The 55485-nt window shown below is 58.3% G+C and carries 53 protein-coding genes and 2 tRNA genes (2 of these 55 only partly in view); 27 read left to right on the top strand and 28 right to left on the bottom strand.

Features of this window, described 5'->3' with window-relative positions; all coding sequences use genetic code 11:
• Positions 1-594: the 3' portion of an NAD-dependent epimerase/dehydratase family protein gene (locus AB5Y83_RS01000; RefSeq protein WP_368174537.1), read on the top strand. 405 nt of this gene lie to the left of the window's left edge; 594 of the gene's 999 nt are visible here — the last part of the coding sequence; the start codon falls outside the window, past its left edge; its stop codon occupies positions 592-594.
• 160 nt (positions 595-754) lie between these two features.
• On the opposite strand, the gene AB5Y83_RS00995 is transcribed toward AB5Y83_RS01000, so the two are convergent.
• From AB5Y83_RS00995 to cydD, 4 genes are all read right to left on the bottom strand, one after another.
• The gene (locus AB5Y83_RS00995) at positions 755-1141 is read right to left on the bottom strand and encodes a DUF488 domain-containing protein (RefSeq protein ID WP_236368336.1); all 387 of its coding nucleotides are present in this window, start codon (positions 1139-1141) and stop codon (positions 755-757) included.
• 9 nt (positions 1142-1150) lie between these two features.
• Entirely contained in the window at positions 1151-1522 is a 372-nt protein-coding gene (gene rcsF, locus AB5Y83_RS00990; RefSeq protein ID WP_013723982.1) for an Rcs stress response system protein RcsF, read from the bottom strand.
• A gap of 163 nt (positions 1523-1685) precedes the next feature.
• Positions 1686-3416, bottom strand: coding sequence for a cysteine/glutathione ABC transporter ATP-binding protein/permease CydC (gene cydC / locus AB5Y83_RS00985; protein ID WP_236368337.1), 1731 nt, complete (start codon positions 3414-3416; stop codon positions 1686-1688).
• Positions 3409-5178 carry a cysteine/glutathione ABC transporter permease/ATP-binding protein CydD gene (cydD, locus tag AB5Y83_RS00980; protein ID WP_019445628.1) on the bottom strand — a complete coding sequence of 590 codons (1770 nt, stop codon included), beginning with the start codon at positions 5176-5178 and terminating at the stop codon, positions 3409-3411. The genes cydC and cydD overlap by 8 nt, the downstream gene beginning before the upstream one ends.
• A 201-nt stretch (positions 5179-5379) precedes the next feature.
• Between cydD and AB5Y83_RS00975 the strand changes: the two genes are divergently transcribed.
• Positions 5380-5453, top strand: a tRNA-Gly gene (locus tag AB5Y83_RS00975).
• A gap of 15 nt (positions 5454-5468) precedes the next feature.
• Positions 5469-5543 (top strand) — tRNA-Gly (locus AB5Y83_RS00970).
• A gap of 161 nt (positions 5544-5704) precedes the next feature.
• On the opposite strand, the gene arcA is transcribed toward AB5Y83_RS00970, so the two are convergent.
• A complete protein-coding gene (arcA, locus tag AB5Y83_RS00965; protein WP_005338193.1) occupies positions 5705-6424 on the bottom strand; it encodes a two-component system response regulator ArcA in 720 nt (239 codons plus the stop codon).
• A gap of 396 nt (positions 6425-6820) precedes the next feature.
• On the opposite strand from arcA, the gene AB5Y83_RS00960 reads away from it, so the two are divergent.
• Complete coding sequence (locus AB5Y83_RS00960; protein ID WP_368174536.1) at positions 6821-7228, top strand: DUF3293 domain-containing protein; 408 nt, start codon at positions 6821-6823, stop codon at positions 7226-7228.
• A gap of 42 nt (positions 7229-7270) precedes the next feature.
• Positions 7271-7750 (top strand): putative 4-hydroxy-4-methyl-2-oxoglutarate aldolase, encoded by a 480-nt coding sequence (locus AB5Y83_RS00955; RefSeq protein WP_005338188.1) that lies wholly within the window; start codon positions 7271-7273, stop codon positions 7748-7750.
• Position 7751: 1 nt separating this feature from the next.
• Here AB5Y83_RS00955 and AB5Y83_RS00950 read toward each other — a convergent pair whose 3' ends face one another.
• The gene (locus AB5Y83_RS00950; RefSeq protein ID WP_368174535.1) at positions 7752-8231 is read right to left on the bottom strand and encodes a hypothetical protein; all 480 of its coding nucleotides are present in this window, start codon (positions 8229-8231) and stop codon (positions 7752-7754) included.
• Positions 8232-8388: 157 nt separating this feature from the next.
• On the opposite strand from AB5Y83_RS00950, the gene AB5Y83_RS00945 reads away from it, so the two are divergent.
• From AB5Y83_RS00945 to AB5Y83_RS00915, 7 genes are all read left to right on the top strand, one after another.
• The gene (locus tag AB5Y83_RS00945; protein ID WP_335843912.1) at positions 8389-8787 is read left to right on the top strand and encodes an META domain-containing protein; all 399 of its coding nucleotides are present in this window, start codon (positions 8389-8391) and stop codon (positions 8785-8787) included.
• A 236-nt stretch (positions 8788-9023) separates the two neighbouring features.
• Complete coding sequence (locus AB5Y83_RS00940) at positions 9024-9392, top strand: helix-turn-helix transcriptional regulator (protein WP_005338181.1); 369 nt, start codon at positions 9024-9026, stop codon at positions 9390-9392.
• Between the two features lie 4 nt (positions 9393-9396).
• Positions 9397-9765, top strand: coding sequence for an arsenite efflux transporter metallochaperone ArsD (arsD, locus tag AB5Y83_RS00935; protein WP_100654212.1), 369 nt, complete (start codon positions 9397-9399; stop codon positions 9763-9765).
• A gap of 27 nt (positions 9766-9792) precedes the next feature.
• On the top strand, positions 9793-11556 hold the full coding sequence (arsA, locus tag AB5Y83_RS00930; protein ID WP_368174534.1) for an arsenical pump-driving ATPase: 1764 nt from the start codon (positions 9793-9795) through the stop codon (positions 11554-11556).
• A gap of 109 nt (positions 11557-11665) precedes the next feature.
• Entirely contained in the window at positions 11666-12730 is a 1065-nt protein-coding gene (arsB, locus tag AB5Y83_RS00925; protein ID WP_368174533.1) for an ACR3 family arsenite efflux transporter, read from the top strand.
• 76 nt (positions 12731-12806) lie between these two features.
• Positions 12807-13232 (top strand): glutaredoxin-dependent arsenate reductase, encoded by a 426-nt coding sequence (gene arsC, locus AB5Y83_RS00920; protein ID WP_368174532.1) that lies wholly within the window; start codon positions 12807-12809, stop codon positions 13230-13232.
• Between the two features lie 358 nt (positions 13233-13590).
• A complete protein-coding gene (locus AB5Y83_RS00915; RefSeq protein WP_139406085.1) occupies positions 13591-14799 on the top strand; it encodes a NupC/NupG family nucleoside CNT transporter in 1209 nt (402 codons plus the stop codon).
• A 77-nt stretch (positions 14800-14876) separates the two neighbouring features.
• Here the strand turns inward: AB5Y83_RS00915 and AB5Y83_RS00910 are convergent, their stop codons facing one another.
• Both AB5Y83_RS00910 and AB5Y83_RS00905 read right to left on the bottom strand, forming a co-directional pair.
• Positions 14877-16976: a hypothetical protein gene (locus AB5Y83_RS00910; protein ID WP_103251343.1), complete on the bottom strand. Its 2100-nt coding sequence runs from the start codon at positions 16974-16976 to the stop codon at positions 14877-14879.
• Positions 16977-17182: 206 nt separating this feature from the next.
• Complete coding sequence (locus tag AB5Y83_RS00905; protein WP_368174531.1) at positions 17183-17959, bottom strand: BPL-N domain-containing protein; 777 nt, start codon at positions 17957-17959, stop codon at positions 17183-17185.
• 215 nt (positions 17960-18174) lie between these two features.
• Between AB5Y83_RS00905 and AB5Y83_RS00900 the strand changes: the two genes are divergently transcribed.
• Positions 18175-18717 (top strand): metal-dependent hydrolase, encoded by a 543-nt coding sequence (locus AB5Y83_RS00900; RefSeq protein ID WP_368174530.1) that lies wholly within the window; start codon positions 18175-18177, stop codon positions 18715-18717.
• Here AB5Y83_RS00900 and AB5Y83_RS00895 read toward each other — a convergent pair.
• The 9 genes from AB5Y83_RS00895 to AB5Y83_RS00855 form a co-directional block, all read right to left on the bottom strand.
• On the bottom strand, positions 18704-19030 hold the full coding sequence (locus AB5Y83_RS00895) for a hypothetical protein (protein WP_368174529.1): 327 nt from the start codon (positions 19028-19030) through the stop codon (positions 18704-18706). The two genes, AB5Y83_RS00900 and AB5Y83_RS00895, sit on opposite strands and share 14 nt — an antisense overlap.
• A 154-nt stretch (positions 19031-19184) precedes the next feature.
• The gene (locus tag AB5Y83_RS00890; protein ID WP_368174528.1) at positions 19185-19784 is read right to left on the bottom strand and encodes a hypothetical protein; all 600 of its coding nucleotides are present in this window, start codon (positions 19782-19784) and stop codon (positions 19185-19187) included.
• 134 nt (positions 19785-19918) lie between these two features.
• Positions 19919-20662 carry a toll/interleukin-1 receptor domain-containing protein gene (locus AB5Y83_RS00885; RefSeq protein WP_368174527.1) on the bottom strand — a complete coding sequence of 248 codons (744 nt, stop codon included), beginning with the start codon at positions 20660-20662 and terminating at the stop codon, positions 19919-19921.
• 859 nt (positions 20663-21521) lie between these two features.
• The gene (trpA, locus tag AB5Y83_RS00880) at positions 21522-22328 is read right to left on the bottom strand and encodes a tryptophan synthase subunit alpha (protein WP_368174526.1); all 807 of its coding nucleotides are present in this window, start codon (positions 22326-22328) and stop codon (positions 21522-21524) included.
• Positions 22325-23518, bottom strand: a complete 1194-nt coding sequence (gene trpB, locus AB5Y83_RS00875; RefSeq protein ID WP_005338139.1) for a tryptophan synthase subunit beta — start codon at positions 23516-23518, stop codon at positions 22325-22327. The genes trpA and trpB overlap by 4 nt, the downstream gene beginning before the upstream one ends.
• Before the next feature lie 47 nt (positions 23519-23565).
• Entirely contained in the window at positions 23566-25074 is a 1509-nt protein-coding gene (gene trpCF, locus AB5Y83_RS00870; RefSeq protein ID WP_368174561.1) for a bifunctional indole-3-glycerol-phosphate synthase TrpC/phosphoribosylanthranilate isomerase TrpF, read from the bottom strand.
• Positions 25074-26102 (bottom strand): anthranilate phosphoribosyltransferase, encoded by a 1029-nt coding sequence (gene trpD, locus AB5Y83_RS00865; RefSeq protein ID WP_368174525.1) that lies wholly within the window; start codon positions 26100-26102, stop codon positions 25074-25076. The genes trpCF and trpD overlap by 1 nt, the downstream gene beginning before the upstream one ends.
• Before the next feature lie 15 nt (positions 26103-26117).
• Positions 26118-26735: an aminodeoxychorismate/anthranilate synthase component II gene (locus AB5Y83_RS00860; protein WP_005350219.1), complete on the bottom strand. Its 618-nt coding sequence runs from the start codon at positions 26733-26735 to the stop codon at positions 26118-26120.
• A complete protein-coding gene (locus AB5Y83_RS00855) occupies positions 26732-28363 on the bottom strand; it encodes an anthranilate synthase component 1 (protein WP_368174524.1) in 1632 nt (543 codons plus the stop codon). The genes AB5Y83_RS00860 and AB5Y83_RS00855 overlap by 4 nt, the downstream gene beginning before the upstream one ends.
• A 436-nt stretch (positions 28364-28799) precedes the next feature.
• Here AB5Y83_RS00855 and AB5Y83_RS00850 point away from each other — a divergent pair, with 436 nt between their 5' ends.
• The 5 genes from AB5Y83_RS00850 to rluB all read left to right on the top strand — a co-directional run bounded on the left by AB5Y83_RS00850 (position 28800) and on the right by rluB (position 32884).
• The gene (locus tag AB5Y83_RS00850; protein ID WP_019445650.1) at positions 28800-29681 is read left to right on the top strand and encodes a PHP domain-containing protein; all 882 of its coding nucleotides are present in this window, start codon (positions 28800-28802) and stop codon (positions 29679-29681) included.
• Between the two features lie 106 nt (positions 29682-29787).
• Complete coding sequence (locus AB5Y83_RS00845; protein ID WP_005338129.1) at positions 29788-30408, top strand: L-threonylcarbamoyladenylate synthase; 621 nt, start codon at positions 29788-29790, stop codon at positions 30406-30408.
• Positions 30401-31270 (top strand): ScpA family protein, encoded by an 870-nt coding sequence (locus tag AB5Y83_RS00840; protein ID WP_368174523.1) that lies wholly within the window; start codon positions 30401-30403, stop codon positions 31268-31270. Before AB5Y83_RS00845 ends, AB5Y83_RS00840 begins: the two co-directional genes overlap by 8 nt.
• On the top strand, positions 31254-31826 hold the full coding sequence (gene scpB / locus AB5Y83_RS00835) for an SMC-Scp complex subunit ScpB (RefSeq protein ID WP_005350230.1): 573 nt from the start codon (positions 31254-31256) through the stop codon (positions 31824-31826). The genes AB5Y83_RS00840 and scpB overlap by 17 nt, the downstream gene beginning before the upstream one ends.
• Before the next feature lie 134 nt (positions 31827-31960).
• Positions 31961-32884, top strand: coding sequence for a 23S rRNA pseudouridine(2605) synthase RluB (gene rluB, locus AB5Y83_RS00830; protein WP_005347347.1), 924 nt, complete (start codon positions 31961-31963; stop codon positions 32882-32884).
• Positions 32885-33039: 155 nt separating this feature from the next.
• Here rluB and AB5Y83_RS00825 read toward each other — a convergent pair whose 3' ends face one another.
• Positions 33040-33768 (bottom strand): transporter substrate-binding domain-containing protein, encoded by a 729-nt coding sequence (locus tag AB5Y83_RS00825; protein ID WP_064336952.1) that lies wholly within the window; start codon positions 33766-33768, stop codon positions 33040-33042.
• A gap of 190 nt (positions 33769-33958) precedes the next feature.
• Between AB5Y83_RS00825 and tesB the strand changes: the two genes are divergently transcribed.
• Complete coding sequence (tesB, locus tag AB5Y83_RS00820) at positions 33959-34825, top strand: acyl-CoA thioesterase II (protein WP_005338122.1); 867 nt, start codon at positions 33959-33961, stop codon at positions 34823-34825.
• 78 nt (positions 34826-34903) lie between these two features.
• On the opposite strand, the gene aceK is transcribed toward tesB, so the two are convergent.
• Positions 34904-36631 carry a bifunctional isocitrate dehydrogenase kinase/phosphatase gene (aceK, locus tag AB5Y83_RS00815; protein WP_058059117.1) on the bottom strand — a complete coding sequence of 576 codons (1728 nt, stop codon included), beginning with the start codon at positions 36629-36631 and terminating at the stop codon, positions 34904-34906.
• A gap of 206 nt (positions 36632-36837) precedes the next feature.
• Here aceK and AB5Y83_RS00810 point away from each other — a divergent pair, with 206 nt between their 5' ends.
• From AB5Y83_RS00810 to thrC, 4 genes are all read left to right on the top strand, one after another.
• Complete coding sequence (locus AB5Y83_RS00810; protein ID WP_368174522.1) at positions 36838-37545, top strand: tRNA/rRNA methyltransferase; 708 nt, start codon at positions 36838-36840, stop codon at positions 37543-37545.
• A 250-nt stretch (positions 37546-37795) separates the two neighbouring features.
• The gene (thrA, locus tag AB5Y83_RS00805; protein ID WP_368174521.1) at positions 37796-40255 is read left to right on the top strand and encodes a bifunctional aspartate kinase/homoserine dehydrogenase I; all 2460 of its coding nucleotides are present in this window, start codon (positions 37796-37798) and stop codon (positions 40253-40255) included.
• Positions 40256-40257: 2 nt separating this feature from the next.
• Positions 40258-41253: a homoserine kinase gene (thrB, locus tag AB5Y83_RS00800; RefSeq protein ID WP_368174520.1), complete on the top strand. Its 996-nt coding sequence runs from the start codon at positions 40258-40260 to the stop codon at positions 41251-41253.
• Positions 41250-42524 carry a threonine synthase gene (gene thrC, locus AB5Y83_RS00795; protein WP_368174519.1) on the top strand — a complete coding sequence of 425 codons (1275 nt, stop codon included), beginning with the start codon at positions 41250-41252 and terminating at the stop codon, positions 42522-42524. Before thrB ends, thrC begins: the two co-directional genes overlap by 4 nt.
• Before the next feature lie 70 nt (positions 42525-42594).
• On the opposite strand, the gene AB5Y83_RS00790 is transcribed toward thrC, so the two are convergent.
• Both AB5Y83_RS00790 and AB5Y83_RS00785 read right to left on the bottom strand, forming a co-directional pair.
• Positions 42595-44325: an ATP-binding protein gene (locus tag AB5Y83_RS00790; protein WP_368174518.1), complete on the bottom strand. Its 1731-nt coding sequence runs from the start codon at positions 44323-44325 to the stop codon at positions 42595-42597.
• 2 nt (positions 44326-44327) lie between these two features.
• Entirely contained in the window at positions 44328-45449 is a 1122-nt protein-coding gene (locus AB5Y83_RS00785) for a hypothetical protein (protein WP_368174517.1), read from the bottom strand.
• Positions 45450-46079: 630 nt separating this feature from the next.
• On the opposite strand from AB5Y83_RS00785, the gene AB5Y83_RS00780 reads away from it, so the two are divergent.
• Both AB5Y83_RS00780 and AB5Y83_RS00775 read left to right on the top strand, forming a co-directional pair.
• Entirely contained in the window at positions 46080-46457 is a 378-nt protein-coding gene (locus AB5Y83_RS00780) for a hypothetical protein (RefSeq protein ID WP_368174516.1), read from the top strand.
• Positions 46458-46681: 224 nt separating this feature from the next.
• A complete protein-coding gene (locus AB5Y83_RS00775; protein ID WP_368174515.1) occupies positions 46682-47263 on the top strand; it encodes a DUF1349 domain-containing protein in 582 nt (193 codons plus the stop codon).
• An 80-nt stretch (positions 47264-47343) separates the two neighbouring features.
• Here the strand turns inward: AB5Y83_RS00775 and rimO are convergent, their stop codons facing one another.
• Positions 47344-48672, bottom strand: a complete 1329-nt coding sequence (rimO, locus tag AB5Y83_RS00770) for a 30S ribosomal protein S12 methylthiotransferase RimO (RefSeq protein ID WP_368174514.1) — start codon at positions 48670-48672, stop codon at positions 47344-47346.
• A gap of 292 nt (positions 48673-48964) precedes the next feature.
• On the opposite strand from rimO, the gene AB5Y83_RS00765 reads away from it, so the two are divergent.
• Positions 48965-50089, top strand: coding sequence for an HD-GYP domain-containing protein (locus tag AB5Y83_RS00765; RefSeq protein WP_368174513.1), 1125 nt, complete (start codon positions 48965-48967; stop codon positions 50087-50089).
• Positions 50090-50254: 165 nt separating this feature from the next.
• Here the strand turns inward: AB5Y83_RS00765 and AB5Y83_RS00760 are convergent, their stop codons facing one another.
• The 6 genes from AB5Y83_RS00760 to AB5Y83_RS00735 all read right to left on the bottom strand — a co-directional run bounded on the left by AB5Y83_RS00760 (position 50255) and on the right by AB5Y83_RS00735 (position 54268).
• The gene (locus AB5Y83_RS00760) at positions 50255-50440 is read right to left on the bottom strand and encodes a hypothetical protein (protein ID WP_005338109.1); all 186 of its coding nucleotides are present in this window, start codon (positions 50438-50440) and stop codon (positions 50255-50257) included.
• A gap of 42 nt (positions 50441-50482) precedes the next feature.
• A complete protein-coding gene (locus AB5Y83_RS00755; protein WP_368174512.1) occupies positions 50483-51064 on the bottom strand; it encodes a NifB/NifX family molybdenum-iron cluster-binding protein in 582 nt (193 codons plus the stop codon).
• Entirely contained in the window at positions 51061-51375 is a 315-nt protein-coding gene (locus tag AB5Y83_RS00750) for a DUF134 domain-containing protein (RefSeq protein ID WP_005338107.1), read from the bottom strand. Before AB5Y83_RS00750 ends, AB5Y83_RS00755 begins: the two co-directional genes overlap by 4 nt.
• Before the next feature lie 223 nt (positions 51376-51598).
• On the bottom strand, positions 51599-52780 hold the full coding sequence (locus AB5Y83_RS00745) for a dicarboxylate/amino acid:cation symporter (protein ID WP_247822371.1): 1182 nt from the start codon (positions 52778-52780) through the stop codon (positions 51599-51601).
• Positions 52781-52972: 192 nt separating this feature from the next.
• On the bottom strand, positions 52973-53524 hold the full coding sequence (locus AB5Y83_RS00740; RefSeq protein ID WP_368174511.1) for a hypothetical protein: 552 nt from the start codon (positions 53522-53524) through the stop codon (positions 52973-52975).
• Between the two features lie 105 nt (positions 53525-53629).
• A complete protein-coding gene (locus tag AB5Y83_RS00735) occupies positions 53630-54268 on the bottom strand; it encodes a TetR family transcriptional regulator (protein ID WP_005359187.1) in 639 nt (212 codons plus the stop codon).
• Between the two features lie 140 nt (positions 54269-54408).
• On the opposite strand from AB5Y83_RS00735, the gene AB5Y83_RS00730 reads away from it, so the two are divergent.
• Positions 54409-55485, top strand: partial view of an efflux RND transporter periplasmic adaptor subunit gene (locus tag AB5Y83_RS00730; protein WP_368174510.1) — the 5' portion only. The gene runs 117 nt beyond the window's last position; the window shows 1077 of its 1194 coding nt (coding positions 1-1077); its start codon is at positions 54409-54411; its stop codon lies beyond the right edge, outside the window.

Raw genomic sequence — 55485 nt, 5'->3', positions numbered from 1 at the left:
CAGGAGTATCGCGCCCGCTGGGGTGAGCGGCTTTGCATCCTGCGCCCGGGCGTGTTGTGCGGCCCCCATGATCCTACCGGGCGCATGGCCTGGTGGATTAAGCGGGTACAGCAGGGCGGGCCCTGGTTGCTGCCGGGCAGTGGCGAGGATCGCTTGCAGTATCTCGATGTGCGCGACTGTGCCGAGTTTGTGCTGCGGGCCGCCGAGCAGCAGTTGGGGGGCACATTCAACTTGCTCAAATCCGGTATTACCCTGAGTGACTGGCTGGAGCGGCTGAGCGCCCGGTTGCAGCCCGCCCGCCCCATCCAGCCCGAGTGGTTGCCCTGGTCGACCCTGATGGCGGCCGGAATTGAGCCCTGGCAGAGCTATCCCACCCTGCTGCCCTGCGCGCAGGCGGAGTTTGCCGGTTACGGCTCTATAAGCGCCGAGGCGGCCATCGTGAAGGGGTTGAACTTCCGGCCGCTGGAGGAGACCTCCGCCGACCTTGCCAATTGGCTGGCCATCGAGCCTGCCGCCGGGGTAGCGGCGAATGCCATGACTCAGGCCGAGGAGACTTCGCTGCGGCAGCAGTTGCTGGAGCCCAGTCTGCAATAGGAGAGGGTGCATCGAGCGGCTGCAGCCGAAAATTGCTGCGCTAGCGCGAACACAACGAGAGAGGGCATCCCGCGGGATGCCCTCTCTGTCTATCCAATGTCTGATGGTTGCCGAATACAGGCTGACGCGATTCCCCATCACATTGCTGTCGCTCACCGAGTTAGCGAATGGTGGCCCCCGCGGCTACCAGCAGCTCTTTCAAAATGGTGCGATGGCAGCGGGACTCCTGCTCGCAGTAACAGCCCACCGACAGGTTGGTGGTATGAGAGAGGGCGGCCAGTAGCGCCAGATCATGCCTGGCGGCAGGTTGCGCCATCTCGGCCTTGTACTGTTTGCCAAACGCCGCCCATTGGGCGGGTGTCTCGGCTGCCAGCCCCAGCTTCATGGTCTCGCTGCTGGGGGCCAGGTTGGGAAACCAGACATCGTACCAATGCTGGCTGGCAAATTCGCTCTTGGGTACGCCGCGGGGCGGGCGGCGCACCGTGCCGATCCGCAGCCCCTCATCGGGCAGGCGCGGGCTGCCAAGGCGAACGATAGCGAGGGCCATGACAGCGAGTTACTTCTCTTCGGCCACTTTCAGTGCCTGCCCGTAGCAGATCACCTGTTTCAGGCAGCCCGGGGTGTCGCTGAACTCGGCACACTTGTCGATGGTGACGCCGTTGCCACCCATGTCGGCTGCGCGGCGGCGGGCCAGGGTGCGCGCTTCACCGGCGTTGGGCACCGGCTGGTTGGCATCGGCCTGGCAGGATTCACCCTCGATGGTGCCGAGGTAGAGGTAGTTGAGGTCAGCCAGCTCATCTTGTTCATAGATGCGCACGCTACCGGGTTTGAAGTATTCGTCGAAGTTCTCTTTATCCAGATTGCTGTTGAAGGCGTAGTTGGCACAGCCGGAGGCAATCAGGGGCATCATCAGGATCAGGCGTTTCATCGTCTCGTATCTTGTGTCGGTGATGAGGACAGTAGAAATGCGCAGGCGCTCCATGTCGGCATCTTGTTGAATAATGAGGGGGACATTATAGGGGCCAGCCGCCTGCGGCGACCAGCCCCGTTTTGCGCCCGGTTGTCAGGGTGTGACCCCCATCAGCCTGATATCAAACCGGAGCCAGTCGCTGATAGAGGCTGCGGTAGTAATCATCCGCCAGCAGCTCGTTGTGAGGGGCGCAGAGGCGGATCTGTCCCTCTTCCATCAGGGCAATCCGGTCCATCTGCTCCATCCCCAGCATACGGTGGGAGATGAGCAGCAAGGTGCGATCAGCCCCGAGCCGGAACAGCAGATCCATGATCTCCCGCTCGGTCTGGCTGTCGAGCCCTTCGGTCGGTTCGTCCAGCAGCCAGAGCGGCGCATCGTGCAGCAGGGCGCGGGCGATGCCGATACGGCGACGCTCACCACCTGAGAGGGGGCGGCCGCCGTCACCGAGCCAGGCGTCAAGGCCCGCCTCATCTTCCAGCAGATTGGCCAGTCCGACCTGAGTCAGTACCGCAATCAGCTGCTCGTCAGTGGCGGTCGGGGCGGCCAGTTTGAGGTTGCCCCGCAAGGTATCGGCAAACAGATGCACCCGCTGGCTCACCACCGAGATGGAGGCGCGCAGCGCCCCTTCGCTGTAGTCGGTGAGCGGCTTGCCACCCAGCAGGATCTTGCCAGCCTGCGGGCTCCACTCACGGGTCAGCAGCCCCATCAGGGTCGATTTGCCGCAGCCGGTCTGGCCCAGCAGCGCCAGCTTCTCACCGGCGTGCAGCTGCAGGGTGCAGCCACGCAGCACCGGCTGGGGGTTGCCGGGGTAGCCAAAATAGAGGTCATTGATCTGCAGCGCGCCAGCGGTGGCGTGGGTCTGTTCGTCGCCCCACACGGGGGCTTTTGCCTCTTGCAGGATCTCGTTCAGGCGGCGTGCCGAGGTGAGGCTGGTGGAGAGGTGCTGGAAAGCACCCGCCAGTGGCATCAGTGCCTCGAAGCTTGCCAGGGTGGCAAAGACCATCAGTGCGGTAATGGGGTCGGGCGCAGCGCCCGCTACTCCATGACCGGCCAGCCAGAGCATCAGGGTCAGGGTCCAGCCGCTCAGCAGTTGCACCGAGAAGTTGGCCAGCCCGCTTACCTTGGCCATGCGGGCCTGCGCGGCGAGCAGCGCCTGCTCGGCTTGTTGCAGCTCAACCAGCGCCTTGGGGGCGGCGGCAAACATCTGCAGTTCGGCCTGACCATCCAGATAGTCCACCATCCGGGTACGCAGGGTCGATTTTTCGGCAATCAGCGCCTGACCGGGGCGACGGCCGAGGAAGTAGAACACCAGCGGCAGGGCGATCATGCCAAACAGCAGAATGGCACCCAGGGTGAGGGCGAGGCGACTGTCGAAAAACGACAGGAAGAAGACCAGTCCGGCGGTGCTGAGCAGGGCCGCGCCTATGGGGGTGATCAGCCGCAGATAGACGTGGTCCATCGCATCGATGTCGGCCACCAGCCGGTTGAGCAGATCCGCCTGACGGAAACCGGCCAGAGTACCGGTGGAGAGCGGCGAGAGTTTCTGCCAGAACCAGACCCGTAGTCGGGTCAGTACCCGGAAGGTGGCGTCGTGGCTCACGACCCGCTCACCCCAGCGACCGGCTGTGCGGACGATGGAGAAGAAGCGCACCCCGCCCGCGGGGGTCATGTAGTTAAAGGCATGGGTCGTCGCAACGGTCATCCCCGCCACGGCGGCGGCGGAGAGGAACCAGCCGGAGAGGGAGAGCAGCCCCATGCCGGCGGCCAGGGTCACCAGCGCCAGCAGCAAACCAATGGTGAGGCTGAGCCAGTGTTGGCGATAGAGGCGCAGAAACGGCAACAGATCACTCATCGAGAGAACCTCCGGAACGTTGGGAGAGCAGGCGGGCAAAAAGCCCCTGCCCAGAACTAAGTTGCTGGAAGCTGCCTTGCTCCACCAGCTGGCCGCGGGCCAGCACCATTATCTTGTCCATCTTGGTAAGCTGGTCGAGGCGGTGGGTGATCATCAGCAGGGTCTGGCCAGCCATCGCCTGCTCAAGGGTGCTCATGATGGCGCGTTCGGAGTGGCGATCCAGACTGGCGGTCGGTTCATCGAGCACCATCAGCTGGGTTGATTTGAGCAGGGTGCGCGCCAGGGCGAGGCGCTGGGCCTGACCGACCGAGAGGCCGCCAGCCTGATCGCCGACCGGATAGTCGAGCCCCTTTTCCATGGCAAATTCCCACGCCTGCGCCTGTTTCAGGGCATCTTCCAGCTCGGCATCGCTGGCCGTTGGCTTGGCCAGCAGCAGGTTGTCGCGCAAGGAGGCGTGGAACAGCTGCGGGTTTTGCGAGAGCCAGCCCAGTTGCAGGCGCCATTGGCTCATGTCAAGGGTGGCAAGCTCCTGCCCGTTGACCTTGAGCTCGCCACGATAGGGAGCAAAGCCGAGCAGGGCGTTGACCAGCGAGCTCTTGCCTGCGCCGCTGACGCCGATGAGGGCGGTGCGCGAACCGGCTTCCAAAGTGAAGTCGATGGGGCCGACCAGCACCTTGCCTTCGGCGCTCAGCACTTCAAGGGCTTTGGCTTCTACCTTGACCGGGCTGTCGGCATGGAACGGCGCTGTGCCTGCGGCCGGCTCGCTCACCTCGGCTTCGAGGAATTCAAGCAGCTGCTCGGCAGCGCCGATAGCCTGCGCCTTGGCGTGGTAGTGGGCACCCAGTTCTCGCAGCGGGGCGTAGAACTCGGGAGCGAGAAACAGCACGAACAGGCCGGTAAAGAGGGTGACCTTGACCCCATAGCTACCAAAGTTCAGATGGTCGATATAAGAGAAGCCGAAGTAGACTGCGACCAGCGCTACCGAGATGGCGGCGAAGAACTCCAGCACGGCGGTGCTCAAAAACGCCAGGCGCAGCACTTCCATGGTGCGCTCGCGAAAATCTTCCGAGGCGTCGCGAATGGCGTCACCTTCAGCCTGGGTACGCATAAAGAGTTGCAGGGTGCGCAGCCCCTTCAGCCGATCGAGGAAATGGCCGGAGAGACGTGCCAGCGCCTGAAAGTTGCGGCGGTTGGCATCGGCGGCGCCCACACCCACCAGGATCATAAAGATGGGGATGAGGGGGGCAGTGCCCAGCAGGATCAGGCCCGCCGCCCAGTTGACCGGGAATACAGCCACCAGAATGACCACCGGAATAAAGACGGCGATGGCCATCTGTGGCAGATAGCGGGAGAAGAAATCCTGCATGTTTTCAATCTGTTCCAGCAACAGGCTGGCCCAGCTACCGGCCGGACGGCGCTGGATATAGGCAGGGCCGAGACGGCTCAAGCGCGTGAGCACCAGCTGGCGGATGGTCTGGCGCACCGCGCTGCCCGCCTTGAAACTGGCCACTTCCCGGCCGTAGGCCAGCGCGGCCTTGCCGAGGGTCACCAGCAGCAGGGTAATAAAGAGCGTGATGGATTGCTCAGGCGTTGAGCCTTCGATGATAAAGCCGTGCAACAGGGTCGCCAGCAGCCAGGCTTGCGCCACCATAAGAATGCCCTGGCCAAGGCCAAAAGCGATGGATATCGTGATCCAGCGGCGACCGTGACTCGATTGCTTGCGCAACCAGCCATAGAGACGTTTTTGTGTTTTTTTATCCATTACCACCATCCTCGCGTCGAGTGGCGCAAGACTATCCTTGCCGTTTGGCCTTGGCAACCTTGTAAATTATCTGTGTTGAAAATGTTTGATTGAAAAAGCAACCGTCTGTTCAATCCTTGTCCGAACAGATTGATTTATTGAAAAAAGTGGCAAAGGCGCCATTGCGCTCGGCGGCAAAATGCATATAGTAGGAGCCCTGACGCGGGTGTAGTTCAATGGTAGAACGGTAGCTTCCCAAGCTGCATACGTGGGTTCGATTCCCATCACCCGCTCCAAATTTCAGATGCCAGGCGGGCATCGTATAATGGCTATTACCTCAGCCTTCCAAGCTGATGATGCGGGTTCGATTCCCGCTGCCCGCTCCAGCTTCAACGCAAAAAGCCCACTCCTGCGAGTGGGCTTTTTGTTTTTCATCTATCCTGTGCGCCGTTCGACGTCACGCTCACGGTTTCTCAGCTTTAAGGCAAACCGCAGAGACAGAAAAGGCGCCCGAGGCGCCTTTTCAGATCAACAGCGTATTGGGAGCTTATTCCTGCTCCAGCTCACCACAGAAACGGTAGCCTTCGCCGTGGATGGTGGCGATGATCTCCGGAGTATCGTTGACGCTTTCGAAGTGCTTGCGAATGCGACGGATGGTCACGTCAACGGTACGGTCGTGGGGCTTGAGCTCACGGCCGGTCATCTTCTTCAGCAGTTCGGCACGGGTCTGGATCTGGCCCGGGTTTTCGCAGAAGTGCAGCATGGCGCGGAACTCGGAGCGCGGCAGCTTGAACATGTCGCCAGTGGGGCTGACCAGTGCGCGGCTGTTGATATCCAGCGCCCAGCCGTTGAACAGATAACGTTCAACCAGCTTTTTCTCTTCGCCACCGGCAGCCACGTTCATGGTGCGGCTCAGCAGGTTGCGGGCACGGATGGTCAGCTCGCGCGGGTTGAACGGCTTGGTGATGTAATCATCGGCGCCGATCTCCAGACCCAGGATCTTGTCCACTTCGTTGTCACGACCGGTCAGGAACATCAGGGCGATGTTGTCGTTCTCACGCAGCTCACGGGCCAGCAGCAGGCCGTTCTTGCCCGGCAGGTTGATGTCCATGATCACCAGATTGATGGTGTGGGAAGTGAGGGCCTGGTGCATTTCGTCGCCGTTGTTGGCTTCGAGCACGATGTAGCCTTCGGCTTCAAAAATGCTTTTCAGGGTATTGCGTGTGACCAGCTCGTCTTCGACGATCAGAATGTGTGGTGTTTGCATGAGTATTCCCAGATTCTTATCAGTTAATTATCTTAAATTTAACACTCTTTGGCGTTTCAAACCGATTTCCTGACTGATCCTGAAAATTTATTACGTCATCCTGGGTATGAGAGTCAGGTCGGAATATCGCGAATTAGGCATCAGTACCGGCAAGTATCCCTGTGCCACTTATAGGTTCCCGACAAGTCTGGTCGAGCAGAGCCTGGAAAGGTCGTCCATTACGAAAGTGGCCGCATTTTATCAGTTAACAGGAGCATAACAACACTCTTTGCCGTCAGATAGCAACTTTTTAACTCTGATTTGATATAGGTCAAACCCTGGTACAGCAGCATCATACTTGGCCTGAACCGGGTTTTCGCCCCTACAAAATGTAATGGAATGTAACATGTGATTGACATGAATTTGTGGGAAAACTACAAGAAAATCTGCTTTATCGCGCCATTTGAGCCACCAGATTGGTCTGCTTTTGCCATCATCACAGCCTGGAATCCGGCCAGCCAGTGGGTCACAGAACGACGCAATATACGGCGGGAACGGGCGCTGTGGCGCCATCTGACCGTGGATTTGCAGGTGCCCGTGGTGGGGCCATTTTGGGGATCTGACCCGGACGAACGCTGGCAGGAGTCATCGCTGGCGGTGGCGCTATCCCTGCCACAAGCCCGTCAGCTGGCTGCCCGTTTTGGCCAGAATGCTCTCTACTGGGTGGAGGATGGCCAGCTCTGGCTGACACCAGTATTGATGGATAAATCAGCAGTTTATCTGGGCAATATTGAATCCTTCTGGATTGCCAGAAACCTTGCCTGATGAAAGAATGAACACCTTCATGCATCTGAAAGGAATCAAATCATGCTGGATCTCCTGCCCGACCTCTGCGATCAACATGGCGACTTGCTGCAAGTGGCCGACCCGGTGTTTCAGGATTTTGGCGGCAAGGCCCTCTTTTATGGTCGCGCCGTAACGCTCTCCTGTTATGAAGACAACAGTCTGGTGCGGGATCTGGTGACCCGCCCCGGTCACGGCAAGGTGATGGTGATCGACGGCGGCGGCTCGCTGCGCCGTGCGCTGCTTGGCGATCAACTGGCGGTCAAGGCGGTGGAGCAGGGGTGGGAGGGGATCCTGATCCACGGCGCGGCGCGGGATGTGGGCACCCTGGCGACATTGGCGCTCGGGGTCAAGGCGCTGGCGGCCTGTCCGGTCAAGACCGAGAAGCGGGGATTGGGAGAGCTGGGGGCCGTGGTCAGCTTTGCCGGTGTGACCATCCACGAAGGGGATTACGTCTATGCGGATCGCAACGGCGTGGTGGTGAGCGCCACGCCGCTGATCTGATTCAGAAGTTGAAGCCGACTCCCAGGCTCATCGCCTGATCGGCAGTGATGGCGCTGACGCCGTAGTTGGCGGTGAGGGAGAGTCTGGGGGTCAGCAGCAGGCTGGAGTTGAGCTCCAGCAGCGTGCTGGCCTTGTTGAGATCGAGATGCTTGATCTGGCTGCCGATATTGAATGCCGGAGAGAGCTGGTAGCGTACCCCCGAACTCATATTGAAACCGGATGTGCGATTCTGATCCGCCACCGCCGGGCCCGCTTCCATAAAGAGGGTCACATCATCCACCACCGGATATTGATAGCCGCTATTGACCAGCCAGAGATCAAAATTGTCGCTGTGATGGCTATGGCCATTGAGCAGCACACCCGAGTAACTTTTGACATAGAGAGACGGGTTGGATTGCGGCTGAACCACTGCCCAGTCGGCGGCCTGTGCGGCCATGCTGGCGCAGGTTGCAAGCAGTGTGATGATGAGTGATTTGACCATTCGTTTCCCCTCCCTGGGTCCGGAACTGAGCCTAAGCATGGCACATGCCAGCTGGTAGTAAAGTGAAGGGAGATCACAATAAAATCCTTTGGCATGGGCGCCAGCCATGATAAACAGGCTGCCGTATTGATGGCTCTAATCATTAAGAGGTGAATCCATGAACAAGAAACTGACTCTGCTGGCCGCGCTGGCACTGGGAGGCTGCGCAATGGCAACAGGTTCCAGCATGGCTCAACTGCAAGCATCCAGCTGGCAGCTGCAAGGCGCCACCGGCGATACCTTCACCCTGCAAGTGGTCGACGGCAAGGTGGCGGGCAAGGGCGGCTGCAACCGCTATTTTGGCGGTATCACCAAGCAGGGTGACGGTGTCTTGACGCTGGGCGCCATGGGCTCCACTCGCATGATGTGCATCGGCGACGCCATGAACAAAGAGACCGAGTTCCTGCAAAAGCTGGAGAAGGTGGAAACCTACTCCATCAACGGCAACCAGCTGACTCTGAGCGATGCCAACAAGGCGGCCCTGCTCACCTTTAACGCTGTGCCAGCAGCCAAATAAGGCACGCGTTCGTCTGATTGCCCCGACAGCTCTGACTGTCTGATACGCCCTCCGTCTGGAGGGCGTCTGTTTATCTGCGATGAACCCTGTGTGGTCGTCCGCTACTGTTGTTCACTCGTCGTCCCCCTTTCTGCCTGTTTGATGCCAGAACCTCATATCTTCGCTTCGGTACGCATCTTGATCATTTCAATAATTCTTGTATAGTTGAAATAAAGGTCGCACCAAGGGGAGTGAAGATGAACAAAGAGATGGCCACCAAGGTCTTTGAATCGCTGGCATCCGGCATCCGGCTCGATGTATGGCGGCTGCTGGTGAAGGCCGGGCTGGAGGGGCGGGTCGCCGGTGAACTGGCCAGCGAGCTCGATATTGCCCCCAATACCCTCTCGTTTCACCTCAAGGCGATGCTCAACACTGGTCTGCTGTCGGTGGAGCAGGAGGGGCGCTTTCTGCGCTACCGCGCCAATATTCCCCTGATGCTGGATGTGATCGCCTACCTCACCGAGGAGTGCTGCGCCGGTCATCCCGAGGCGTGCGGCGTGATGCGTGCCGAGTCAGCCTGCTCCCCCCATGTTCTGCCTGCGCAGCCCTGCTGCAACAAGGAGTAATGCCATGTCCTCCATTCAGATTTTTGATCCCGCCCTCTGCTGCTCCAGCGGTGTCTGCGGTACCGAGGTTGATCAGGCACTGGTCACCTTCGCAGCCGACCTTGCCTGGGCCAAGGAGCAGGGGGTGGCCATCGAGCGTTTCAATCTGGCCCAGCAGCCGATGCAGTTTGCCGAGACGCCTGCCGTCAGCGCTTTTCTGACCCATGCCGGGGAGGAGGGGTTGCCACTGGTGCTGGTGGCGGGGCAGGTGGTGTTGACCGGCCGTTACCCGAGCCGCAGCGAGCTGGCCCGTTATGCCGGGCTGCCTGCGCCACAAGCGGCCATCAAGGGGATCGTCAAGGGCGGCTGCTGCTCTGGCAGCGGTTGCTGCTGAGTCGTGACGCACCATTCGGGAGAGGCTATGTACCATTTTCTGACCAATCCACCGCCGTTTCTCTTTTTCACCGGCAAGGGCGGGGTGGGCAAGACCTCGCTGGCCTGCGCCAGTGCGGTGGCTCTCTGTGATATTGGCAAGCGGGTGCTGCTGGTGAGCACCGACCCTGCCTCCAACGTGGGACAGGTGTTTGCCACCGAGATCGGCAATCGCGTCACCACCATCGCCGCTGTGCCCGGTTTGTCGGCGCTGGAGATAGATCCCCCCGCGGCGGCCAAAGCTTATCGGGAGCGGATTGTCGGGCCGGTGCGCGGCAAGTTGCCCGAGAGCGTGGTGCGCAGCATCGAGGAGCAGCTCTCCGGCGCCTGCACCACCGAGATCGCCGCCTTTGACGAATTCACCGCGCTGCTGACCGACCAAACGCTGCTGGCCGAGTATGACCACATCGTCTTTGATACGGCGCCAACCGGCCACACCATCCGGCTGCTGCAACTGCCGGGCGCCTGGAGCGAATTTCTGGAGCAGGGCAAGGGGGATGCCTCCTGCCTTGGCCCGCTGGCGGGGCTGGAGAAGCAGCGCAGCCAGTATAGCGACGCGGTCGCCGCGCTGGCAGATGCTGCCCGCACCCGGCTGGTGCTGGTGGCGCGGGCCCAGCAATCCACTCTGCGGGAAGTGGCTCGCACCCACGAGGAGCTGGCCGCCATCGGTTTGCTGAACCAGCAACTGGTGATCAATGGCCTCTTCCCCGAAGGCGCTATTGCCGGAGATCCGCTGGCAATGGCGCTCTGGCAGCGTGAGCAACAGGCTCTTGTACAGATGCCGCAGGGGATAAAGGGGCTGGCGCAGGATCATATCCCGCTGCTGGCCACCAATCTGGTGGGGGTCGACAGTTTGCGGCTGTTGCTGCAATCAGAGGGAACAGCCGCTCAATTCTCGACAGTACAGTCCACTGTCAAGCAAGCCCAGCCCGAGTTGAGTTCGCTGGTGGACGAGCTGGCCGCCGACGGTCACGGCCTCATCATGCTGATGGGCAAGGGCGGGGTGGGCAAAACCACGCTTGCTGCTGCCGTGGCGGTGGAGCTGGCGAGCCGCGGCCTGCCGGTGCACCTCACCACCTCGGATCCCGCCGCGCACCTGAGCGAGACGCTTGCAGGTAGCTTGCCCCATCTGGAGGTGAGCCGCATCGACCCCCACGCCGAGACCGAGCGTTACCGCGCCCAGGTGCTGGCCACCAAGGGGGCAGCCCTGGACGAGCAGGGGCGAGCACTGCTGGAGGAGGATTTGCGCTCCCCTTGTACCGAGGAGATTGCCGTGTTTCAGGCCTTCTCGCGCATCATTCGCGAGGCGGGCAAGCACTTCGTGGTGATGGATACCGCCCCAACCGGCCACACCCTGCTGCTGCTCGACGCCACCGGCGCCTACCACAGGGAGATCGCTCGCCAGATGGGAAACAAGGGGCTGCACTTCACCACCCCCATGATGCAGTTGCAGGACCCCAAGCAGACCAAGGTGTTGATTGTGACGCTGCCCGAGCCGACGCCAGTGCAGGAGGCGGCGAATCTGCAGGCCGATCTGCGCCGCGCCGGTATCGAGCCCTGGGGCTGGCTTATCAACCACAGCTTGCAGCAAGCCGCGGTCAGCTCACCGCTGCTGCAACTGCGGGCCGAGCGCCAGTTGCCCCATATCGAGGCGGTCGAGCAGCAACATGCCAGCCGCTTCGCCGTGGTGCCGCTGCTCGCCGAGGAGCCGGTGGGGCCCGATGCCCTGCGCCGCCTCTGCCAGCACCATTGAGTCGCCGCCCCGGTCTACTGCCGGGGCGGCTTGAATATGCCGTTACTTGTTATAACCCTTTGTTTTGAACCAATAGAAGATGCGGGATTGCGCCGCATCGGGAGCTGTGATGTCTGCAACATGTGATGCCAAGGCCGTGCCTGCCATCGGCTTTTTTGAACGTTATCTGACCGCCTGGGTCGCCCTCTGCATTCTGGTGGGGATTGGTCTCGGGCAGGGGTTGCCGGATCTCTTCAAGGCGATCGGAGCCATGGAGGTGGCCAAGGTCAACCTGCCGGTGGGGCTGCTGATCTGGGTGATGATCATCCCCATGCTGCTCAAGATCGATTTTGGCGCCCTGCATCAGGTGAAGGGGCACATGAAGGGCATTGGGGTCACCCTCTTTATCAACTGGCTGGTCAAGCCCTTCTCCATGGCCTTCCTCGGTTGGCTCTTTATCCGCGTGCTGTTTGCCGACTGGCTGCCGGCTGATCAGCTCGACAGTTACGTAGCGGGCCTGATCCTGCTGGCGGCGGCCCCCTGCACCGCCATGGTGTTTGTCTGGAGTCGCCTCACCAACGGCGATCCCTACTTCACCCTGTCGCAGGTGGCGGTGAACGACCTCATCATGGTGTTTGCTTTCGCCCCTCTGGTGGCGCTGCTGCTCGGGGTCTCCAGCATCATAGTGCCGTGGGATACCCTGCTCACCTCTGTGGTGCTCTATATCGTCATCCCGGTCATCATCGCCCAGCTGCTGCGCAAGGCTTTGCTGAAAAAGGGAGAGGCCCATTTTGACGGCGTTATGACCCGCATCCAGCCCTGGTCGGTGGCGGCCCTGCTGCTCACTCTGGTGCTGCTGTTTGCCTTTCAGGGCAACGCCATCATCGAGCAGCCGCTGGTTATCGCCCTGTTGGCGGTGCCCATTCTGATCCAGGTGCTGTTCAACTCGGGATTGGCTTACTGGCTCAACCGCAAGGTGGGGGAGAAGCACTCGGTCGCTTGTCCTTCCGCCCTGATCGGCGCCTCCAACTTTTTCGAGCTGGCGGTGGCCGCCGCCATCGGCCTGTTCGGCTTTCACTCCGGCGCGGCGCTCGCCACCGTGGTCGGCGTGTTGATCGAGGTGCCGGTCATGCTGCTGGTGGTGCGGGTGGTTAACGCCAGCAAACCCTGGTACGAAGCGGGGCTGAGCCGTTAACTGATGGCCGCTAACAGCTGGCCGCGAACTAGATGCTATCCATTTTCTATTCACTTGATTAATGAGAGACACGCAAATGAGTGCAATCACCATCTATCACAACCCGGAATGTGGTACCTCCCGCAACACTCTGGAGCTGATCCGCAACAGCGGCGTCGAGCCCACCGTGATCCACTATCTGGAGACGCCCCCCTCCCGTGACCAGCTGGTGGCGCTGATCGCCGCCATGGACATGCCGGTGCGCGATCTGCTGCGCAAGAACGTGCCCCCTTACGAGGCGCTCGGTCTGGCGGAAGATCGTTTCAGCGATGATGAGCTGGTCGATGCCATGCTGGCCCACCCCATCCTCATCAACCGCCCCATAGTGGTCACTCCCCTTGGCACCAGACTGTGCCGCCCGTCCGAGCGGGTGCTCGATATATTGCCCGATCAGCAAAAAGGGGCCTTCGCCAAGGAGGATGGCGAGCAGGTGGTGGACGCGAGCGGCAAGCGTCTCAAGTAATCATCTGAGTACTCAAGTACAGATTGAAACAGGGCCAGCGTCACGCTGGCCCTGTTTCGTTGTGTGAACAAGTTGAAAAAGTTATTCCGGCCAATCGTTTTACCGCTTTTTCTGTGACGATGATCACTGTACCATCGCCGCCCGACCTGCCACCCGGCCGCATCTCCCCCTGCGACGGCGCTGGCGTCACCCGATACATGCTGTCACCCGGAACGTGAATGACCCCAGGATGGGACCCGCCACTAACCTGTAGGTTTGTGGTCTGCGTGTCGCGTGGGTCGGCACCTCTCCCGCCGGATCGCCCGCGACGCCTGTCTGCAGACTTGCCATATGAAACTCCTCTCTTCATAGGTGCAAGATGACACTGTTATTGAGTCTGGTCGGTATGCTGGCCCTGATGTTTATCGCCTGGCTGGCGAGTGAAAACCGCCGAGCCATCCGCTGGCGAACCGTGCTGGGTGCGCTCGCCCTGCAAACCGGTTTTGCTGCCCTGGTGCTCTATTTCCCCCCCGGACAAATCATGCTCGGTGCCATGAGCAATGGCGTCTCCGCCCTGCTCGGCTTTGCCGACAGCGGCATCCGCTTCGTGTTTGGCGATCTGGCCAGCAACGGCTTTATCTTTGCCGTGCGGGTGCTGCCGCTGGTGATCTTTATCAGCGCGCTGATCGCCGTGCTCTACCACTTCGGCATCATGCAGTGGGTGATCCGGGTATTGGGCGGCGCCATTCACCGCCTGCTCGGCACCAGCCGCGCCGAATCCCTGGTGGCCACCGGCAACATCTTCCTGTCGCAAGGGGAGTCGCCGCTACTTATTCGCCCCTTCCTCGCCGGAATGACCCGCTCCGAGCTTTTTGCGGTGATGACCTGCGGCATGGCCTCGGTGGCGGGTTCGGTGCTGGGCGGTTACGCCGGTCTGGGTGTGGATCTGAAATACCTGATTGCCGCCTCCTTTATGGCGGCGCCGGGTGGCCTGCTGATGGCCAAACTGCTGGTGCCGGAGCAGCAGCAGGTGAGCGATCAGACCGAGATCACCCTCGACAAGAGTGACTACAGCAACGCCATCGACGCACTGGCGGGCGGCGCCATGGGCGGCATGAAGATCGCCGTGGCCATCGGCACCATCCTGCTCGCCTTTGTTAGCGTCATCACCATGATCAACGCCGGTCTCACCACCATAGGCGAGTGGTTCGGCTGGGCCGATCTCTCCTTGCAGCAGTTGCTTGGCTATCTGTTTGCCCCGGTGGCCTGGCTGATTGGCGTGCCGGCCAGTGAGATGATGGCGGCAGGATCCCTGATTGGTCAGAAGGTGATCATGAACGAGTTCGTCGCCTATCTGGACTTTGCCAATATCAAGGCAGACCTGAGTGCCCACACCCAGATCATCATCACCTTTGCCCTCTGCGGTTTCGCCAATCTGGGCTCCATTGCGGTGCAGCTCGGCTCCATCGGCACCATGGCACCGGAGCGCCGCCACGATGTGGCCAATATGGGCTTCAAGGCGGTGTTGGCGGCGACCCTGGCCAACCTGATGAGCGCCACCCTGGCCGGGATCTTTGTCTCCCTCTGATGAGATAAAGCCAGCCTGCGCCAGTAAAAAAGCGCCCGCCCCATCTGGGGCGGGCGCTTTGCTTTATGGGCAGGGTGCTAGCGAGCGTTCGCTTCCCCCAGTCGTGGGTTGAGGGAGAGAATGCGGGTCTTGCTGACCCGGTGGCGATAGATCTCCCGCAGATAGAGCAGCGCCTTTTTCACCGATTCGCGGCTGAGGCGAATATCGTTGATGGAGACGAACTTCTCTTTCTCGCGGATAAGCTCCCGATATTTCTTCTCATACATGGGCTTGATGGCGTACCAGTTGGTATCGAGGATCTTGGCCGGGTTCTCGAACTCGTTGAGCATGCTGTCGAGCAGTGTGTCGTTCCACTCCTCATTGCAGATCATCTCTATCACCGCCTTGTCCAGATGCTCATCGAAGCGATAGTGATCCTTGGCAAAGCAGCGCTTGATAAAGGCCACGATCAGGGTCAGGAAGTCATCGCTCAGGCAGGGGCTCTTGACGATCAGGGTGGTGAGAGAGATGTTGGCCGACGCCCCGATGACCAGCGCATAGCGCTTGAGGGTGGTATTGGGGAAGAGCCCGTTGAGGTGAGACTTGAGCCGGTTGAGATCCATATAGGAGAGCTTGTACTCCTTGGGCAGGGAGATGATCGACACCACAGAGGAGCAGTTCTTGAAGAAGTGCAGCTCGTTGAGGTGGGCCGGGTCATGGCCACTTTTCACATAGTCGTCCAGATACTCCCGATAATTGCCCGCCTCGATGGGCAGCAGACTGATCCCCTCGATGGCCTGAGTCATCTTGTTGAAGTGGGGCAGCTCGATGGAACGGGTGAAGAGATCGTCCACATTGAGCCCGTCCTCCTTGTCAAACAGGCCGCCGGGGGGCGAGATGGACTCGGCATACGCCACCGCCACCGGCCCCGCCAGACTCATAAAGAGGTCGTTGGCATCGAGTCGAATGGTCTCGCTGATGTCGATGCCCGCCCGGCGAAAGTAGTTCTCGTCGTAGTCGGTGGTGACGGCCTGGGCGGTAAGAATGTTGAAGATCTGCTGTGAGATGTACTGGTTGGCGTACTTCTCCATGGTGTTGACATCAACATGCTGGATCTCGCCATCGTCGCTCTCTTCGGCGTAGCGCATGATGTCGTTGGAGATCAGCATCATGGCATTCCAGGGCCTGATCCGCTTGAGCATGCTGGCATCGCACGCCTGCTCGTTGTCGAAGTGATAGGAGAAGTCCCACTCCTCGGCCAGGTATTTGCACAGCAAACGCCCCGCGTTGATGTGCAGCGCTTCCGAGATCTCGATACCCCGATCACAGATATTGGGCAGGATGCAGATGCCGCTGGTGAAGATGGGATCGAACATGAAGTGCTCCCCGAGGGAGAGGTGCTCCTCCTCTTCTGACGGGGGTGAAAAGGTCTTGCTCATGTAGGAGTACTGCTGGGCCAGCCCGAACTCGGAGGCCATGCCGGAGCCGGTGCCGCCCCCGGCACTGAAGATGTAGAAATAGAGGCGGGACTGGTTGGCCTTGATGCCGCAGGAGTCCACCAGATAGGTATGAATGGCCTGCCACTCGGAGTTGGCGAAGTAGTGGGGGCTCTTGTTGAGGATGATCTTGGCCAGATACTGGCCAAGGATGGGGGCGTTACCCGCGCCTCCCGCGTGGATCTCCGACAAGTCCATCACCCGCATCTTGGCGTAGTCGCGCAAGGAACCACCTTCGCCGCTGCGATTGGAGTGGCGGATGCGGCCATCGATGTCCTTGTCCAGATCCCCCAGCATCACCATGGGCTCGATCAGAAAGACCGGTCGAGCCCCGTTGTTTGGCAGCCGCAGATTGCGCCGGATCCAGCTCACCGGACCAAACTCCTTCTCCCGCTTGCGTTGCTCTTCACTGTTGAACTCATTGAGATAAAAGCTGCGGGCGTTGTAGACCAGCGAGGCCACATCCTGCGCGATGTTGGAGCCGCAGCGTCCCAGCCCCACCAGACAGACGGACGGAAAGTTGTGAGGTACGGTAGCGCCCGTTTCACTCTCTCCGATGGCGGCGGGAAACACCGCATGGCGCAGCTGTTCCAGATTGGCAAGAATGCGGGCCAGATCCCCTTCGGTGTAGTAGAGGTAACGGTTGCCTGCGTCCTGCTCATCATCCGTGCTGATAGGTAGCAGATCGATATGCTCGGTCATGAAAAAAGATCCCTCTTGGCGGCGAATGTATATAAATCAGCAGCTTTTCGACTGCCCGGTAACTCTAGATGATAAAAAGCGGGGGCGCGGTGAGAGGAGGGCGAGAGTTGTGACTGTGTGATCATGGGCACAGCAACACCCCCGGAAATCTGCCGGTACTCCTCACTTGGCGATAGCGCAGCATTTCCAGGGGCGTAGGGATGCGACTACTTCGAATGGGTGACGGGCTCTTCGGAGAGCAACTCGTTGACGAGTCCAACTGCTAAATGAATATTCGACTCCATCTTGTCGCCGTTCACCGCGTTCGCTTGCCATGATTCTGGGGCTTCGGGGTGTGGCCCGGAAACGGCCACCTTGCCTTTGCCGTATGAGCTGATCAGCGCGGCAATATGATGGTTTTGAAAATGGGCGACGACCTTGACCTGCTCGGGGCTTGGCACCGGCGTAAATTGCGGGCCGGCCTGGTAATACATCTGGCGCGCTTCACCAAGCCAGCTGATAGGGAAGATCCTGGCGCTAAAGTCGCCGTCATAATCATCGGATGTGGCAGGAACAAGGCCCAGCGCCGGCACAAAGCCCTCTTCTTCAGACCAGCCGGTGGATGCCACAAAGGCACCCCCACAGATCCCGAGGTAGCGGCCACCATTCTGCAAATAGGTTTTTAACGCCGAACGAGCGTCCGCGGTGAAGGCATTAAGTAGCGGCTCAACATCGTCCTCAGTGCCGCCAACGATAAACACCCTGGCATTATCGAGCTCTGCAGGCAGCGCCTCGAGATTGGAGAGATACCTCACTGGCAAGCCCACCTGCCTGACCACATCCGCAATCGCTCTGGTGCTATCCCCATCAGAAACCGGCCCGTTATAGATCAGCGCGTACGGCTCTTGCTGCAGCTGCGCAGAGGCGGCCTCTGCCATGCACCCTGTCATTAACCAAAGGCTGATAACGCTCGCAATCCGCACGACGCTTTTTGGTACATTCATCGCTGCCACTGTCCCTGTGATGTGAACCGAAGAGACTACTTATCACGATCCCGTTCTGCATGTCAGCCGCAGTTAAATGAACATTTCAAGTTAACGCACCAAGGCCATGTGAGCTGCGTTCAGCAAACCGCGAGCCAATACAGTGGGCGCACTTCACCTTCACTTCACCGAGCGGAGGTAGGGTAGGCTCACGTTTTCAGTTGGAGCTTCATTTTATGCCCACCATAGTTACCCACGCCGCCGTCCCTCTCTGCCTTGGGCTGGGGCTTGGCAGCCGGATTATCCCGCCCCGCCTGCTGCTGGCCGGTGTCGCCATCGCCATGCTGCCCGATGCCGATGTGCTCGCCTTCAAACTGGGGGTTGCCTATGGCCATGTTTTTGGCCACCGCGGCTTTACCCACTCCCTGCTGTTCGCTTTTGCCCTGCCTACCTTGGTCATGCTGTTTCACCGCCAATTTCGGGCCAGCGCCGCCACCGTCTGGTCGTTTCTGCTGGTGTCGCTACTCTCCCACAGCCTGCTCGATTCCCTCACCACCGGCGGCAAAGGGGTTGGCTGGCTCTGGCCGTGGCGTGACGAGCGCTTCTTCGCCCCCTGGCAGGTGATCCGGGTTGCCCCCTTCAAGCTGGAAGCCTATCTCACCGCCCGAGGTGAAGCGGTGATCCTCTCCGAGCTCTACTGGGTTTGGCTGCCGGGGGTTGTATTGATGCTGGTATTGATGGGATGGCGGGTGTGGGGCAGGGGTCCTAGGGGATGCTAAGACTGGCGGCCAAGTGATGAAGATAGTCATAACTGTGCCACTGGAGGGCACAGAGGGCGAGCATGGCTGATGCCCCCAAGGCACCCTGATCCCGGTGTCGGAGCAATACACGCAATGCATGTATTATGCAGAGACCCAAGATCGTCAGGTAAATGATGGCTAATGCCACTTCAATTAAATCCGATATACCGTAGGGATCATTCGGATTGTGATAAAACTGGTCATAGCCAAAGGCGCGAAATTCGAGCCTTACCAAAAACAGGGAAAAGCAGAGGGCGGCCAGTTGTTTTGTTTTTCGGCTGATTTCTGTCATGCAACCACTCAAATCTTCCAACGCTAACTTTTAGGGCTGAGATGCAGCAGAGCTGGGACATCCATCATTTTGAATGTTGGCTACGTTATGCCTTGTTCAGAAAGGTGGGTGTCCCTGATTTGAGATTTATATTTTGTCCAGAAAGATGAGCGTTCTAAATTTTGGGGTCCTGATTTAGTGGTTTTGCAATAGAGTTACTTGGTGCATAAGAACGAATAACATTATTTTCACCACTGCTGTATGGCGATTTTTTATAGTCTGAGTGTTTTTTAACTTGAGTAAATTTTGTTCCTCTTAGTTCGAGTGCTGACCAACACTCCTGAGCTCCAGCACCATTACAGTAGCTACCGTGTAGAGCAAGTATTAGTTGATCTCTACCGCTTTGTTTCTTCCAAGTATGTTCTTGAACTGCAAGTTCACTGTCAAAGGCTATATCCCATTGACCATTTTGTGTTTTAATAAATACGACTAATGGCGTGCCTGCACTACCTCCCAGATAGCAATGTTTACCGTCCTTTTGTGCTGCTCCAATATCTAATACGATAATATCATTGTCATCGACCATTTTATGGTAGAGAAATCTTGAATCGTCGATATATTGGTTTGGATAGATTTGCCAGTCATCTAACTTAAGATTGCTACATTCTGTGTAGACGAGTTGTTCTTTTACCTTTTCTCGGACGATTTGTGGTACTTCTAAGGCTTGCGCGATACTAGGTAATAGCATAATTATAAAAGATATTACTTTGTTCACTTTATTTCCTTTGTTGTTGATTATAATGAAGATTTGAATTTCATGACTCTCGCGTAATATGCAGGAAATGCCAAGCAACGCTGAGGCCATTATTTCGTGTTTTTTGTGATCAGAAAGGTGGACATCCTAATTTTTCACTCGTCTATAATACCATGTTGCTCCAAATAACTAATACCTTGTGTTGTAATGCTTAATTTCTCATTGGAGTACCAGGTTAGTAGGTTTTGATTGCATGCTTGTTCAATGTACTTATCAAGCGTAAATCTATGCATAGATACGTTTAGCATAAGAGATTTATACCATATATAGTCATACTCTCTTCCTTCATAGCATCTAGCTACAGCTTTCATCACTTCTTTAACGCCATCAGCTGATCTATCTGGTCTAGCACTTTCCATTGGTTTGAATGGATTTTCACCGATTGCTGGCTTTTCATATAGCGGGGCATTTAGCAGTGTTCTAAGTAAATCGTCAAAACTATATTCAATATCTGAATTGTTAGAAAAATTGATATATAGCTTCGATTTTAAAAACGTTGGACGATAATCAGTTCCTGACTGTCGAATAATTGGTATAACTTTACGGCTATCAATTTTTGATAACAATGAGGATGTCATAATCATTTTTTCATAGCCAACACCACCTTCTCCAGCATTAGCTTTTTCAACATATTTCTCAGTACATATCATAAGAATGTAGTCAGCTGCTTCTAGCTGTGTTTCCATGAAATGGGGTAAATCATCTCCTGGTTTCAAATCCCATTGGTCTAAGACTGCATCAATTCCTCGATTTCTAAGTGTGGTTGCAAAATCTAAAACCCACTCTTTATGTGGGGCTGTATCATGTGAGTATGAAATAAAAGCTCTTGGTGGATTCATTGTCTATCCTGATGTTTAAACTAGATGCAGTTATATTTTTTTCACTTCACATCTCGTATGTTGGGCTAAAAAGCGTAGGTTGGAGCTGAATGAAGTGAAACCCAACGTTTACCGCGAAATGTATTTGTAAATCTGTTTTACGGATCTGTCACATCCATATTTATCCCGCACTGGTTGGCGTAATAATGCTCGCCTGCTGGGCTTCGCTCTGCGCCAACCAACAAAAAACCACGCTACCGCTCCTGAGTGACAGCCCCCAGTTCGCTGCTGTTAACCTGCGAGATAGTAACAATCGCTGTCATGGCGTTTTCCGAGAGGTTGATTGTCATTCGGGTATCTTAAGGGGGAGGGTCGTGCGTTGAGAAGCGTGTTTTGGCGGGAATATGTGTTGGATCAATAAATTAGTCATCAGTAGTATTCAATTTGAGCAAATTCGATTGCTGTAGCTTCCCCTCACTCCAACCCTCTCCCAAGGGAGAGAGGGCTTGTTCACTGTTGCACGGTAGCCTCAGGCGGGCACGGTTTTGATCCCCCTCTTATTCGCTGAGCCGAAGGTACCCGACGTCAGTCGGGCGAAAACGCGGGGGAGAAGACCTTTGGTGTTATTTGTTAAAGAGAGCGGGTCTTTCCAAAGTCACTCGCCCAGGCCCGAAGGGCGGGCGAAACTCTGTCGAGGGCAGCACCCTCGCGTCCTGCGTGGCGAAGCCGCGCCATAGCATCAGCATCAATTCCGCGAACGTCTGATTACGCTTCGCTAATCAGACCTACAAGGGTGGCACCAACCAGGGATGGTGGATAACAAAAGGGAGCCCGCTTGGGCTCCCTTGCTTGTCATGGGGGTGGGCGTTTGACTGAACGCTTAGCGCAGGGTCGCGGCCTTCATCCCTTCCACAAACTCTTTCAGACGAGTGAGCATATGCGCCGGATTCTGGTGGTGGGTCTCGATGATCTTCACCACGGCGGAGCCGGAGATGGCACCGGCGGCGCCTGCGGCGACGGCCTCACGCACCTGAGCCGGTTCGCTGATGCCAAAGCCGAGCAGGGCGGGGGGGGCGTTGAACTCGCGCAGGGTATTGATGAGACCTTCCACCGGCATGCCGGCCTTGGTCTCTGCACCGGTCACGCCAGCGCGGCTCACCAGATAGGTGTAACCATTGCCGAGCTCCGCCACCTGTTTCAGGGTCTCGGCATCGCCATTGGGCGGGGCGATAAAGATGCTGTCGATGCCGAACTTGTCGGCGGCCGCCTTGTAGGGGGCGCACATCTGCACCGGCACGTCGGCCACCAGCACCGAATCCACGCCCGCCTGCTGGCACTTCTCGTAGAAGCCGTCAATTTTGCGCACATAGACCAGGTTGGCGTAGACCAGCAGGCCAATGGGCAACTGCGGGTACTTGATGCGGATGCGGCCAAGCAGCTCGAAACAGTCGTCCGGGGTGGTGTGGCTGGCAAAGGCCCGCAGGGCGGCGCCCTGAATGGTGGGGCCGTCCGCTACCGGATCGGAGAAGGGAATGCCGAGCTCGAGGGCATCGGCGCCCCCTGCGACCAGCGCATCGACGATGGCCAGTGACAATTCGGGGGTGGGGTCACCCAGCATCACGAACGGCACAAAGGCGCCCTGATTGGCTTCATCCAGACGGGAGAAGAGTTGTGCGTAACGGTTCATGACAAGGTTCCTTCTTTTTCAAAGATGTCAGCGACGGTGAAGATATCTTTGTCGCCACGGCCGGAGAGGTTGACGATGAGCACCTGCTCTTTTTCCGGTTCACTGCGGGCCATCTTGAGGGCATGGGCCAGCGCGTGGGAGGACTCCAGCGCCGGGATGATGCCTTCGGATTTGGCCAGCTCCTGGAAGGCGTCCAGCGCCTCCTTGTCGGTCACCGAGGGGTACTCGGCGCGGCCGATGGCGGCCAGGTGGGCGTGCTGCGGGCCGACGGAGGGGAAGTCCAGCCCCGCCGAGACGGAGTAGGACTCCTGAATCTGGCCCTGATTGTCCTGCATCAGGTAGGAGTGCATGCCAAAGAAGACCCCCTTGCTGCCGTGACCGAGCGGCGCACCGTGTTCGCCACTCTCGATACCGTGACCACCCGGCTCGACGCCGATCAGGCGCACTGAAGGCTCATCGATAAAGTCGGCAAACATGCCGATGGCGTTCGACCCACCGCCGACGCAGGCGATCACCGCATCGGGCAGTCGCTCTTCCTTCTCGAAACACTGGGCCTTGGCCTCTTCGCCGATCATCTTCTGGAATTCCCGCACGATAGTGGGGAAGGGGTGTGGGCCCGCGGCGGTGCCGAGCAGGTAGTGGGCCGACTCGTAGTTGGCAGCCCAGTCGCGCAGTGCCTCGTTGCAGGCATCTTTCAGGGTGGACGAGCCTGAGTGCACCGGAATGACGGTGGCGCCCATCAGCTTCATGCGAAAGACGTTGGGCTTCTGGCGCTCGCAATCCTTGGCACCCATATAGACCCGGCACTTGAGGCCGAGCAGGGCGCAGGCCAGCGCAGTGGCGACGCCGTGCTGACCGGCGCCGGTCTCGGCGATGATCTCGTTCTTGCCCATCCGCTTGGCCAGCAGCGCCTGACCCAGCACCTGGTTGGTCTTGTGGGCGCCGCCGTGCAGCAGATCTTCACGCTTGAGATAGAGGCGGGTCTTGGTGCCCTTGGTCAGATTGCGGGTCAGGGTGAGCGGCGTCGGGCGACCGGCATACTCGGTCAGCAGGGACTGAAACTCGGCGATAAAGGCCGGGTCATCCTTGGCATCGACGAAGGCTTTCTCCAGCTGGAGCAGGGCCGGGATAAGGATTTGGGGTACATACATACCGCCAAATTCACCGAAAAACGGGTTGAGCAGGGTCATGGCTTCTTCCTTGTATTAGCTAAATCGAAACATCAAAAAGGGTTGCGTTACAGGTTGCGCAGTGCGCCGAAGGCGGCTGCAATCTTGTGCGCATCCTTCTGGCCCAGGGCACTCTCCACCCCGGAGTTGAAATCAAGGCCGAGGCAGCCGACTTGCGCCGCCTGCAGGGCGTTGTCGGGATTAAGGCCCCCCGCCAGCATCAGTTTGCTCTTGTCGAGGGTAGCCAACAGGGCCCAGTCGAACGCCTGACCGGTACCGCCGCTCTGGCTGCCGACTTTTGTATCCAGCAGCAGGCGATCCGCCGGGTAGTCGAGGGCGGGCAGCGGCTCGCCGCTTTCTTTGCCGAGAGAGACGCCTACCGCCTTCCAGATCTGGCAGCCAGCTGGCAGCAGTGGACGCAGAGTATCGATATAGGCAGCATCTTCATCCCCGTGCAGCTGCACTGCGGCGAGCCCCAGCGCATCCACCGTCTTGGCGATGGTGGCTGGCTGGGCGTTGCGAAATACCCCGACGTAGGAGAGCGGTGCGCCCGCCATCACGGCGCGGGCGGCGGGAATGTCCACATAGCGCGGACTTTTGGAAACAAAGATCAGGCCGCCAAATACCGCACCCGCCTGATGGGCGGCGGCGGCATCTTCGGCGCGGGTCAGGCCGCAGACCTTGTTCTGACCCAGAGTGAGCTTGCGCACTGCGGCTTCCAGATCCGGCTCGGCCATCAGGGATGAGCCCACCAGAAAGCCCTTGGCGTGGTGGCGCAGATCCGCCACCTGAGCGCGGTGGTTGATGCCGGATTCGCTGATCACCACCCGATCGCTCGGAATATCTTTGGCCAGCTGTTTGGTGCGGTTGAGATCGACGCTCAAGTCGCGCAGATCCCGGTTGTTGATACCGATCACCGGCGCCCCCAGCGCGATGGCGCGGGTCAGCTCCTCCTCGTTGCTCACCTCGGTCAGCACGCCAAGACCCAGCTCCTTGGCCACCGCGAACAGGGCGCGATAGCCCTCGTCGGTGAGCACCGAGAGCATCAAGAGGATGGCGTCCGCCTGATAGTGGCGGGCCAGATAGGCCTGATAGGGGTCAATCATGAAATCCTTGCAGAGCACCGGCTGCGATACGCGGCTGCGCACCCGCGGCAAAAAGGCGAAATCCCCCTGAAAGAACTTCTCGTCGGTCAGCACCGAGATGGCGGTGGCGTATTTGCCATAGATGTCGGCGATGGCCTCCGGGCTGAAATCGTCGCGGATCAACCCCTTGGAGGGGGAGGCCTTCTTGCACTCCAGAATAAAGCGGGTGGAGCCCGCCTTGAGGGCGCCTACGAAATCCCGATCGCTGGGGGTCAGCGCGCTCTGGAAGCTCTCCAGCGGCTGTGCCAGCTTGCGGGCGGCAACCCACTCCTGTTTGGCCGCCACGATCTTGCCGAGAATGGTCTGGCTGATGGAGGCCATGTTCAGAAAAGCATGGGGGGCAATAAGGTCTGACATCTCGTTATCCTTGCGAAACTGGCTCTTGCCCTGCGGGCGTTCTGAATGACTGTTGTGCAACGTGGTGGCTGACATCATGCCTCCTGATGGCCCGCTTCCTGATGGCTCAGAGTAGCCAGCCGGGCGGCGAGCTCAGCCGCTTTACCGCTCGCCAGCACCGCCAGCACCTCGGCCGCCGCGCTCTTGAGATCTTTCGCTTTGCCCGCCATCAGCAGCAGCGGCGCCACATTGGCGGCGATGGCGGCGTTGTGGGCCGGGGTGCCACGCCCTTCCAGAATGGCGGCGGTGATGGCGCGGTTCTCTTCAGGCTCCCCACCCTGAATGGCGCTGACCGGATAGGTCTCGAGGCCAAAATCAGCCGGGGTGATCATAAATTCGCGGATCTCGCCGTCACGGATCTGGGCCACCTGGGTCGGGCCGTGGATGGCAATTTCATCCAGCCCGGCGCCGTGAACCACCATACCGGTTTTCAGCCCCAGTGCCAGCAGGGTTTCTGCGATGGGACGCACCAGCTCGGGGGCATAGACCCCCATCAGCTGATAGGTGGGGCGAGCCGGGTTGATGAGCGGCCCCAGCACGTTGAACAGGGTGCGGGTCTTGAGGGCTTGGCGCACCGGCATGGCATGGCGCACGCCAGCGTGGTACTGGGGGGCGAACAGGAAGCAGATGCCGAGCTCGTCAAGGCAATGGCGCGCCTGCGCCGGGCTCATGTCGAGCTTGATGCCCATTTTGTCCAGCAGATCGCTCGAACCCGACTTGCTCGAGACCGAGCGGTTGCCGTGCTTGGCCACTTTCAGGCCGCAAGCGGCAGCGACCAGCGCCGAGGTGGTGGAGACGTTGATGGTGTTGAGGCCATCGCCACCGGTGCCGACGATATCGCAGAAGGCATAGTCCGGACGCGGGAAGTCGCGCGCTTCTGCCAAGAGGGCCTCGGCGGCGCCGGCGATTTCCTCCGGGGTCTCCCCCTTGATCTTGAGGGCGGTCAAGAGACTGGCGAGAACGATGGGATCCACTTCGCCACGTACCACCTGGCCGAAGGCGTCGCGGGTACTTTCACGGCTCAGAGACTGACCCTGATAGAGGGTGTTGAGATGTTGATGCATGTTGGTCTCCTTACCTTAACGCACGCTGCTTTCTGGGCGGGTGATGTGGGCGAGCGCCTGAGTCAGCAGACGGGCCCCTTCCGAGGTCATGATGGATTCTGGGTGGAACTGGAAACCCAGCACCCGCTCATCCTGCTGCTCGATGGCCATGGGCATCCCCTGATAGTGGGCAATCACCGTCAGCTCTTCCGGTACATAGGTGGCAACCAGCGAGTGGTAGCGGGCCACCGGCAAGGGGCTTTGCAGCCCCGCGAAGGCGCCGTGGCCGTTGTGCTCAATGAGAGAACGCTTGCCGTGGACGATCTCGCCCGCCGCCCCGACAGTGCCGCCGTAGGCTTCGCACAGGGCCTGATGGCCGAGGCAGATACCGAGGATGGGCACCTGACCGCGGGCCAGTTTGATCAGATCAATCAGGCAGCCCGCCTCATGGGGGGCACCCGGGCCCGGTGAGAGCACCAGCACGGCGTCCCCTTCACAGGCAGCGATTTCGCTCATGATGCGGCTGGCCGGCAGGCTGTTGCGGTAGATCCGCACCGGATAACCGAGGGAGCGGAACTGGTCGACGAGGTTGTAGGTAAACGAGTCGAAGTTGTCGAGCAGGAAGATATTAGTGGCTGTTGATCCGGTACTCATTGGCTCACGTCCTTATGTTGCTCCTGCTGGGCGCTCAGGGCTTGCAGAGAGGTGCCATGGCTGGCGGCGATGGCGGCCAGCACGGCGGCCGCCTTGGCGCGGGTTTCGTCCGCTTCTGCTTGCGGCTTGGAGTCATAGACCACCCCGGCACCGGCCTGCACGTGGGCCACGCCATCTTTCACGAAAGCGGAGCGAATGACGATGCAGGTATCCATCTCGCCTGCGCCGTTGATGTAGCCGACCGCGCCGCCGTAGCTGCCGCGGCGCTTGCCTTCCACCATGCGAATAAGCTCGCTGGCGCGGATCTTCGGTGCGCCGGTGAGGGTGCCCATGTTCATGCAGGCCTGATAGGCGTGCAGGGCGTCAAGGTCGGAACGCAAGGTGCCGACCACCTTGGAGACCAGGTGCATCACGTGGCTGTAGCGATCCACTTTCAGCAGCTCCTTGACGTAGCGGGTGCCGGGTTCGGAGATGCGGGCGATGTCGTTGCGGCCCAGATCCACCAGCATCAGGTGCTCGGCCACCTCTTTTTCGTCCTGACGCAGCTCCAGCTCGATGCGGCCATCGAGATCCCGGTTGATGCTGCCATCCGGGTTGAAGCCGCGGCGGCGGGTACCGGCGATGGGGTACATCTCCACGTCGCGGCTGGCGGCGCAGAATTTCACCGCGCTCTCCGGCGAGGCGCCAAACAGGGTGAAGCCCTCATCCTGCACGTAGAACATGTAGGGGCTGGGGTTGGTCTGTTTGAGGCGGCGATAGGCGGCCAGGGGGCTGGGGCAGGGCAGGGAGAAGCAGCGGGACGGCACCACCTGGAAGATGTCGCCACGGCGGATAAAGCCCTTGAGCTTCTCCACCTCGGCGCAGAACTGTTTGTCGCTCTTGTCCACGCTCATGCCGCCGGTCAGGGGCTGGGTGGTCAGCTCGGCGCAGAGGGGTTGCTGGCAAATCTGTTTGAAGTCGGTGAGCCGTTCGGTCAGGCGGGTGTATCTGTCTTCAACCTGGCTTTCGTCGCTGTCGCCGCCAAAGATGCAGGCCAGCAGTTGAGTAGTGCGTTCGATATGGTCGATGGTGATCAGGGTCTCGGCCACATAGAAGCAGTAGTCGGGGCAGCTGTTGCTCCCCTCCGGGACTTCGGGCAGATCTTCAAAAGAGGCGATGAGGTCATAGGCAAAGCTGCCCGCCATAAAGAGCGCCTCTTTACCCAGCTGGCAATCGAGCTCCCGTTGCAGGGTGCGCAGCACGTCCAGCACGCTGCTCCCCTTGAGGCGGGAGTCTTCGTCCAGCTCCCGATCGGAGGCCGGGAAGTCGAGCTGCAGCTCGCCATCTACTAGCGAGCGGGCCACCACCACGGGCAGCCGTTCGGCCAGCAGGCTCTGCAACTGGGCGCCGTTGTCGTTCAGGCTACGAACCCGCACGGTGCGGCCACGGCACTCGATGCGCAGGCAGGCATCCACCAGCAACAGGCTCTGTTTACCCGCCTTGGAGTCGATCTCCACTGATTCCAGCAGCAGGTTGTTGGGGCGGCCCTGACAGAGGCGGGTATAGAGCGCCAGCGGATCGGCCACATAGGGGGCGTTGAGTTTGAGGGTATCGAATTCACCCAGAGGAAGGCGATGTGTGGCTGTCATAGTGCGTTCCCTTGCGTGTGATGTGTTTTACCGATGTTCATGACGTTGAATTCCTTGAAAATTTAATTGGTCCGGGGTGGCTGGTTCAGGGGCGCCATCGCCAGGTCAGCTTGCTTGTCTGAATTCTCGGTTTCATCACAGGTCCATTTGCCGGATAATAAAAAAGCCCGCTGGGGTCAGCGGGCTTTTTCTTTGGGTTCTTAATTTGCTGTCAGATTACAGGTACAGCAACGACCACACGCCCGCATGTCAGGGAGTGTGCCACCACCAGATGGTCAGGATGGAAGTCGTTTGCATGATAAAGTCCTGTAAAAAGATGTTTGCAATGAAGTGCCTACAGAAAACGATAAAGCCGCGGCCAAGTCAAGTCGCTTTTTAGCCTTCTTTCACCGATTTGCCATGAATGGTGACCTGACCACGAGAGCGGAATAACCTGATGAGATTCGATCTTCACTGCCATACCACTGCCTCCGACGGGGTGCTGAGCCCAGCCGAACTGGTGCGCCGCGCTGCCGAAAAACAGGTCGAGGTGTTAGCAGTTACTGACCACGACACCCTTGCCGGGCTTGATGAGGTGCGTCGCACTATCGAAGCCGAGCAACTGCCGCTGCGACTGGTGAGCGGGGTCGAGATCTCCACCGGCTGGGAGCATCACGAAATTCATATTGTGGCGCTGGGGGTGGATGAAAAAAATCCGCAGCTGACCGACTTTCTGGCTGGTCAGCTGGCCCGTCGTGAGGCGCGCGCGCTGGAAATCGGGCGTCGTCTGGAGAAGTGCCTCATCCCCGGCACCTATGAAGAGGCCAAGGCGCTGGCCGGTGATGCTGCCGTGACCCGCGCCCACTTTGCCCGGGTGCTGGTGGCGCGCGGGGTGGCCGACAACATGCAAAAGGTATTCAAAAAGTACCTGAGCCGTGGCAATAAAGGCTATGCCCCGGCCGAGTGGCCCGAGATGAGCGAAGCCATCGCTGCCATTCACGCCGCTGGCGGGCTGGCGGTGCTGGCTCATCCGAGCCGTTACGATCTCACCGCCAAGTGGATCAAGCGGCTGCTGGTGGCCTTCAAGGCGGCCGGTGGCGATGCCATGGAGGTCTCATTGCCCCAACAGAGCCCGCAGGAGCGGGCCAATCTGGGCCAGTGGGCCAAGGATCACGACCTCTATATCTCGGTGGGATCGGATTTTCACTTCCCCTCCAACTGGACCGAGCTGGGCCGCCATCTCTGGCTGCCCAAAGAGGGAATGCCCGTCTGGCTGGCCTATCCCGGTCACTTTGGGCTCACCACCGAGCAACATGCCGAGCTGCTGGCGAGTCGGTAACGGCGCCAGCGAAGCGGCCACAAACAGGTTAAGGTAGTGTCATGGGTCTTTGACCCGTGACCATACGAGCGGGCAGGTATTGCTGCCCCCATTGCGAGAACAAGCTATGAGTCAGCATTTTTACGTACATCCTGAAAACCCCCAGGCCCGACTGATCGGTCAGGCGGTACAGATCATCCAGAACGGCGGCGTTATCGTCTATCCGACCGACTCCGGTTATGCGCTGGGTTGCCAGATGGGTGACAAGGGCGCGCTGGAGCGCATCTGCCGCATCCGTCGCCTCGACGCCAACCACGACTTCACTCTGGTGTGCCGCGATCTCTCCGAGATCTCCACCTACGCCAAGGTCGACAACAGCGCGTTTCGCCTGATCAAGAACAACACCCCGGGCGCTTACACCTTCATCTTCAAGGCGACCAAAGAGGTGCCGCGCCGCCTGATGAACGAGAAGAAGAAGAGCATCGGCATCCGGGTGCCGGACAACAAGATTGCTCAGGCGCTCTTGGAAGCCCTCGGCGAGCCGCTGCTCTCCACCACTCTGATCCTGCCGGACTCCGAGATGGCCGAGTTCGACCCGGAAGAGATCTTCGACAAGCTGGGCAAGCAGATCGATCTGGTGGTCAACGGCGGTTATCTGGGCGAGCAGCCCACCACAGTGGTCGATTTCTCTGACGACGAGCCGGTATTGCGTCGTCGCGGCGCCGGGGACCCGACCCCGTTTGAGTGATGTCGCTGAACCGGTGACAGTCCCAACTGCCGAGACGGGGGCTGGCTCCGCCCTACCCATCGCGAAAGTCCTGGGGCAGCCCTATCACGAGCTGCCCCAGGATCTGTTCATCCCGCCCGATGCGCTGGAGGTGTTCCTCGATACCTTCGAGGGGCCGCTCGATCTGCTGCTCTATCTGATCCGGCGCCAGCAGCTCGATATCCTCAACCTGCCGATCCTGCAGATCACCGCCCAGTACATGGAGTACGTGGAGCTGATGCAGGGGCTCAACCTTGAGCTGGCAGCCGAATATCTGCTGATGGCGGCCTGGCTGGCGGAGATCAAATCCCGCTTGCTGCTGCCCAAGGCGCCGGAGCTGGAGGATGAAGATGAGGGAGAAGACCCGCGGGTGACCCTGATCCGCCGCCTGCAGGAGTACGAGCGCTACAAGGTAGGTGCAGAGAGGGTCAATGAGCTGCCACGGGTGGAGCGGGAGATTTATATCGCCGCTGCCTTGCCTCCCGATTTTGGCGCCCTCAAGCCACTGGCGCCCGATGTTTCGCTGGTTGAGCTCGCCCTTTACATGCAAAGTGTGGTAAAACGCGCGACTCATTTCGAACATCACCAGATCCGCCGCGAACAGATCCCGACCCGGGTGCGCATGGCGGAGATCCTCGCCATGCTCACGCTGGGGCAGACCCTGCGCCTTGAGCAGGTGCTGCGCGCCGAAGAGGGGCGCATGGGGGTACTGGTGACGTTTCTGGCCCTGCTGGAGCTGTGCAAGGAGCAACTGCTCTGGATCCTGCAGGCAGAACCACTCGGTCCTATCCATTTTGCATTGGCCGAGCAGAGCGAGGAGGGCAACCGTGGCGCTGCCCACTGAACGACTCAAGACTCTGATCGAAGCGGCGCTGTTTGTGGCCGGTCGTCCGCTCAATGTCAGCGAGCTGAAAAGCAGCGTGCTGGCGGATTATCCGGTGACCAGTCGCTATGTTCAGCTGCTGTTGGCAGAGATCAGGCAAGATTACAGCTCGCGGGGCGTCGAGCTCAAAGAGGTCGCCTCCGGCTGGCGCTTTCAGGCGCGTCAGGAGTATGCCGAAGAGCTCTCGCGGCTCTGGAGCGAGCGGGCGCCGCGCTATTCCCGCGCCGTGATGGAGACGCTGACCCTGATCGCCTATCGCCAACCCATCACCCGGGCCGAGATCGAAGCGATCCGCGGGGTGGCGGTGTCGAGCCAGATAGTGAATACCTTGAAAGAGCGTGGCTGGGTGCGCAGCATTGGCCACAAAGAGGTGGCCGGTCGCCCCGAACTGCTCGCCACCACCAGAGAGTTTCTGGATTACTTTAATCTGCAGAGTCTGGAGCAGCTCCCCGAGCTGGATCCGGAGCTGCAACCCCTGTTGCCCTCTGCGGTGGACGGGGAGAGCGATGCCCGGTGAATGGCGCCCAAGCGTGCCGATGTCACCGAGATATACATTTTTCAACTGTGGCGAGTGCTCCAACCGGCGTTTGTTACAGTTAACCCCGTTGCCCCTTTCACCAGTGGGCAGCGATCAACAATCAGGTAACCCCGATGAGTGAAAAACTGCAAAAAGTGTTGGCCCGCGCGGGTCACGGCTCCCGTCGTGAGATGGAGGCCCTGATCACCGCAGGTCGGGTCAGTGTGGATGGCAAGGTCGCCACACTGGGGGATCGCGTCGAAGTGAACGCCGTGATCCGGGTGGATGGTCACCAGGTCAAGACCCGTGCCGCAGAGGAAGTGATCTGCCGCGTACTGGCTTACCACAAGCCGGAAGGGGAGATGTGTACCCGTCACGATCCGGAAGGTCGTCCCACCGTGTTTGATCGTCTGCCCAAGATGGAAGGTGCCCGCTGGATCGCAGTCGGCCGCCTCGACGTCAACACCTCCGGTCTGCTGCTGTTCACCACCGATGGTGAGCTGGCCAACCGTCTGATGCACCCGAGCCACGAAGTGGAGCGGGAATACGCGGTACGTGTCTTTGGCGAAATCACCGAAGCCATGCTGCAGCGTCTGCGCAAGGGCGTGCAGCTGGAAGATGGCACCGCCAAGTTCAACAAGATCAAACCGGCTGGCGGTGAGGGTCTGAACCAGTGGTTCAACGTCACCCTGACTGAAGGTCGCAACCGTGAAGTGCGCCGCCTGTGGGAATCCCAGGAAGTGCAGGTGAGCCGCCTGATGCGTATCCGCTACGGTGACGTCAAGCTGGACCGCGGCATCCCGCGCGGTGGCTGGCAAGAGCTGAAACTGCCGGAAGTAAACTACCTGCGCGGTCTGGTCAACCTGCCGCCGGAGACCGAATCCAAGGTCGATCTGCAGCAGGATGGCAAAACCAGCCGTCACAAGCAGGCCGCCCAGATCCGTCGTGCCGTGCAGCGTCACAAAGAGATGCAGGGCAAAGAGCCGCGCGCTCGCGCCACCACCGCCCGTCGCAAGCCGCAAGCCTCTACCCGCAACTCAGGTACCGGTAGCAAGTAAGCCGACAACCCGTTGCGAACTGCGCGCCGTCAAAGAGTGCGCAGTCGGCCAAGCAAAGGCCCGCACCAACTGGTGCGGGCCTTTTTCATCTCTAGCGGGTGACCTCCAGCTGCAGGCTGGCTCTGGTCATGTGGCAATGATTGCTCTCACACTCCTCAGTTGGCCGGTGTCATCCACTCTTTGTTGAAGTCACGTATAAACATCTCTCCCTCTTCGTTGCGGGCGGTGACCAGATAGAAGGTGACGTTCTGGCGAAACAGCGAGAGACGGTAGAGAGCGGCGTTGTCCTCCTCCGAGAGGTTCTTTTTCGAAGTGTCGTTGATGGGCACCAGATCGACTTTGCCCTTTTTCAGCAGCTCAACGCACTGGTTGAGGCGGTTGGTGGTTCTGACGATCAGCTTCTGCTCGATGGTCACCCGCTCGATGGCATCGGAGAACCACCCCTTGGGTACGCAGGCGGTTTTCTGCTGCCAGGGCGGGGATTCCAGCCCCTTCTTGTCGGGCGTGGTGTACCAGGACTGGATATCGAAGGCGATGGGGGTACTGAACAACAGGGAGTTGCTGCGCTCGTTGGTCCAGGTAAAGGGGAAGGCGGCGATGGCGTTGCCCAGCTCGATGTTTTTAAGCCCCCTCGGCCAGGGCTGGTAGGAGACCCTCAGATCCGGGTGGCCTGCCGCTTTGAGAGTGGTGAGCACCTTGCTTGCCAGCTCGCCGCCATTGGCCAGCGTCGCTGAAGAGTAGGGGGGCAATTCGCCGGTGATAATTACCGCGCTCTGCACAGTGGCGGCCGGGAGCAGCGAAAGAGCAAACAGGGTGGCACGAAGGCGAAGGGACGAGCGGAGGCGATAAGGGGCAGAGGGCGTGACCGGATAACGGATGTGCATGGCGGGTGACCTCACCTCTATCGATTGCTGACAGCGTAGCGGTTCTGGCAGGGAAAAAACAGACTCGATAAATGCTGCTGGTCGCGGTGTATGGCTCTTGGCGTTCCCTTTGGCGGGCGGAAGAGGCTGTGGCGGTTGCTCTGCTCCGGTGAGCTTGTTAGCCTGTGCGGCTCTGATAGAGGAGTGAACAATGAGCAAGGTACTTGATGAGCTGCTGGCGTTGCTGGCGCTGGAAAAAATCGAGGAGGGCCTGTTTCGGGGCCAGAGCCAGGATCTCGGTCTGCGGGCCGTGTTTGGCGGACAGGTAATGGGGCAGGCCTTGTCAGCCGCCAAGCAGACGGTCGAGACCGGCCGTCAGGTTCACAGTTTTCACTCCTACTTCCTGCGTCCGGGGGATGTGACCCGTCCCATCGTCTATGACGTGGAGAATATCCGTGACGGCCAGACCGTCTCTACCCGCCGGGTCAAGGCGATTCAGGGCGGCAAGCCCATCTTCTATCTCAACGCCTCGTTTCAGGTGCCGGCCGATGGTTTCGAGCATCAGGCGCAGATGCCGACCGGCATCACCCCGCCGGAGGAGCTCAAGAGCGAGCTGGAGCTGGTGCGCCCCTACGAGAACCTGATCCCGGCCTCTCTGCGCGACAAGATCCTCTGCGAGCAGCCCATCGAGATGCGTCCGGTGACCCTGGTCGACCCGATCCGGCCGACGGTGCAGGACCCGGTGCGCCACGTCTGGTTCAAGGCCAACGGTCAGATGCCGGACGATCTGCGGGTGCACAAATACCTGCTGGCCTACGCCTCCGACTTCAACTTCCTGCTCACCTCGCTGCAGCCGCACGGGGTGTCGTACTGGGAGCCGGATATGCAGGTGGCCACCATCGATCACTCCATGTGGTTCCACCGGGATTTCCGCTTCGACGACTGGTTGCTCTACGTGGTAGACAGCCCGAGCGCCAGCAGCGGTCGCGGTCTGGTGCGCGGTCAGTTTTTCACCCGCGACGGGGTGCTGGTGGCGAGTACCATGCAGGAGGGGGTGATCCGCCGTCGCGGCAGTTAAGGGGCAAAGCGGTCAGCAAAACGGGGTGGCACTGGCCACCCCGTTTTCGTTGCTGCGATGTGCGCGGGCGCTGCGGGATCAGCCGCCGCGCTGGTACTTGAAGCGCTTCTTGCGCCGGTAGGGATAGACATCCTCGAACACCCCCACCTTGATGTTGCTCTGCAGCATCTTCCAGTAGTTGGCGTCGAACATCTCCTTGTGCAGTTGCAGCATGATCTCCCGCACCTGCGGCTTTTGCAGCAGGAAGGTGGCGAACTCTTCCGGGAAGATGTCGTTGGGGGCCACCGAATACCAGGGCTCGGCGCTCCACTCATCCTCTGGGTAGCGCGGCGGCGGGATCTGGCGGAAGTTGCACTCCGTCATGTAACAGATCTCGTCGTAGTCGTAGAAGACCACTCGGCCGTGCCGGGTGACGCCAAAATTCTTGAACAGCATGTCCCCCGGGAAGATGTTGGCCGCCGCCAGCTGCTTGATGGCGTTGCCGTACTCCTCCAGCGCGAGGCGGGTCTGCTGCTCGTCTGCCTTGTCCAGATAGAGGTTGAGGGGGATCATCTTGCGCTCGGTGTAGAGGTGCTTGATCACCAGCTTGTCGTCGCTGATGGTGAGCGCCGACGGTGCCACCGTCTTGAGCTCGGCAAGCAGCTCGGGCGAGATGCGATCGAGGGGAAACTCGAAGTTGGTGAACTCCTGGGTATCGGCCATGCGGCCAACCCGGTCGTGCTGTTTAACCAGCCGGTATTTTGCCTTTACCTGCTCGTGGCTCACATCCTTCGGGGGAGTGAACTCGTCTTTTATCACCTTGAACACCACATCGTAGGAGGGGAGGGTGAACACGCTCATCACCATCCCCTTGATGCCCGGCGCAATGATGAACTGATCCCGGCTCTGGGCCAGATGGTGGCGGTAGTGGCGATAGAGCTCGGTCTTGCCATGCTTCTGGCAACCGATGGCGTTGTAGATCTCGTAATCTGGCTTGTGGGGCATGATCTGGCGCAGAAAGGCGACAAACAGCGCCGGTTCGCGGGCATAAACCATAAAGTAGGCGCGGGCGAAGCCAAACACGATGGAGGCGAGATCCGGCTCGAAGATCACCGTGTCCACATAGATGCTGTGGCCGGTGCTGAGCAGGGGCAGGATAAAGGGGAACACCTGATCCCGGGCCCGGATCAGTCCCACCAGATAGGCCCCCTTGTTGCGGTAGAACACCTCTTTGAGCAGCTCGATGGCAAACGGCTCATCATGGAGGATTTGCGGGCCGTTCTCGGCAAGATGGCGGTGGATGTCGACAATATCCCGCTGCTTGTCTTCGTAGGGGAGGGTGAAGCTGTAATCCCCCAAAAGCTGGCTCAGGGTCTGCGGCAGGTGGGCGAGATCGGTGCGATAGATGCGCAGCAGGGCGCTCAGGTCCGGTTTTTCGCCACGGCTGACAAAGGGGTGGATATAGAGGTTCTCGTCGCGGATATTGCGATGGCGAAAGATCCGCCGATAGACGGAGTTGAAGAAGGACTCCGCCACCTCGAAGTTGTCACAACGGGGCAGCAGATCGCTGAAGGCACTTTTGACCCGCTTGAGCAGCTCCTGAGTGGCGTGGTGTTCCCCCATCATCTGGCGGATGGAGCTGGCGGTGGCCCCCACATGGTGGTCATAGAGGCGAATTCGCTCGCGCCCGGCGAGCTGCACCCCCAGCCAGTCACTGTTCTCGAAGCGGCTCTTGCTGCCCTGGGTTATCTCGAGAAACCGGCTGTAAAACGACTCGAAGCGTTGCAGGATAGTCTCGGCGACGGCCTGTTCCAATGGCTGCTGCATCTTTCTCTTCCTTGTGATCTGTCGGGCCGATAGCGCTAAGGATTGGGTGTAATTTGTTCACACGTCAGGCCACTATCGCAACATTCAAACGTCTGTTCAAGTGGCAATTTTCGGGGATAAACGGTAGATTGCGCCCCTGTTTTGGTGATGGTTTAGCGACTGTTTACTGTCTGTTTGAGAGGCCGTCCGGCCTGTGAGGAAACCCGATGAAGCTCTATTTTGTCCTGGTGGCACCTGCCCGACCTGCGAACGTGGGGGCGGCTGCCCGCGCCATGAAAACCATGGGATTCGATGCCATGCGACTGGTGGCGAGCCGGGTACACGAAGAGGAGGAGGCGAGCTGGGTAGCTCACGGTGCTCAGGAGATTCTGACTCAGGCCGAGGCGTTCGATACCCTGCCCGAGGCGCTGGCCGACATGGATCTGGTGATCGCCACCACCGCCCGTGAGCGCGGTCGCTACCAGCACTACCTCACGCCGGGGGAGATCCGCGAGCAGATCCGCAGCAAACCTTCCCTCAACAAGGTTGCCATCGTTTTTGGCTGTGAGGAGTCGGGGCTCTCCAACGAGCAGCTGGCCGAGGTCGATCTCATCAGCTATCTGCCCCTCAAGGTGAGCTACCCGTCTCTCAATCTGGGGCAGGCGATCATGCTCTACGCCTACGAGATGAGCCAGCTGATGGATGAGCTGAACGCCGACGGTGGCGCTGCGGTAGCAGAAAATTTTGATAACGTCGGGCAGGTTCGGGTGCTGAAAAGCAAAACAGCAGAATTGCTGGGTGAACTCGGAGTTTCGCAGGATGAAAAACTGCATCAATGGGTGATGGACCGGGTGCCCATGCTGCCGCAGCGGGATTTGAACATGCTCCACCTGCTCTGCAAAGACCTTGCGCGCAAACTTGGCAAAGAGGTTTAAGTTGACAGCCCATCGCCCGCCGCGGTATTGCTAAAAGCCAGCTTCGTCAACGAGTGTTCGTCATGCAGTTATTCACCAACGTCATCACCACCACCATTATTACCGGTACCACCACAGGTGGCACTGGGGCCGGTTGATGCGCTGACGAACAAGCACAGAAATCAAAAAAGGCCCGTACCCACCCAGTACGGGCCTTTTTGTTGGACTGGTTTTTAGATTGAATTTCATAGATTTACAGGGAGAGAAAGCGATGAGAGTGTTGAAATTTGGCGGGTCTTCACTGGCCGATGCAGAGCGTTTTTTACGGGTGGCCGATATCGCGGTCAACACCCACGGCCAATCTCAGGTAGCCCTGGTGCTCTCTGCACCTGCCAAGGTGACCAATCATCTGGTGGCACTGGTCGAGCAGACCAGTCGCGGCATGGATGCCAGTTCCACCCTGTTTGAAGTCAATGGCATCTTCTCCCGACTGCTGGCCGGGTTGAAGGCGGCCTATCCGGCGCTCGATGACAAGGCGCTGCTGGCCCGCCTCACCGCCGAGCTGGATCAGGTGGAGCGGCTGATGCAGGGCATTCGTCTGCTGGGCCTCTGCCCGGACAACGTGCAGGCGCGCATTCTGAGCCGTGGCGAGAACCTCTCCATCGCTTTTATGCACGAACTGCTGCGGGTGCGCGGCCTGGATCTGGAGCTGATCGTGCCGGAAGAGCTGCTGGTCACCGACGGCGGTTATCTGGAAGCCCATGTCGATATCGAAGCCTCCCGCCTGCGCTTTGCCGCCAAGGGGCTGCGTAGCGATTGCTTCTACCTGATGCCGGGCTTTACCGGCGGCAGCGACAAGGGCGAGACCGTGCTGCTGGGCCGCAACGGCTCCGACTACTCCGCCGCCGTCTTGGCCGCCTGTGTCGATGCCGAGTGCTGCGAGATCTGGACTGACGTCGAGGGTTGCTACAGCTGTGACCCCCGTCTGGTACCGGATGCCTATCTGCTGAAAACCCTCTCCTACAAGGAGGCGATGGAGCTCTCCTACTTCGGCGCCAAGGTGCTGCACCCTAAAACCATCGCGCCGGTGGCCCAGTTCCACATTCCCTGCCTCATCAAGAACAGCTTCAACCCGCAAGGGCCGGGCACCCTGATCGGCCCGGAGAGCGGCGACGATGACCTGAAAGTGAAGGCCATCTCGGATCTCTCCGGCATGTGCATGTTCAACGTCTCCGGCCCCGGCATGAAGGGGATGGTCGGCATGGCCGGTCGCATCTTCTCCGCCGTCTCCCGCGCCGGGGTCAGTATCGTGCTGATCACCCAATCCTCTTCCGAGTACAGCGTCAGCTTCTGTATCCACAGTTACGACCAGGATAAGACTCGCAAGGTGCTGGAGCGCGAGTTCGAGCTCGAATTCAAAAACCAGCTGCTGGAGCCGCTGGATATCATCAGCGATCTGGCGATCATCTCCCTCATCGGTGACGGCATGCGCACCAGCAAAGGGATGGCGGCCCGCTTCTTCACCTCGCTGGCGCAAGCCTCCATCAACATCGTCGCCATCGCGCAGGGCTCCAGCGAGCGCTCTATTTCGGCGGTGGTGCGGGATCGCAAGGTGGCGGAAGCTATCAAGGCGTGCCACCAGAACTTCTTTGGCAGCCAGCAGTTTATCGACCTGTTTGTGGTCGGGGTCGGTGGCGTCGGTGCGGCGTTGGTGGATCAGATCGCCCGCCAGCAACCGGTACTGGCCGAGCAGGGCACTGGCCTTCGCGTGGTCGGCATCGCCAACAGCCGCCAGATGGCGGTCAACAAGGATGGCCTGAACCTCGCCAACTGGCGCGAACAGCTGGTGGAAGCCCGCGACAGCTTCTCGCTGGAAGGGGTGAAAAAGCTGGTGGAAGATAGCCACATCATCAACCCGGTGATCGTCGACTGCACCTCCTCCGAGGCAGTTGCCGTCCAGTATGCGGACTTCCTCGCCGCCGGTTTCCATGTGGTCACTCCGAACAAGAAGGCCAACACCGGCTCGCTCGATTACTACAAGGCGCTGCGCCGCACCGCCCGCCAGACTCGCCGCAAGTTCCTCTATGAAACCAACGTGGGCGCCGGTTTGCCGGTTATCGAGAACCTGCAAAACCTCATCAAGGCCGGTGACAAGCTGCGTGCCTTCGACGGCATTCTGTCCGGTTCCCTCTCCTTTATCTTCGGCAAGCTGGATGAAGGGATGGCGTTCTCTGAAGCCACCAAGATCGCTCGCAGTAACGGCTTTACCGAACCGGATCCCCGCGACGATCTCAACGGCATGGATGTGGCGCGCAAGCTGCTCATTCTGGCTCGTGAGGCTGGCATGGCGCTGGAGCTCTCCGATGTCGAGGTAGAGCAGGCGCTGCCGCCGGGCTTTGATGTGAGCGGCGATGTAGAAGCCTTTATGGCCCGTCTGCCCGAAGCGGACGGCTGGTTCCGCGACCAGTTCGCCGCCGCCCAGCGTGAAGGCAAGGTGCTGCGCTATGTGGGTTCCATCGAGGGTGGCAAGTGCAAGGTCGCCATCAAGGCGGTCGGGGCCGACGAGCCGCTGTTCAAGGTCAAAGACGGGGAGAACGCGCTCGCCTTCTTCTCCACCTACTACCAGCCGATCCCGCTGGTGCTGCGCGGCTATGGCGCCGGTACCGAAGTGACCGCGGCGGGCGTCTTTGCCGACGTGCTGCGCACCCAGAACTGGAAGCAGGAGCTATAAGCATGAGTTCAGACATGTACCCCTCTTATATGACGGACGGCGGTAGCGTTGTCGCCTACGCGCCCGCCTCCAGCGCCAACCTGAGCGTGGGATTCGATGTTCTGGGGGCGGCGCTCGCCCCCGTGGATGGCTCTCTGCTCGGCGATCGGGTGCAGGTAAAAGCGGCTGACGTGCCTTTTGCGCTGTCCTCTGTGGGCCGCTACGCCCACAAGCTGCCGGACGATCCGAAAAAGAATATCCTCCATGACTGCTGGGTGGCCTATGGCGAGGCGCTGGAGAAGCGCGGCCTCGGTCTCAAGCCGCTAGAGATGGTGCTGGAGAAGAACCTGCCTGTTGGTTCGGGTCTGGGGTCCAGCGCCTGCAGCGTGGTGGCGGCCCTTGAGGGGCTCAACGCCTTCCACGGCGGGCCGCTCGACGAGCACGACATGCTGCTGCTGATGGGTGAGATGGAAGGCAAGATCTCCGGTTCCGTTCATTACGACAACGTCGCCCCCTGTTATCTGGGCGGCATGCAGCTGGTGCTGGAAGAGCATGGCGTTATCAGTCAGGGTATTCCGGTGTTCGATCAGTGGTACTGGGTGGTCTGCTACCCGGGCACCGTAGTCTCGACCGCTGCCGCCCGCGCCATTCTGCCGGCCCAATATCGCCGTCAGGATTGCCTCACCTATGGCCGCCGCCTGGCTGCCTTTGTCCACGCCAGCTACACCGGGCAGGAGGGGCTGGCCGCGAGCGTCTTGAAAGACGTGATTGCCGAACCCTACCGCGCGGCGCTGATCGAAGGTTTCGCCGAGGTGCGGGCGCAGGCGGCCCAGAACGGGGCGCTCGCCACCGGCATCTCCGGCTCCGGTCCCACCGTATTTGTGGTGATGAAGGATCTTGCGCAGGCCGAGCGGATGAAGGATTGGATGGAAGCACATTTCGTGCAGAACGAAGATGGATTTGCCCGGGTCTGCAAACTGGACATGGCCGGGGCACGGGTAACAGGAAGCGAGCTATGAATCTCTACAATATCAAGGACAACAGTGAACAGGTGAGCTTCGCGCAGGCGGTGCGTCAGGGCTTGGGTCGCGAACAGGGGCTCTTCTTCCCCGAACAACTCGAACCGCTCGCCGATGTGGATGCCTTGCTCGATCTGCCGCTGGCCGAACGCTCTGCCCGCATCCTGAGCCACCTGCTGGGGGACGAAGTGCCCGCAGCCAAAGTGAGCGAGCTGATTAACGCCGCCTTCACCTTCCCGGCGCCGCTGGTGAAGCTCAAGGACAACACCTATGCCCTCGAGCTGTTCCACGGCCCGACCCTGGCGTTCAAGGATTTCGGCGGCCGCTTTATGGCCCAGTGTCTCGCGGCCTTTAGAACCAACGACAAAATTACTATCCTCACCGCCACCTCCGGCGACACCGGCGCCGCCGTGGCCCACGCCTTCTACGGGCTGGAGGGGATCGAGGTGGTGATCCTCTATCCCAAGGGCAAGATCAGCCCCTTGCAGGAGAAGCTCTTCTGCACCCTCGGCGGCAATATCCGCACCATCGCCATTGACGGCGACTTCGACGCCTGTCAGGCGCTTGTGAAACAGGCCTTTGACGACGAGGCACTGAAAAAGGCCATTGGCCTCAACTCCGCCAACTCCATCAATATCAGCCGTCTGCTGGCGCAGGTTTGCTACTACTTCGAGGCGGTGGCCCAGTTGCCGAAAGCCGATCGTGCCAAGGCGGTGATCAGCGTGCCGTCCGGCAACTTCGGCAACCTCACCGCAGGCCTTATCGCCAAGGCGCTGGGGTTGCCGGTGAAGCGCTTTATCGCTGCCACCAACGCCAACGACACCGTGCCGCGCTACCTGAAAACCGGGCAGTGGGATCCGCACCAGACAGTGGCCACCCTGTCGAACGCCATGGATGTCAGCCGCCCCAACAACTGGCCGCGGGTAGAAGAGCTCTGCCGTCGCAAGGGCTGGGCGCTGGAGACCCTGGGCTCCGGCATGCGTGACGATGCCCAGACCCGCGATGCACTCAAGCGCCTGCACCAGCAGGATTACCTGTGCGAACCTCATGGCGCCATTGCCTGGGATCTGCTGGGGGAACAGCTGGCCGAGGACGAAGTGGGGGTGTTCCTCTGCACCGCCCATCCCGCCAAGTTCAAGGAGTCGGTGGACGAGATCCTGAGTCTGGATGTACCGCTGCCCGGCCCGCTGGCCAAGCATGCCGAGCTGCCGCTGCTCTCCGTTAATTTGCCTGCGGAGTTTGCCCGGTTAAGGGCGTTTTTGGTGGGTTAAGCCACTTAGCTGAGATAACCGATAGAAATAAAAATCCCCCGGCAACGGGGGATTTTTTATTTTTTTTTACTTAACTCAATATTGATATTGTTTCCGATATATAACTGTCGAACTCTCCATTATATTCAGTTAACAAAGATCTAGTTCTGCTGTTTTGACCAATGCAAATAAGGTTTGCATTCCCTTGGAAGTGAGATTTATTGTAGTGCTCAGCAGATAGAGCATTGGTTTTTGAGTCTGCAATTGAAAATATTAGTTGCTGGTCGGAAGGCTTGTTTTTACTGATAAATTTAAGAATATCATTCCTACTTTCATCTTCAAAATCTCCTTCAAATATTGCGTCTAACATTAATGGTAGGATGTGTGTGTATTCAGTCTTTTTGATCAGACTAACAAACGCAAAGTTATATGCTAGTAGTGTCTTTAGTAGTTCCACGCCTTGGCGAGGGAATGCTGGTATCTCATACAAAAGATAAAACCTGTCATCTTGAAATGACTTAACTTTTAATTCTGAAGTATACTTTTCAAAAATGGCTTTGAATTTATAACTTGCACTGCGTCTTTCTTCTTTGACTACTGTGTCAGTTTTGAACTTAGCGAGCTCGCCATCTATTTCTAAAATTTTAGATGTATTAGCTCCAATTTTTTTCATGATTTCATCAGACATTTCCACATTTACTTTATTTTTTAGCCAGGTTGCAAATGTCACGTTGTCAACTTTGTAATCCAGAAGTTCATAATAATCATTTTCAATAACAGCTCTTTTTTCTGCCATTGAGTTCATAATTGAATTCAATATTCCCTGATTATCTTTCAGTTCTTTAAGGTTTACTTTTAACTCTGCAAGTTGCTTTTCTGTATCGTTCAAATTTTGAAAGTGATTGTAAGTGTCCTCAATTGAATGCCTCAATTCGTGTGAGCAAGTAGGACATTTAGTGTCGGAAAGAATGTCGCTTTGTAAACTTCTTCTGACTCTTAGCAATACCTTTCGATGTTCTTCTAGCAAAGTTATTTTATTGCAGGTTAATAGATAGTTTTTTTCAAGCTCAATCAGTTTTGATTTGTTTTCTTTATATGGCTCAATATATTCCATAGCCTTTGAAGAAAAGGCATCGTCTTTTAATTTTGCCAACTTAAAATTTATATCATTTCTTTCTATTGTGTGGAAAACTCTAGACTCAGCTTCTAACTCTTTTTTCTCAAGTTCTAATCGAGTTTTTTCTAGACGGTCATAGTTGTTTATTATGCCTAAATAGTAGTCAAAGAAATCGTTTTTAAAATTCCTAATAAAGTCTAAGCCTCGAAACGATTTATGTCTGTAAACCCAGCCAACATCTTGTGCTACGTAATATGGTAAAAATAGGGCTTCAAGAGATGCTGGCTTATACTCTTTATCATATTCAAGATGTAAACTGAAACCAAACAATTGAGATAAAAACAACTTTAGCTTTGTGTGTTCTCTCGAGTGATTAGCACTTATTCCAATAAACTTAATGGGTTTTTTATCGTCAATTTTTATTGATATAACCTCATCATCCCTAACTATCGATACTTTTTTATCACCCTGACTTTTAACTGTAAAGTCTAAGCGAAAAATCACATCATCACTTAAAATTTCACTCAGTTTTCTTTTTTCATCATTAATGCCGAAAGTATAAAGCAGAGACTGTAAAAGTGTACTTTTACCAGAGGTATTTTTACCGTGAATAATATTAATGCCTCTAGAAAAGCTAGTGTTAAAAAACTTCTTCGACTTACTACTGAAAGCAAAAAATCTATTATATTCTACTGATACTCTCAATTTTAGTTATCCGTTTTGTTGATTGATTCAAAGTAAGCTGCATATATGATGGCTTTCAGAGTTTTATCATCAAAATTCGTGTTATGTGCTGTGTTAAATTTATGGAATAACTCATCAATGCATTCATCTTCCGTGAATCCTTGACAATCCATATAGTTTTCTTTTACAAAAAATAGAATTTTTCTGTGTTCTGCTTCGTCTTGGCTTTTAAACAGGTCGAAAGCCAGTGAAAAGTTTGTCTCAAATGTATCTTGCTCGAATGGCCTTATTCCTAGCTTAATTGCTATATCCCTTTTTTGATCTCGCCAGAATTGGAATGCTTTAGATTTAGTCGTTATAATATTTATAGCTCTATTTATATCTTGACTTTGTACTTGTTTCGATTTTTCAGAAAGTCTGGCGGTACTTTTTTGATTATATGTAAGTTCCACATCTTTAAATAATCTAAAAATAGAATCTAAAGCAGCTTTTGTATCATGAATTTTTTTTCCAAAAATATCATCTAACTTGCCTCTTAGTTGATTTTCTTGCTCTTTATTTGTTTTATTGAAATCGATATATAACAACTTTAGATTTTTTAACTCATCGGAAAGGCTATGTTTATTAAAATCGTCAATGTCAACTAGCTTGGATGTGATTGCATCCTGAATATGCTGGTTTAAGTCTGAGTAATTTACTTCAGAATTTTCCTCATTAATATGTTCGCTGTATGTTTTTGATTTTGTTTTTCCACCAACCTCAATCTTAATACTGTTTTTAAGTTGCATTGATGTATTTGATGAGAAAAATAAATCATGCTCATAATTTTGACATTTAGGATATTGATCTTGTATCAAAGACTTGCCGACCTTTAGTATATTAATGATTATTTCAGCAAGTTCATTATCAATTGACCAGCTTCCACCAGACTTTTTCTTAGATTGATATGTCTCAACTTTAACCGCGTGGCCATGGTTATCTACAAAGCAGAATAGGATATCTTCTAAGTGTTCAAGAGATAAAAAATAGTTAGTCCCACCGAATTTCTTATCGAAGTTATCCAATATAATGAATAAAGCCATATTCCTCTGCAATGCAAATCCCTGTTGGGCTCTAACTCCAGCATTTACACTATTATCTGCCAATACTGTCTTCCTTCGATCTATTGAGTCACTCTGAAATTACCATCATATATGGGAGTGAATTTGCGAGAGTGTGCTTTGAACGCGAGAGCTTGAAGCCTAGCGGCCAAGTGGGAAATTATGGGGTTTGTACCTTTTTAAACAAAATACAGTCTCATCAAAACCGACGCTACCGCCCGTGGATTACAGCTTCCAAAATGCTCCATTAACCAGCGAGGGCAGCAGCCCATCACGGATGAATAGGCACCGGATGGCTATGTTAAGCCAATCGAATCTGGCCGTACCAGTCAAAAAGTGACGTAAGTGTCAGTAATGACTGATTTTTTGCGCTGGCTCAATAAAAGACAGTGACCGGAGGCAGGATTCCCATGGCCCTTGATGCTATTGGGGTTGGCGGGCGTGGCAGGAAGGAATAGGGCTGGCTTGCCGCTGAGGAAGGGTTGGTCGGGGACAATCCCGCTCTGCCAATCGGCGCTATAGTGCGGGCGATAGTTGTCCTGTGCTCCGCGTCCCAAGCTGGCGAGGCGGGGGATCTGCGGCAACAATCAGCTGTTGCAATCACAGCCATTTGCAACACATCGTCATGCAAATATGACCATGCAAACACATCACCAGATAGTGAGGAGATCACCCATGAAGCGTACCATCCTGTTCGGCCTGCTCTGCGGCAGCGTGCTGCTGGCCAATCCGGTCTTTGCCAACGACACAACCCAGTTGCAGTGCGAGGCGCAGGCTGCGGCCAAAAAGCTGAGCGGCGCCGCCAAGACCAGCTTTGTCGGCAAGTGTGTGAAAGATGCCGCTGGCGCCGCGACCGGCGAGTGCGAGAAGGCGGCCGCCGACAAGAAACTGGCCGGTGCGGCCAAGAACAGCTTTATCCAGAAGTGCGTGAAGACGGGCGCGGCGGTGGATCCGGCGGCCAAGTGCGAGAAGGCGGCCGCCGACAAGAAGCTGGCGGGCGCGGCCAAGAACAGCTTTGTCCAGAAGTGCGTGAAGGATAGCGCCGCCAAGTAAGGCATTTTCTCATCCGGTGTGTTTGCGGGGGGCCATCAGGCCCCCCGCGCTTTTTGGGGCGCACTGATGGCGCTACGCACAAGCCTTGTATCGGGACGGCAATAGCGACACTATTGACTCCTTTTTTGGTTCCGCAGAGGCGCCGCCATGACCTGTCGTTACCGGACGAGGCGTTGGCGAGCCGCATTTGCGCGGGATTACGCGGGATAAGGGAGCAAAGCAGGATGATGGAAGAGACGCAATGGCGCTGGCTCAATGAACCGGCCGAGTGGCACAAGACAGAGGGCGGTTTGCAGGTGGTGACAGACCAGCAGACCGATTTTTGGCGCAGCACCTGGTATGGCTTCGAGCGCCACAGCGGGCATCTCTATGGTTGCGAGGTGGCGGGTGAGTTTACCTTTCAGGTCTGCGTCGAGGGGGAGTTCACCACCCTCTACGATCAGGCGGGGCTGATGCTGTTGCAAGACGACGAGCATTGGCTGAAAGCGGGGATCGAGTACAACGATGCCCAGCCGATGATCGGCAGCGTGCTGACCAATCCGCGCTCTGACTGGGCCACCGGCATTTTCCCCGGCAATCCGCGCCGCTTCTGGCTGCGGCTGACCCGGCTGGCCGATTGCCTGCGTTTGCAATACTCCACCGATGGCAAGGTGTGGCCTCTGCTGCGCCTCGCCCCGTTTCCGCCAAGCGAAAGTTGCTTTATCGGGGTGATGTGCTGCACACCGGAGCGGCAGGGGCTGGCGGTGCGTTTCTCTGATTTGCGCCTCACGCCGCCTCTTGGCAAGGCGCTCCATGATTTGAGCTAGACCAGTGGTTTTGCCTGCGACATTGAGCCAATAAAAAAGCGCCCGCAGGCGCTTTTTTCATTTGGCTGGTAAAGCATCAATTAGCTGATCAGGCTGGCCCACAGGTCATATTCGTCGGATTCGTCGATCCGCACTTTGACCATGTCCCCCGGCTTAAGGCCGGTTTCGCCGTTGAGGTAGACCAGACCGTCGATCTCCGGTGCATCGGCAAAAGAGCGGCCAGTGGCGCCCTCTTCATCCACCTCGTCGATGATAACGGTCAGCTCCTGACCCACTTTGCGGGCCAATTTGCGGATGGAGACCTGCTGTTGCAGCTCCATAAAGCGCTGGAAGCGCTCTTCCTGTACCTCTTCCGGTACCGGATCCGGCAGCTCGTTGGCCAACGCCCCTTCGACCGGGCTGTATTTGAAGCAGCCGACCCGATCCAGCTCCGCCTTGTCGATAAAGTCCAGCAGCATCTGGAAATCCTCCTCGGTCTCGCCCGGGAAGCCGACGATAAAGGTGGAGCGCAGGGTGATCTGCGGGCAGATCTCGCGCCACTTCTGGATCCGCTCCAGAGTGCGCTCGACTGTACCCGGGCGCTTCATCAGTTTCAGGATGCGCGGGCTGGCGTGCTGCAACGGAATATCGAGGTAGGGCAGTACCTTGCCATCGCGCATCAGCGGGATGACGTCATCCACGTGCGGGTAGGGGTAGACGTAGTGCAGACGTACCCAGATATCGAGCTTGGCCAGCTCTTCGCACAGGGCGACCATGCTGGTCTTGACCGGCATGCCGTCGTAGAAACCGGTGCGGTGCTTCACATCGACGCCGTAGGCGGAGGTGTCCTGGGAGATCACCAGCAGCTCCTTCACGCCCGCCTCTTTCAGGCGCTTGGCTTCGGCCAGCACGTCGCCGATGGGGCGGCTCACCAGATCCCCGCGCATGGAGGGGATGATGCAGAAGGTGCAGCGGTGGTTGCACCCTTCGGAAATCTTCAGATAGGCGTAGTGGCGCGGGGTCAGCTTGACGCCGTGGGCCGGTACCAGACTGGTGAAGGGGTTGTGCTGCGGCTTCTCCACATATTTGTGGACGTGACCCAGCACCTCTTCATAGGCGTGGGGGCCGGTGATCTCGAGCACCTTGGGGTGGATCTCGCGGATCTGATTCTCTTTGGCGCCGAGGCAGCCGGTGACGATCACCTTGCCGTTCTCGGCCAGCGCTTCGCCGATTGCTTCCAGCGACTCTTGCACCGCGCTGTCGATAAAGCCGCAGGTGTTGACGACGACCAGCTCGGCATCGTCATAGCTGGGCACCACATCGTACCCTTCGGTACGCAGCTGGGTCAGGATGCGTTCTGAATCGACCAGGTTTTTGGGGCAACCCAAGGAGACGAATCCTACTTTGGGGGCCTGTTTTGTGTTGGACATCGCTCAATCACTCTTAGGTGGCTCTTCTTTAAGGGCGCGGATTTTACCGGAATGGTTAACCAAAAACTATACAGCCAGCATGGCAGAACCGAACAATATCTCCGACCAGGCAAGATTGGGCCGCACCAGCAGCCGGTGATGGCGTGCACTTGGTAGGGCTATTGCCTCTGCCATGCGGGTTGGTTGTGGGGATGCTGCTTTGTTGATTTTTCTGTCAATTTTGACTCTGTGGCGGGGAGAGCGTCAAAGGGAGTCACTATACTTCCATCACGGGGTCCCGTTGGAGAAGGCGATGGAAAGTTCATTTGGCGAAAAAATGCAGAGCGTACATGCCACGCTCAGGCAGCGCTTTGACAAGCTGAGTCGGGTGGCCATCGCGATTTACGATCCCCATACCGATCAGCTCAAGACCTTTGCCCACAGCACCGAGGGGCCCTCGCCACTGGTGCAATATGAGGTGAAGCTGAGCGATGTCCCCTCCCTGAGTTATCTGGCGGAGCACAAGCAGCCCCGGGTGCTCGGAAATCTCGATGCCCTGCGTGGCTCTGCGTCGGAGCACAGCCGCAAGGTGCTGGAGGCGGGTTATGCCTCCAGCTATACCGAGCCGCTGCTGTTCAACAGCAAACTGTTTGGCTTTCTGTTTTGTGATGCCATGGAGCCGGGATACTTCGAGGAGCCGATCCGCAGCGAGCTGTCGGCCTATGCCCAGGCGCTGTCGGCCATCATTGCGGTGGAGTTTTTCTCCATCCAGACCCTTGGCGGCGCGCTGACCACGGCGCGGGAGTTTAGCCGTTATCGGGATGAGGAGACCGCCAACCATCTGCACCGGATGTCGGCCTACTCCCGGCTGATCGCCAAGACGCTGGCCCCGACTTGCGGGCTGAGCGATGAGGAGGTGGAGTTTATCTACCTTTTCTCCGAGCTGCACGACATCGGCAAGATCGCGGTGCCGGACGCCATTTTACTCAAGCCGGGCAAACTGACCCCGGAAGAGTTCGAGATCATGAAGATCCACCCCGGCAAGGGGCGGGAGATGATCAGCCTGATGATCAACGAGTTTGGTCTCGATGGCATTCATCACACTGACATGCTGACCAATATCATCGCCAGCCATCACGAACGCTTTGACGGCACCGGCTATCCGCTGGGGCTGGCGGGGGAGGCGATCCCGTTGGCGGCCCGCATCGTGACGGTGGCCGATGTGTTTGATGCCCTGACCAGCGAGCGCCCCTACAAGAAGGCCTGGCCGTTCGAGACGGCGTTTGCCTATCTGGAGGAGCATGCCGGCAGCCAGTTTGATCCCGCCTGTGTCGCCGCAGCCCTGCACAACAAGGCCGAGTTTTATGCCATCTATCAGCAGTATCAGGATTCGGCCTGCACTGCGAGCGTGGCGGCCAGCGGCGCAGAGCCTTGTTGAGCACGTGTGATGCGCGTAAGGGCAAAGTGGCGGAACAAGCATGAATGGAAAGCGTAACAAGAGAGGGGGCACCAGCAGGTGCCCCCTCTCTTTTATGCGCCTCTCGATTCCACGCGCCCTTATTTTGCCGACCTTCTATCTGCGGCTATGGCGGCTGCGGTCAGGTTACTTTTTGGGCGTCGGCTCGCTGATTTGATAGAGGTGATCCGCGCAGGCGCTGGAGCAGCCACAGGGACGCACCTCTTTATCTTCCCGCTTCTGGGCAAGCTGGTATTGGCGCCACCAGATGATGGTGCCCATGGCCAGGATCAACACGAACGAGGCGAGCAGGCTCAACAACCAGATGGACATGATCTCTTCTCCTTGATGGTGATGACATGCACGGCGATGGCATCAGTGATGATGGCAGCAACCGCCCTGCTGGTTGGCGCCTTCACTGTCGTGGCAACAAGTATGGCCTTGTCGTGAGCTCTCTGCCAGATTGCCACTACTGGCGCAACAGTGATCGGAGCCACTGTTGCAACCACCGTGACAATTCGCATAGCTGTGGCCTGTGCCGAGGGGCTGGATGGCACGGATAGTCGCCTTGCTCTGATGACGGCGAGACGGACGGCCCTGACTAGCCTCGGTAAGAGGTTGCAGATTGGCGGGGGCTAGCAGCGCGGGCAGCGGCAGGCGGGCAGAGCGACACTGCAGCACTCGGATATTGGCCGCCAGCAGGCGCCCCAGCATTCGCTCGCCGATATTGCGCACCACCACCTGACCCACCTGATGATGGGCGAGGGCGTCGAGCAGCGCTTGCTTGCCGTGGCAGCCTTCGGCGACGGCAGGGTTGGCCAGGGTGGCGATGACGTTCCCTTCGGGGTTAAGAATTTGCAGCTGCTCGGCACGGGTAAAGTGGCCAGCCAGCAACCCCTGACTCAGCATCAGGGCGCTGTTGCTGGGGTTGGTGGTCATGGTTGTGACAGCATTCATGTCGGCTCTTCTCCACTGGTTGGGTGGTCGGGCTCGGCGGGTTGCATCATCAATGCCTTGCCCAGACTCAGACACTCCACCACCTTGTAGCGCCCTTTTTTCAGGATATTGGCCAGGGTCTGGCGGGAAACCCCCATCACCAGGGCGGCCTCCTGCTGCTGCATTCCTTGAAGGTCGACGAGGCGCAGTGCCTCGAACTCGTCAGGGGCCAGCGTGACCTGTTCCAGCTGATGCATGGGGCGGCCGTTGGGTTTGAAGCAGCTGTTGGCGGGGCGGCCACAGATCTGGCGGGCTATCTTGGGTCTTGGCATGGTGGCTCCTAATTGGCATAAGCCATTTATACGCTCATATGTAGCATATGCCAATAATTTTGTCGGGTGTAGAGAGTTGCGCGAATGCTGTTTACGGCAGAGAGGGGTAAAGAGGGGGAGGCGGAATACGTACAAAAGCAGGTAAGGTGGCAGAAACGACACAGGCCCGAACATGGTTCGGGCCTGCGGTTTTGCAGAGGATGGTCGGGCTATCCCGGCGAGCTTACGCCTGTTCGGCCTCGGCCACTGGAGCTGCGCTCTCGCTACCGTTGGCGAAGCGATCCGCCCACAGGGCAATCACGCCGTCACCGGTGACGTTGCAGGCGGTGCCGAAGCTGTCTTGCGCCAGATAGAGGGCGATCATCAGGGCGATGGAGGCTTCACCGAAACCGAGCATGGAGGTGAGCAGGCCCAGTGCCGACATCACGCCACCACCCGGGGCGCCCGGGGCGGCGATCATGATCACCCCCAGCATCATGATGAAGGGGAGCATGGTTTCGATGCCTGGAATGGCCAGATGCTCGGAGAGGAACATCACCGCGGTGGCGCAGGTGACTAGGGTAATGGTGGAGCCACAGAGGTGAATGGTGGCACACAGCGGCACAGTGAAGTTGGCGATACCGTCGCTCACGCCGTTGTTCTTGCTCGATTGCAGAGCGACCGGAATGGTGGCGGCGCTCGACATGGTCCCCAGCGCGGTGAAGTAGGCGGGCAGCATGTTCTTGATGAGCTGGGCCGGTGAGCGGCCAAGGGCCAGACCAGTACCCACGAACAGCACGGAGAGCCAGATCCAGTGCATCAGGATCGCCATCACCAGCACCACGCCGAAGGTTTTCAGGGTAGCGAATACGGTGCCTTCTACCGTCATCTCGACAAAGACGCCGGCGATATAGAACGGCAGCAGCGGAATGATCACCTTGGCCAGCAGGCGGTCGATGATGTCACGGCCCTGATCGGCGACCCGGCGCAGATCGGTGGCCTGGGTGGCGCTGATCCCGATACCGAACACGAAGGCGGCGGCCAGCGCAGACATCACGCCAAACAGCGGCGGGATCTCCAGATTGACGTAGGAGGCGAGCTTGACCGCCTCGGCGGTAGTGGGCTCGGCAGCGGTGGTCAGCAGCGGGATCAGGTGGCTCGCCACGGTAAAGGCGAACAGCCCCGCCAGAATGGTGGAGCAGTAGGAGAGGGCCACGGTTTTGCCCAGCAGCTTGCCGGAGTTTTTCGGCAGGCTGGCGATGCCGCTCATGATAAAGAACAGAATGATGAGCGGAATGGTGAAGGTGATCAGCTGACCTATCACTGTCTTGGCCGTAAACAGCACGCGCGCCACCCACTCAGGGGCGTAGAGACCGAGCAAGAGACCGGCAAGGATGCCAGCAATGAGTTTCAGGACAAGTTTCATAAGGAAATCCGGAGTTGGTTGTATTGTCTGTTTTGTTATTAAATTTTGATATTAATCACACTTTTTAACACGTAAGCCGTGTTATGTCTGCCTTTTCTGCGTTAACGCCGAGTTAAATATTGTCGAAAGCCAAGATCGCCGACTAGCTGTCGGCTTGGCGTTGAACTGGAAAATCCGTGATGAATTAGCCCGTTAGGTGGCCTGATGATCGCCACGCAGCAACATGACGTACTGGCTGGCGTGTTGACTTGAGGAATCTGACGTACTGGCTGATACGGCTTCCATCGGCGCCAGTTGCAGCGCTATCTCGGATGTGGTGACCAGTTGCTGTAGCTGAGCGTCAGTTATCTTGCCGCTTGGCGGCAGGGGGAAGCAGATCGGAGCGCCCGCTTTGAGCAGGGTCGCCAGCTGTTGCAACTGGGGAACAAGGGTGGCCGCGTCGCCATCAAGCGGGCGGCTCAGCCAGATGCCATCGTAAGGGAGCACCGAGTGCATCTTCGCCAGTGGGCAGACCCGCACTGCTTGTCCGGATTGCTGCGAGGCAACTTTGGCGTCAGCCAGCACTGCTTCGCAGGCGGTGACCACATACCCTTCTGCACGCAGCCAGCAGAGATCCTCCCCCGTACCGCACTGACCATTGAGCAGGTGAGCACCGGGTTTAAGGCGCACCACAAAGGCAGCTCGAACGTGGGCGTGCTGGTCGTTAAATGGCCGGGAAGCGGGGATGGTGTCAGAGTGTGGCACAGGGGTTACCTCAAGCAGGGGGCGCACAGGGTAACAAATCAGGGCCTGACTGCCAAAGCGCGCGGTCAGGCCCCGATTTGGATGGGTGGGAGTTGCCGGAGCCGGTTAGCGGCCGCAGGCAGGCCCGTGGGGCTGGGCCAGCATGGTGAACATGCTCTCTATCATAAAGGCGGATTCGCCCTGCAGGTCGATCCGCCCCGGAAAGTGGAGCCAGTTGATGATGTAGCCATCCAGAGTGCAGTGGAGCAGGGTGGCGGCGCGCTGCAGGTTGAGGTTGGCGGGCAGCTGGCCCCGTCGTACCGCATTGGCCAGGGTGGTCTCCAGATCCCGGAAGAAGTTGGCGGACTGGCTGCGGATATGCTCGCGCAGTGAGATGGCTTCCCCCTCCAGCGATTCGAGATTGAACAGTATGGTGAACATCTGCCGCTGGGCCGGATTGTGAATGAAGCTGTGGAGCACCCCTTCGAAGAAGAGGCGCAGTTGCCCCAGCGGATCCGGCTCATCTGGATTGAGGCAGGCATCGAGCTGGTGGGCGAGGGGGCTGCAGAGCTCCTGCCAGAGCGAAATGAAGAGTTCATCCTTGTTCTTGAAGTGCCAATAGATGGCCCCGCGGGTCAGGTCTGCCGCCCTGGCGATGTCGGTCAGGCTGGTCTTGGCCAGGCCCTGAGAGCAGAACAGATCCAGCGCCGTGCTCATGATGTGGCAGCGGGTTTGCTGCGCCTCTTCTTTGGTTCGTCTGGCCATCGAAATTTGTGCCTCATGCAAGCAAAAAGTCACTTACATACATTTATGAATGTATGTATATTGCCTCATCTTTCGACTATTTACCAACAGGGCCCGTGTGGCCCTGATTGTTCATTGACTGGCAAAGGCTCAGGTGTTTCATGCATAAACATATTCTTGCTCGTTCAGTTGGTCTTGCCTTGCTGGCTACAGGCTTGCTGGCAGGTTGTGGTGACAAGGGGGGCGCACCCCAGGGACAGGGCGGCATGCCCCCTGCGGCGGTAAACGTGGTGACCCTGCAGAGCGGTCCGCTGATGTTGACCACCGAGTTGACCGGTCGCAGTGCCCCGTTGCGGGTGGCCGAAGTGCGTCCGCAGGTGAGCGGCATCATCCTCAAGCGCCTCTTTACCGAGGGGAGCGATGTGAAGGCGGGCGATCTGCTCTATCAGATCGATCCGGCTGTCTATCAGGCGGCGGTTACCAGCGCCAAAGCCAATCTGGCCAAGGCCGAGGCCAACGAGCAGAGTGCCCGCCTCAAGGCGCAGCGCTATCAGGAGCTGCTCAAGGTCAAATCCATCAGCCGTCAGGACTATGACGACGCCGACGCCAGCTGGAAGCAGGCCAAGGCGGAGATCATGGCGAGCGAGGCGGCTTTGCGCACTGCCGAGATCAATCTCGGTTACACCCGCATCACCGCCCCCATCAGTGGCCGCATCGGTAAATCCGCGGTGACCGAGGGGGCGCTGGTGACTGCCCAGCAGGCTGACAGCCTGACCGCCATTCAGCAGCTCGATCCCATGTATGTGGATGTGCGTCAGTCCACCGCCGATCTGCTGCGCCTCAAGCGGCTGGTCGCCGAGGGCAAGCTGACCCAGGACGAGCAGAAGGGGGCCAAGGTGACCTTCCAGCTGGAAGATGGCTCCACTTATGGCGAAGAGGGCTCGTTGCAGTTCTCCGATGTGACCGTAGACGAGACCTCCGGCATGGTGACCCTGCGGGTGATTGTGCCCAACCCTCACCAGCTGCTGCTGCCCGGCATGTTCATGCGCGCCACCCTGCAAGAGGGTGAGCGGGCGCAAGGGCTGCTGGTGCCGCAAACTGCCGTGACTCGCACCCCCAATGGCGGCGCCACCGTGATGGTGGTAACCGCTGATAACAAGGTGGAGCTGCGCAACGTGCAGCTGAGCCGTGTCGTTGGCAGCAACTGGGTGGTGGAGTCAGGGCTCACCTCCGGCGAG

Origin of the sequence: Aeromonas sp. R5-4 (assembly GCF_040908215.1) — a bacterium.
Lineage (GTDB): Bacteria > Pseudomonadota > Gammaproteobacteria > Enterobacterales > Aeromonadaceae > Aeromonas > Aeromonas veronii.
The sequence above is the reverse complement of the archived record's forward strand: the minus strand, read 5'-3'. Positions and strand labels throughout refer to the sequence as shown.

What these genes read in the sequence shown, in the direction of transcription:
- AB5Y83_RS00915 (WP_139406085.1), top strand. Translation starts at nt 13,591, where the DNA reads ATGACACTGTTATTGAGTCTGGTCGGTATGCTGGCCCTGATGTTTATC.
- AB5Y83_RS00955 (WP_005338188.1), top strand. Translation starts at nt 7,271, where the DNA reads ATGCTGGATCTCCTGCCCGACCTCTGCGATCAACATGGCGACTTGCTG.
- thrB (WP_368174520.1), top strand. Translation starts at nt 40,258, where the DNA reads ATGAGTTCAGACATGTACCCCTCTTATATGACGGACGGCGGTAGCGTT.
- arsB (WP_368174533.1), top strand. Translation starts at nt 11,666, where the DNA reads ATGTCTGCAACATGTGATGCCAAGGCCGTGCCTGCCATCGGCTTTTTT.
- rcsF (WP_013723982.1), bottom strand. Translation starts at nt 1,522, where the DNA reads ATGAAACGCCTGATCCTGATGATGCCCCTGATTGCCTCCGGCTGTGCC.
- cydC (WP_236368337.1), bottom strand. Translation starts at nt 3,416, where the DNA reads ATGAGTGATCTGTTGCCGTTTCTGCGCCTCTATCGCCAACACTGGCTC.
- trpCF (WP_368174561.1), bottom strand. Translation starts at nt 25,074, where the DNA reads ATGTCAGCCACCACGTTGCACAACAGTCATTCAGAACGCCCGCAGGGC.
- AB5Y83_RS00910 (WP_103251343.1), bottom strand. Translation starts at nt 16,976, where the DNA reads ATGACCGAGCATATCGATCTGCTACCTATCAGCACGGATGATGAGCAG.
- trpB (WP_005338139.1), bottom strand. Translation starts at nt 23,518, where the DNA reads ATGACCCTGCTCAACCCGTTTTTCGGTGAATTTGGCGGTATGTATGTA.
- rluB (WP_005347347.1), top strand. Translation starts at nt 31,961, where the DNA reads ATGAGTGAAAAACTGCAAAAAGTGTTGGCCCGCGCGGGTCACGGCTCC.
- arsC (WP_368174532.1), top strand. Translation starts at nt 12,807, where the DNA reads ATGAGTGCAATCACCATCTATCACAACCCGGAATGTGGTACCTCCCGC.
- AB5Y83_RS00900 (WP_368174530.1), top strand. Translation starts at nt 18,175, where the DNA reads ATGCCCACCATAGTTACCCACGCCGCCGTCCCTCTCTGCCTTGGGCTG.
- AB5Y83_RS00855 (WP_368174524.1), bottom strand. Translation starts at nt 28,363, where the DNA reads ATGACAGCCACACATCGCCTTCCTCTGGGTGAATTCGATACCCTCAAA.
- AB5Y83_RS00885 (WP_368174527.1), bottom strand. Translation starts at nt 20,662, where the DNA reads ATGAATCCACCAAGAGCTTTTATTTCATACTCACATGATACAGCCCCA.
- AB5Y83_RS00750 (WP_005338107.1), bottom strand. Translation starts at nt 51,375, where the DNA reads ATGCCAAGACCCAAGATAGCCCGCCAGATCTGTGGCCGCCCCGCCAAC.
- AB5Y83_RS00825 (WP_064336952.1), bottom strand. Translation starts at nt 33,768, where the DNA reads ATGCACATCCGTTATCCGGTCACGCCCTCTGCCCCTTATCGCCTCCGC.
- cydD (WP_019445628.1), bottom strand. Translation starts at nt 5,178, where the DNA reads ATGGATAAAAAAACACAAAAACGTCTCTATGGCTGGTTGCGCAAGCAA.
- AB5Y83_RS00995 (WP_236368336.1), bottom strand. Translation starts at nt 1,141, where the DNA reads ATGGCCCTCGCTATCGTTCGCCTTGGCAGCCCGCGCCTGCCCGATGAG.
- arcA (WP_005338193.1), bottom strand. Translation starts at nt 6,424, where the DNA reads ATGCAAACACCACACATTCTGATCGTCGAAGACGAGCTGGTCACACGC.
- AB5Y83_RS00735 (WP_005359187.1), bottom strand. Translation starts at nt 54,268, where the DNA reads ATGGCCAGACGAACCAAAGAAGAGGCGCAGCAAACCCGCTGCCACATC.
- AB5Y83_RS00950 (WP_368174535.1), bottom strand. Translation starts at nt 8,231, where the DNA reads ATGGTCAAATCACTCATCATCACACTGCTTGCAACCTGCGCCAGCATG.
- AB5Y83_RS00845 (WP_005338129.1), top strand. Translation starts at nt 29,788, where the DNA reads ATGAGTCAGCATTTTTACGTACATCCTGAAAACCCCCAGGCCCGACTG.
- trpD (WP_368174525.1), bottom strand. Translation starts at nt 26,102, where the DNA reads ATGCATCAACATCTCAACACCCTCTATCAGGGTCAGTCTCTGAGCCGT.
- AB5Y83_RS00905 (WP_368174531.1), bottom strand. Translation starts at nt 17,959, where the DNA reads ATGAATGTACCAAAAAGCGTCGTGCGGATTGCGAGCGTTATCAGCCTT.
- AB5Y83_RS00810 (WP_368174522.1), top strand. Translation starts at nt 36,838, where the DNA reads ATGAAGCTCTATTTTGTCCTGGTGGCACCTGCCCGACCTGCGAACGTG.
- arsA (WP_368174534.1), top strand. Translation starts at nt 9,793, where the DNA reads ATGTACCATTTTCTGACCAATCCACCGCCGTTTCTCTTTTTCACCGGC.
- arsD (WP_100654212.1), top strand. Translation starts at nt 9,397, where the DNA reads ATGTCCTCCATTCAGATTTTTGATCCCGCCCTCTGCTGCTCCAGCGGT.
- AB5Y83_RS00755 (WP_368174512.1), bottom strand. Translation starts at nt 51,064, where the DNA reads ATGAATGCTGTCACAACCATGACCACCAACCCCAGCAACAGCGCCCTG.
- AB5Y83_RS00945 (WP_335843912.1), top strand. Translation starts at nt 8,389, where the DNA reads ATGAACAAGAAACTGACTCTGCTGGCCGCGCTGGCACTGGGAGGCTGC.
- thrA (WP_368174521.1), top strand. Translation starts at nt 37,796, where the DNA reads ATGAGAGTGTTGAAATTTGGCGGGTCTTCACTGGCCGATGCAGAGCGT.
- AB5Y83_RS00765 (WP_368174513.1), top strand. Translation starts at nt 48,965, where the DNA reads ATGGAAAGTTCATTTGGCGAAAAAATGCAGAGCGTACATGCCACGCTC.
- AB5Y83_RS00850 (WP_019445650.1), top strand. Translation starts at nt 28,800, where the DNA reads ATGAGATTCGATCTTCACTGCCATACCACTGCCTCCGACGGGGTGCTG.
- AB5Y83_RS00780 (WP_368174516.1), top strand. Translation starts at nt 46,080, where the DNA reads ATGAAGCGTACCATCCTGTTCGGCCTGCTCTGCGGCAGCGTGCTGCTG.
- thrC (WP_368174519.1), top strand. Translation starts at nt 41,250, where the DNA reads ATGAATCTCTACAATATCAAGGACAACAGTGAACAGGTGAGCTTCGCG.
- AB5Y83_RS00860 (WP_005350219.1), bottom strand. Translation starts at nt 26,735, where the DNA reads ATGAGTACCGGATCAACAGCCACTAATATCTTCCTGCTCGACAACTTC.
- AB5Y83_RS00745 (WP_247822371.1), bottom strand. Translation starts at nt 52,780, where the DNA reads ATGAAACTTGTCCTGAAACTCATTGCTGGCATCCTTGCCGGTCTCTTG.
- trpA (WP_368174526.1), bottom strand. Translation starts at nt 22,328, where the DNA reads ATGAACCGTTACGCACAACTCTTCTCCCGTCTGGATGAAGCCAATCAG.
- AB5Y83_RS00940 (WP_005338181.1), top strand. Translation starts at nt 9,024, where the DNA reads ATGAACAAAGAGATGGCCACCAAGGTCTTTGAATCGCTGGCATCCGGC.
- AB5Y83_RS00960 (WP_368174536.1), top strand. Translation starts at nt 6,821, where the DNA reads ATGAATTTGTGGGAAAACTACAAGAAAATCTGCTTTATCGCGCCATTT.
- aceK (WP_058059117.1), bottom strand. Translation starts at nt 36,631, where the DNA reads ATGCAGCAGCCATTGGAACAGGCCGTCGCCGAGACTATCCTGCAACGC.
- rimO (WP_368174514.1), bottom strand. Translation starts at nt 48,672, where the DNA reads ATGTCCAACACAAAACAGGCCCCCAAAGTAGGATTCGTCTCCTTGGGT.
- tesB (WP_005338122.1), top strand. Translation starts at nt 33,959, where the DNA reads ATGAGCAAGGTACTTGATGAGCTGCTGGCGTTGCTGGCGCTGGAAAAA.
- AB5Y83_RS00775 (WP_368174515.1), top strand. Translation starts at nt 46,682, where the DNA reads ATGATGGAAGAGACGCAATGGCGCTGGCTCAATGAACCGGCCGAGTGG.
- AB5Y83_RS00760 (WP_005338109.1), bottom strand. Translation starts at nt 50,440, where the DNA reads ATGTCCATCTGGTTGTTGAGCCTGCTCGCCTCGTTCGTGTTGATCCTG.
- AB5Y83_RS00895 (WP_368174529.1), bottom strand. Translation starts at nt 19,030, where the DNA reads ATGACAGAAATCAGCCGAAAAACAAAACAACTGGCCGCCCTCTGCTTT.